Here is a 56,497-nt window from a genome sequence, read left to right as displayed (position 1 = left end):
CGGCCTCACCGCGGCGGGGGCACGCGGGTGAGCGGACTGTTCCCGAGCGGTCACGCGCGCGCGGCGCCGGGGAAACGGCCCGTTCCTAGCGTCGCGCCATGACCTCGACCCCGACCGTCCGCACCACCGGCACCGGACCGGCCCCCGCGGTCGGCACCGCACCTCCCCCGAGCCGGCGACGCGGCTCCCGGTGGATCGACGACTACAACCCCGAGGACCCCGCCTTCTGGGCCTCGCCGCAGGGCCGGCCGGTGGCCCGCCGGAACCTGGCGTGGTCGGTGCTGGCCGAGAACATCGGCTTCAGCGTGTGGCAGATGTTCAGCATCGCCACCGCCGTCCTGGCCTCGATCGGTTACGGCTTCACCAGCGACCAGCTCTTCTGGCTGGTGGCGACCGCGGGGCTCGTCGGCGCGATCATGCGGGTGCCCTACACGTTCATGCCGGCCCTCGTCGGCGGCCGGAACTGGACCGTCGTCAGCGCCGCCCTGCTGCTGGTGCCGGTGACCCTGCTGACCGTGGCGGCGACCACCGGCCGGCCGTACTGGTTCTGGGTGCTGACCGCCGTCGCCTGCGGCTTCGGTGGCGGCAACTTCGCCTCCTCCATGGCGAACATCTCGTTCTTCTACCCGGACAGGGAGAAGGGCTTCGCGCTCGGGCTCAACGCCGCCGGGGGCAACATCGGGGTCGCGATCATCCAGCTGGTCGGGCCGCTCGCGGTCACGGCGGGCGCCCTCGCCGTCGTCGGCGGCGGCACCGGGACGACGGCGGCCGGCGACACCCGCTACGTGCAGAACGTCGCGCTGATCTGGGTCCCGTTCATCGCGCTGGCCGTCCTCGGCGCGTGGTTCGGCATGAACAACCTGTCGGGCGCGAAGGCCAACGTCGCCGCCCAGGCCGCGATCGCCCGGCGGAAGCAGACCTGGGTGATGTCGTTCCTCTACATCGGCGCGTTCGGCTCCTTCATCGGCTTCTCCGGCGCCTTCCCGCTGGTCCTGGCCAACGAGTTCGCCGCCGACACCTACCGCTACGCCTTCCTCGGCCCGCTGGTCGGCTCGCTGTCCCGGCCGTTCGGCGGCTGGCTGGCCGACCGCGTGGGCGGCGCGAGGATCACCGTCGTCACGTTCGTCGGGCAGGCGCTGGCCATCGGTTCGGCGATCGCGTTCCTGCGCGCCGGCAGCTTCGGCGGGTTCCTCGCCAGCTTCCTGGTCCTCTTCGCCGTCGTGGGCATGACCAACGGCTCGACCTACCGGATGATCCCGATCATCTACCGCGCCGAGGCCGCCGCCGACCACCCGGGCGACTCCCCGGCGGCCGTCCTCTACCGGGCCCGGCGGGACACCGCCGCGGCCGTCGGGATCATCTCGGCGGTCGGGGCCCTGGGTGCGGTCTTCATCCCGCGGATCGTCTCGGAGTCCTACGGGGCCACCGGCGGCGTGGAGACGGCGCTGCTGTCCTTCTGCGGTTTCTACATCGCCTGCGTGGCGGTGACCTGGTTCGTGTACCTGCGCCGCGGCACGCTGATGCAGCGGGCAGGCGTCTGACCACCTCCGGCGGGTGAGGCCGCCGCGTCCCCGGGATGCACGCGAGGGGCCGGACCGACGAAGATCACCGCGTGACCGCAGCCGAGCAGACCAGCACCGGGCGCGCCCTCATCGAGGCGGGTCGCCCGGTCGCCGGGTCGATGTGCTCCGCCGCCGCGACGGTGGTGTTCGAGCCGGCGACCGCGCGGGTGCAGGTGCACGACCGGTTCGCCGCCGCCCTGCGCACCGCGGCCGGGGAGGCGTCCGGCATCGCGGTCGAACGGGAGCGGGTGCGGGCGGGTGCGGTGCTGGCCTTCGCCGTCGAGTACGCCGCCACGCTGCACCGCACCGGCCGGCCGGCGCGCACCGACGGCTTCTTCGCCCCCCGACCCGGCAGCCGGCCGGTGGCCGACGAGCTGGCCGAGGCGGTGGTCGACGCCGCCCGCCGGTCCACCGACGAGCGCCGGGTGCGGCACCTGGGCTACCTGCTGGCCGAGGTCAGCGTCTCCCCCGACATCGACGCCGAGCTGGTCGGCCGCGCCCTGCGGCTGGCCGAGGGGCTGCGCTGGCGGCAGTTGGCCCTGCTGGCCGCCGTCGGCCGCCGCGACCGCGTGCCGCTGCCGATGACCCCGCTGGCGGACGAGCCGCGCGGCTGGACGGCCTGGGGCGCCCGCGAGGACGTCGCCGACCTGCAGCGCGCCCGGCTCCTCGACCCGCCGCCGGCCCAGCCGCGCCCGGGCGGCGCGGCGCTCCCCCGGCTGCGGATGGCCGACCTGCGGCTCACCCGCCACGGCGTGCTGGTGCACCGGCTCCTGGTGCTCGAGCTGCTGCGCGACGACGCGGTCGCCGCGGCCCTGGCCGACCTGGACCTGCCCCGCTCCTGAGCGATCCCGCACCGCCGCCCGACCGGAGGACCTCCGGCGAGGTCCGGCTCTGCCCGTTCCACCTGGGCAGAGCCGGAGCGCGCGATCGGACTCTGCCCAGCTGCGGCGGGCAGAGCCGGAGCGGGATCAGTCTCTGCCCAGCTGCTGCGGGCAGAGCCGGAGCGGGATCAGTCTCTGCCCAGCTGCGGCGGGCAGAGACGGAGCGCGCGATCGGACTCTGCCCAGCTGCGGTGGGCAGAGCCGGACGTCCTGCGGAGCAGCGGACCGGCTCCCGGGCTACCGCGCTCCCGGCCTCCGCCGGGCGACCAGGACGGTGTCCGGCACGACGTTGCCCGTCCGCTCGGCAGCTCCCGGATCGCGATCCCGCGTCCTGGTGACGATGTCGGACCACTCCGCGGGGTCGAGCACCGCCGCGACGTCGTCGGCCGTGTAGAGCGCGCCGGCCTCGTGCGCGGAGGCGTGCCCGTGGCCCCACTCCTCGCCGTGCTGGTGACCCACCACGAGCAGCATCCCGCCCGGGGCCACCGCGGCGGCCAGCCGTCGGAACATCCGCGTGCGGTCGGTCCAGGTGGCGTGCAGGTAGTGCGCGGTGACCAGGTCGAAGGAGCGCTCCGGCGGCGTCCAGACGTCGAGGTCCTCGTGCCGCCAGTCGATCCGGTCGGCGAGCCCGAGCTCGGCCGCCTTCGCAGCCCCCCGCTCCAGCGCGACGGGCGAGAAGTCGACCGCGGTGACCCGCCACCCCCGGGACGCCAACCAGAGGGCGTCGCCGCCCTCGCCGGCCCCGGCGTCCAGCGCGGTGCCGGGCGGCAGATCGGTGGCCTCGACGACGAGCTGCCGGTTCGGCCGGCCCGTCCACACCGCCGGGGCGGACCGGTAGAGCTCGTCGTAGCCGTCCCGGGTGATCGCGGGCTCCCGCGCCGGTCCGCTGCCGGGCTCGCTCATGCCGCCACGCTCCGGTGCTCGGCCACCGCGCGCGCGGTGTCCGCCTCGATCAGGTCCGCGTTGATCATCGCGCCGGCCCGGAGCTCCTGGGCGGCGGCGACGATCACCTGAGCGCTGAGGTCACCGGCGTTGCCGGCGACCCAGACGCCGGGGACGTCGGTGCGCCCGGTCTGGTCGGCGGGGAGGTGGGTCCCCATCACGGTGCCGCTCATCTCCAGCGGCACCGGCGTCGCGTCGAGCCCGGCGAGCACGTCGGCGTTCGCGGTGAACACCGGCGCGACCACGACCGCGTCCCGTTCGATCACCTCACCGGAGGCCAGCCGGACGGCTGCGCCGCCTTCGAGCCCCGCCACCTCGCCGCGGACGACGCGGATCCCGCGCGCCGCCAGTTGGTCCAGTTCCTCGTCCGTGGGCTCGTCGGCATCGTGCAGGAAGAGGACGACGTCGTCGGTCCACTGCCGCCACATCAGCGCGCCGTGGATCCCCAGCGTCCCCCGGGCCACGACGCCGATCGCCCGGTCGCGCACCTCCCAGCCGTGGCAGTACGGGCAGTGCAGCACCGCACTCCCCCACCGCTCGGCCACGCCCGGGATCCCCGGCAGCTGGTCGGTCAGGCCGGTGGCCAGCAGCAGCCGGCGCGCCCGCACCGAGGATCCGCCGCCCAGGTCGACACGGAACCCGCCGTCCTCGCGGCGCACGCCGGTGACCCGGCCGGCCACCACGGTGCCGCCGTAGCCCTCGACCTCGCCGCGGCCGATCGCCAGCAGCTCGGCCGGCGGGGTGCCCTCCCGGCCGGGGTAGTTGTGCACGTGCCCGGCCGGTGCGTTGCGGGGCTCCCCCGCGTCCACCACCAGCACGCTGCGCCGGGCGCGGGACAGGGTGAGCGCTCCACTCAGCCCGGCCGCGCCGCCTCCGATGACCACCACGTCGTACTGCTCGTCCATGCCGGAACTGTCTGCCCGGACGCCCTGGCCTGGCAACCGTCGTTGCCAAAATGGCAAACTGGTCCGCATGACCGACGACGACGTCCTGCAGAACGTGGGTCTGCGGCTACGGGCGCTGCGGAGCGAGCGCGGGGCCACGCTCGGCGAGATCGCCGACGCCACGGGCATCTCGGTCAGCACCCTGTCGCGCCTGGAGTCCGGCGGGCGCCGGCCCACCCTGGAGCTGCTGCTGCCGCTGGCGCGCGCGTACGGCGTGGCCCTCGACGAGGTCGTCGACGCCCCGGCACCGGCCGATCCGCGGGTGCACGGCCACCCGATCGAGCGGGACGGGATGACGCTGGTGCCGCTGACCCGGCAGGCCGGGGGGCTGCAGGCCTACAAGCAGCAGCTGCCCCCGCGGTGGCGGGTCGGGAACACCGAGCAGCAGGTGCACAACGGCTTCGAGTGGCTCTACGTGCTGTCCGGGCAGATCCGGCTGCTGCTCGGACCGCGCGACTTCGTCCTCGGCCCCGGCGAGGTGGTCGAGTTCGACACCCGGGTGCCGCACGCCCTCTCGAACCCCTTCCCTGAGCCCGCCGAGGGGTTGATCCTGTTCGGTCCGCAGGGCGAGCGCATGCACGTCCGCGCCCGCCCCGCCTCCCCGGCCGACCGGGCGTAGGCGGCCGGCGTCGTGGCGAGCATCCGGCGGAAGTGCCGGGTCAGGTGCGCCTGGTCGTAGAAGCTCGCCGCCGTCGCCACCCCTGCGGCCGGCAGGCCGTCGAGCAGCAGCCGGCGGGCGAGGTCGATCCACCGGCCGGTCCGGTACCGGTGCGGGGGCAGGCCGTGCGCCGGGTGAAGGCCCGCACCAGGTGCGTCGGGGAGACGCCGAAGCGGGCGGCGGCCCGGGCACCCCTAGCGGCGCCGACCGCCCGGACCGACCGAGCTTTTCCGCGGAAACCCGCCCCTGGGTTTCCGCGGAAAAGCTCGGCTAGAGGTCGACGACGAGGGCGCCGTCCTCCTCGCGGACCGGGTAGACGCGGACCGGGGCGGCGCCCGACGTCGAGGCGCCGTCGGCCCACCGGTAGGCGTACAGGTGCAGCGGGCAGACCAGGACGTCGACGTCGGTCTGCCCGTCGGCGAGCGGTCCCCCGGCGTGCGGGCAGGCCGCCTGCGTCGCGTGCAGCGAGCCGTCGCGCAGCCGGAAAACCGCCACCTGCACCCCGTCCGCGACGAAGGCCCGGCCCTCCCCCGGCGGGACGTCGTCGACCCGGCCGACCACGTGCGGCGTGCCGGTGCCCGGGGCGGCGGTGCCCGGCTGCGTCTCCGTCGCCGGGGTGCCGAGGTCGGTGCCCGGCGTCGTGGGCCGGGCGGCCTCCAGGTGCGGCGCGCTCATCGGACCGGCACCTTCGGCAGCTCGACCAGCGGCAGCGCCGGGCGGAACTGGCCGGGGGTGGCCGGCTCGGCGGCGTCCTGGCCCCACGGATCGGTGTAGGCGTCGATCGAGCGCTGGATCCCGGCGTCGAGGTCGGCGCAGATGCCCTCGCTGTCCTCCAGCAGCACCGCCTTGATCCTCTCCAGCCCGATCCGCGGCACGAAGTCGTAGGTGCGCTCCAGCCAGTTGGCGTTCTCCCGGTAGTACTGCATGAACCGGCCGGCGAGCTCCATCACGGCCGCCGGGGAGTCGACGGTGGCCAGCAGGTCGCCCTTGCGGATCGTGGCCCCCGCGGCGCCGCCGACGTACACCTCCCACTTCCCGTTGCCCACGGCGACGACGCCGACGTCCTTCACGTAGGCCTCGGCGCAGTTGCGCGGGCAGCCGACGACGGCGAGCTTCATCTTCGCCGGGCTCTCGATGCCCTGGAACCGGGTCTCCAGGTCGATGCCCAGCTGGGTGGAGTCGCCCAGGCCGAAGCGGCAGAAGTCGCTCCCGACGCAGGTCTTCACCGTGCGGAAGCTCTTGCCGTAGGCGTACCCCGAGGGCATGCCCAGGTCGGACCACATGGCCGGCAGGTCCTCCTTCCGGACCCCGAGCAGGTCGATCCGCTGGCCGCCGGTCACCTTGACCATCGGCACCTCGTACTTCTCGGCGACGTCGGCGATCTTCCGCAGCTGCGCGGGCGTGGTCACCCCGCCCTTCATCTGCGGGACGACGGAGAAGGTGCCGTCGCGCTGGATGTTGGCGTGCACCCGGTCGTTGATGAACTCGCCGTCCTTCTCCGGGACGAAGTCGTGGCCCCATATCATCTTCAGCAGCGAGGTGAGGCCCATCTTCGACTTCGCGTCGTCCTTGCCGTCGGGCGCGAGGGTCGCGAAGACCGCGGACACGCTGCGCAGGTCGTGCTCGCGGATGGCCCGGATCAGCTCCGGCTTCGGCATCGGGATGCCCGGCACGTACCAGGACGCCGCCGGGTCCTCGGTGAGCTCGCCGTCGGCGGCCCACTCCACGATCTGCTTCACCAGCGACTTGCACGAGCCGCAGCCCTTGCCGGCGCGGGTGCGGTCCATCACCTCGCCGACGTTCGAGCAGCCCCCGGCCACCGCCCCGCAGATGTCGCCCTTGCTCACGCCGTTGCAGTTGCAGACCTGCGAGTCGGCGGGCATCTCGGCTACACCGACCTCCGCCGCGCCGTCGGAGAGGTCGACCAGCAGCCGGATCCGTTCCTCGGGCAGCGGCGCGCCCCGGTCGAAGGCCTGGGTGAGGAAGGCGACCTTGCGGGTGTCGCCGAGCAGGGTGGCGCCGACGAGCCGGTCGTCGCGGATCACCACCGACAAGTGCACCCCGCGCCTGGGCTCGGAGATGACCAGGAACTCGTCGTCGTCCCGTTCCGGCGTGTTCACACCCATCACAGCGACGTCGACGCCGGCAACCTTGAGCTTCGTCGCCGTCCGGCTGCCGTGGTACTCCGCGTCGGGGTCGGTGCCGGTGAGGACGTCGGCGAGCACCTTGGCGTGCTCCCACGCCGGGGCGACCAGGCCGTAGACCTGGTCGCGGTGCTGGGCGCACTCGCCGATGGCGTAGACGTCGGGGTCGTCGGTGCGCAGCTGGTCGTCGACGACGACCGCCCGCTGCACCTCCAGCCCGGACCGGACGGCGAGGTCGGTGTGCGGCCGCACGCCGGCGGCGACGACGAGCAGGTCGCAGTCCAGCCGGCGGCCGTCCTTGAGCAGCACCCCCTCGACGGAGTCGGTGCCCAGCACCTCGGTGGCCAGGACGTCGAGGTGCACGCCGATGCCGAGGGACTCGACGCTCTTCTTGAGGATCGCCCCGGCCTCGGCGTCGAGCTGGGCGTTCATCAGCCACGGCATCGCGTGCACGAGCTCCACCTGCAGGCCGTGGCCCTGCAGCGCCCGGGCCGCCTCCAGCCCGAGCAGCCCCCCGCCCATGACGACGGCGCGCCGGCAGCGGCCGGTCGCCGCCAGCAGGGCCCGGGTCTCGTCGATGGTGCGGAAGCCGTACACGCCGGGCAGCAGCTCGCCGTCGGGGGTGCGGACGCCGGTCATCGGCGGGATGAACGAGTAGCTGCCGGTGGCCAGGACCAGGTGGTCGTAGCCGGTGACGCTGCCGTCGGCGGCGTGCACCTGCTTGGCCGCGGTGTCGATCCGGTCGACCCGCACCCCGGCGCGCAGCTCGACGCCGTTGTCGGCGTACCACTCGTGGGAGTTGAGCACGATCTCGTCCTCGTGCGACTCCCCGGCCAGCACCGGCGAGAGCATGATCCGGTTGTAGTTGCCGTGCGGCTCGTCGCCGAAGACGGTGATCCGGAACTGCTCCCCGCCGCCGCGCTCGAGCACCTCCTCCACCAACCGCGCGCCGGCCATGCCGTTGCCCACCACGACCAGGCGGCCGCGGGGATCCAGGTCGTCGTCGAGGTGCAGCGTCGTCGCGCCGGTCGGCCGGCCGCCCAGGATCGCCGTCATCAGACCTCCACCAGCCCCAGGTCGACGACGACCTCGCCGGTGACGCCCTCGGGTGCCGCCGCGTGCAGCTCCACGACGGAGCCGCCCACCAGGTCCTCGACCACCCGCAGCGGCACGTGGGTGTCGGCCTTGGCGCCGATCGGGAACCACCGCATCGGCTCGCCGTCGCGCACCAGCAGCACGTACACCAGCTCGGCGGTCGAGTTCCCGCCACGGAAGTACAGCGCCTGCGCCGTCCGCCCGGTGGGCACGGTGTAGGTCAGCGCCGGGTCGACCGGGCCGGGCTTGGCCAGCCCCTCCCCGGTGATCGGGAAGACGCCCTGCAGGAAGCGGGGTGTGCTCTTCACGGATGTTCTCCTCGGGGTCGTCGTCGTGCGGGACGGCGGGTGCGGAACGGGGGCCGCGGGCGGGCGGTGACCGGTCGGGCGGGGCTGGGTGGCGGGGGCCGGGGGCTGGATGCGTTCCTCGGGCCCGTCGACCCGGGTGATGGCGACGGCGCAGACCTTGAAGGCCGGCATCCGGCTGGTCGGGTCGAGCGCGTCGGCGTCGGTGAGCGCGTTGGCGCTGGCCCCGCCGCCCCAGTGGAACGGCACGAAGACGACGTCGGGGCGGATCGTGTCGGTGACCGAGGCGTGGAAGCGGGCCCGCCCGCGACGGGTGGCGAGCTCGACGACGTCGTCGTTCTCGACGCCCAGCGCCCGCGCGAGGTCCGGGTGCAGCTCCGCGCGGGGCGTCGGCGCCATCATCTGCAGGCTGCGCGTCCGGCGGGTCTGGGTGCCCGACTGGTACTGGGCCAGCACCCGGCCGGTGGTGAGCACGTAGGGGTACTCGGCGTCGGGGCGCTCGTGCGCGTCGACGTGCTCCACCCGGACGAAGCGCGCCCGCCCGTCCGGGGTCGCGAAGCGGTCGAGGAACAGCCGCGGCGTCCCGGGGTGGGCGTCGGCGGGGCAGGGCCAGAAGACGCCCTGCTCCTCGTCGATGCGGCGGTAGCTGATGCCCGCGTAGTCGGCCGTCCCGCCGGCGCTGGCCCGGCGGAGCTCCTCGAAGACCGTCTCCGGGTCCCCGCTGAACCGCTCCCCGACGCCCAGCCGGGCGGCGAGCTCGGCGAGCAGCTGCAGGTCGTCCCGCACCCCGGCCGGCGGATCGAGGGCCCGGCGGCGGCGGAGCACGCGGCCCTCGAGGTTGGTCATGGTGCCGGCCTCCTCCGCCCACATGGCGCTGGGCAGCACGACGTCGGCGAGCTCGGCGGTCTCGGAGAGGAAGAAGTCGCTGACGGCCAGGAAGTCCAGGTCGCCCAGCCGGCTGATCACCCGGCGCGCGTCGGGGGCGGAGACGGCGACGTTGGAGGCCAGCACCAGCAGCGCCCGGACCCCGCCGTCGGTGCCGAGGGCGTCGAGCAGCTCGAAGGCGCTCTTCCCCGGCTGCGGCAGTTCGTCGGGGTCGACGTCCCAGACGGCGGCGACGTGCGCCCGGGCGGCGGGGTCGGCCAGCGACCGGTAACCGGGGAGCTGGTCGGCCTTCTGCCCGTGCTCCCGGCCGCCCTGGCCGTTGCCCTGGCCGGTGACGGTGCCCCAGCCGCTGCCCCGCCGCCCGGGCAGGCCGAGGGCGAGCGCGAGGTTGAGCCACGCCTGGGCGGTGTCGGTGCCGCTGCGGTGCTGCTCGGCACCGCGGGCGGTGAGGATCATCGCCTTCTCCGCGCGGGCGAGAGCGAAGACGGTGCGCCGCTGGTCGGGCACCGGCACCCCGGTGAGCCGCTCGACACGGTCGGGCCAGTAGGCGGCGACGCTCTCGCGCACCGCGTCGAACCCGGTGGTGCGCGCGGCCACGTACTCCTCGTCGACCAGCCCCTCGGCCAGCGCGATGTGCAGCAGCCCGTTGGCCAGCGCCAGGTCGGTGCCCGGCAGCGGCTGCAGGTGCAGCGCGGCGTTGCGGGCGGTGGCGGTGCGGCGGGGGTCGACGACGACGTGCTGCGCGCCGCGCTCGCGCCCGGCGTCGAACCACTGCATGGCCGGGGGCATGGTGTCGGCCGGGTTGCTGCCCACCAGGACGACGACGTCGGCGTCGGCGATGTCGCTGAGCGGGAACGGCAGCCCGCGGTCCAGGCCGAAGGCGCGGTTGGCCGCCCCGGCCGCCGAGGACATGCAGAACCGGCCGTTGTAGTCGATGGCGCTGGTGCGCAGCGCCACCCGGGCGAACTTGCCGAACTGGTAGGCCTGCTCGTTGGTGAGCGATCCGCCGCCGAAGCAGCCGACGGCGTCCCGGCCGTGCGTGCGCTGGGTCGCCTCGATCGCGGCGACCACCCGGTCCAGCGCCTCGTCCCAGGTGCTCTCGACCAGCGGGCTGGTGCGGTCGCCGGGGACCGCGCGCACCAGCGGCCGCAGCAGCCGCTCCGGGTGGTCGAGCAGCTCGGCCGACGACCAGCCCTTGGAGCACAGCCCGCCGCGGTTGGTCGGGAAGTCCAGCGGCACCAGGGTGGCCGGGCGGGCGCCGGCGGTGACGGCCATGCCGCACTGCAGCGAGCAGTACGGGCAGTGCGTGTTCGTCGTCCGGGAGGCGCGCACGCCGGCGGCGGTGGACGCGGGCGACACGGTGGCGGACACGGCAGCCAGCGTCGGGGGCCGGCGTTTCCCTTCGTGGACCTCGGCGTCAACGCTGGGTTCCGTCGGCCTCACACGAGGGTGCCGGTCCCTGTGCGGTGGCCACCGAGCATGATCCCCGGCAGATCGCGCCGACCGAGGGAGAGCACGATGACCGAGCCCGACCCGACCGCCGACCCCGACAGCCCGGAGGGCCGCGGCGGCGCGGCCGCGGTGGTGCCGGCCTCCCCGCCCGGTGCCGGGCGGTCGGGGCTCGACCGGCGCCGGATCCTCGGTGCGGCCATCGAGTTCATCGACGACAACGGGTTGACCGCGCTGACCATGCGCCGGCTCGGCGCCCACCTCGGCGTGGAGGCCATGGCGCTGTACCGCTACGTTCCCGGCCGCGAGCAGTTGCTCGACGGCGTCGTGGAGTCGGTCATCGACGAGCTCTACGGCGATCCCGACGTCCACCTGAGCGCGTCGCACGGCTGGCAGGACTACCTGCAGCGGCTGGCGCACGGGGTCCGCCGCATCGCCCTCGCCCATCCGGAGGTGTTCCCGCTGGTCGCCACCCGGCCGCCCGCGGCCCCGTGGGTCCGCCCGCCGCTGCGCAGCCTCCGCTGGGTCGAGTCCTTCCTGGACGCGCTGATCGACAGCGGCTTCACCGAGGAGGCCGCGGTCGCCGCGTACCGGGCGTACTCCAGCTTCCTGCTCGGCCACCTGCTGCTCGAGGTGTCGCAGAAGGGCGTGAAGATCAGCCCGGAGGACCAGCCCGAGGGCGTGCCGGACGCGGCGGGAAGTACCGACCTCAGCCAGTACCCCACCGTCGTCCGGCTGGAGTCGCTGCTCTCGCTCGACGAGTCGGCGGCGGAGTTCGAGGAGGCGCTGGAGAACCTGCTCGGCCGGCTGGAGGTCGTGCTGACCGAGTCGCGCACCCCGCGCCGCGGGGATCCGCGCAGCTGATCCGGGGCCGCGGGGAGATCCGCCCACGGCGATTGTTTACGCCGTAAATGCGCGGGCACCGACGGTGGTGTCCCGCTGGCGCGACACCGCGCCGGGACGAGACGGACCTCCCTGTTCCCCCTGTCCCCAGGAGCCATGCGCATGATCACCGAGCACCAGCTGAGCGACGTCATCGGCAGCACCGCCGTCGGCCCCGACGGCAAGCTGGGCACCGTCGGCGAGGTCTACCTCGACGACGAGACCGGCCGCCCGGAGTGGGCCACCGTCCGCACCGGGATGTTCGGCACCAAGGAGACCTTCGTGCCGCTGGCCGACGCCGACATCTCCGGCGAGGAGCTGCGCGTCCCCTACGCCAAGGACAAGGTCAAGAACGCCCCGCACGTCGACGCCGAGGGCCACCTGTCGCCCGAGGAGGAGACCGAGCTCTACCGCTACTACGGCGTCGGCGGCACCGGCACCGGCACCGACGTCACCGGCGGGGTCACCGACACGACCCGCACCACCACGACCGGCGACACGACCCGCGGCGCCGTGGGCCACGACACCTCCGGCCCCACCACCGACGACGCGATGACCCGGTCGGAGGAGCAGCTGCACGTCGGCACCCAGCGGGTGGAGACCGGCCGCGCCCGGCTGCGCAAGTACGTCGTCACCGAGAACGTGTCGCAGACCGTGCCTGTGTCGCACGAGGAGATCCGCATCGAGCGCGAGCCGATCACCGACGCCAACGTCGGCAACGCCCTCGACGGCCCGGCCATCTCCGAGGAGGAGCACGAGGTCGTGCTCCACGGCGAGCGCCCGGTCGTGGAGAAGGAGGCCGTGCCGGTCGAGCGCGTCCGCCTGGACACCCAGTCCGTCACCGAGCAGGAGACGGTCACCGAGCAGGTCCGCAAGGAGCAGGTGGAGCTGGACACCGACGGAACGGACGGCACCGGCACCCGCCGCTGAGCCCGGCCCCAGCAGTCGGGCGGCGTCGGCGCGGCTCCGGGCCCGCCGACGCCGCCTGCGCCCGATCTCCCGGCCGGCACGTCCCGCCCGCCGTCCCCCTCCCGAGGAGCACTCGCCATGTCCACACCCGCTTCCGCACCCGGCGACGACGCCGGCATCCACCCGGACGGAGCGCACTCCACCCGCGGTGCCGGCCGGGACGCCGTCGACGCGCAGCACTCCCGCTACGGCGGCATCAAGTGGGGCGCGGCGTTCTTCGGCTGGCTCTCCGCCAACGGGCTGGCCGTGCTGCTGATCGCGCTGATCAGCGCGGCCGGCGTCGCCGTCGGCCTCACGGAGGGCGTCCCGACGGTCGACGAGGCCGCCGAGCAGGCGTCCACCATCGGCATCGTCGGCGGCATCGTCCTGCTGGTCGTCCTGTTCCTCGCATACCTGGCCGGGGGCTACGTCGCCGGCCGGATGGCGCGCTTCGACGGGGTCCGCCAGGGCATCGCAGTGTGGGTCATCGGCCTGCTCGTCGTCCTGGCGCTCGCCGTCGCCGGCCTGCTCTTCGGCTCGGAGTACAACGTGCTCCAGCAGCTGAACCTGCCGCGCATCCCGATCGACGAGGGCACCGCCACGACCGGCGGCATCATCGCCCTGGTCGCGGTCCTGGTGCTGACGCTGGTCGGCGCGATCCTCGGCGGCAAGCTGGGCGAGCGCTACCACCGCAAGGTGGACCGCGCCGGCTTCGACGCCGTCTGAGCACCGGTCCCCTGCCGCGGCGCAGGGGGCGATGAGCCCACGACGACGGGGGCCGTCCCACCCGGGGTGGCCCCCGTCGTCGTCGGGCGTGGTCGAATTCGGGGGTGACTCCTCCCGGCCCGACCGTCCGGCGGATCGACGACCCCGACGAGCCCGGCCCCGACGTCCGCGTCGCCGAGCAGCGGGACGTCCCCGCGATCGCCGCCACGCTGACCGTCGCGCTGGCCGACTCCCGCTGGACCCGCTGGGCGCTGCCCGACGACGGCCGGATGCAGCGGCTGACCCGGCTGCACGAGCTGGACGCCGCCCACCGCGGGGTCTCCACCGGCACGGCCTGGGTGACCGAGGACCTCGACGCCGTCGCCGTCTGGGAGCCACCGGCCGGTGCACCCGGCACCCGCCCGCTGCCCGACGACGTGCGCGCCGCGCTCGCCCGGGAGCTGCCGTACCTGCGGGGGCCGCGGGCCCGCGCGGTCGCCGAGACCGAGGCGTTCCTCACCGCGACCCGGCCCGACCGGCCGCACTGGTGGCTGCGCCACCTCGGGGTGCGCCCGTCGGCCCGCCGCAGGGGGCTGGCCGCCGCCGTCCTCGCCCCCGTGCTGGTGCGCTGCGACGCGGAGAAAACCCCCGCCGCCGCCGCCGTCTTCGGCTGGGCGAACGTGCGGTTCCTCCGCGGTTTCGGCTTCCAGGTGGCCGAGACGACCCGCACCACCGACGACGAGCTGCCCCTCTGGGTGCTGGTGCGCGAGCCGCTCTCGCTGAGCTGATCCCCGGCCGGGGAGCCGCGCGGCCCCCCGCGCGGAGAACTGCCGCGCGCGGTGTCGATCCGGGCAGCATCGGTTCGTACAGAGGGTGAGCCGCCGGAGGGACCGCGGCGCCCGAGGAGGATCCGATGCCGCGCTACCTGTTGACCGTCGTCGAGCCGGCCCCCCCGGCCTGGAGCCGGGGCAGGCCGTCGTCTACCTGGTCTTCTCGGAGGGCTACGCCGCCTCGTCGGGGACGCACCTGGTGCGGGAGGACCTCTGCGCCGAGGCCATCCGGCTGGGCCGGCTGCTCGCCGAGCTGATGCCCGACGAGCCGGAGGTCCTCGGGCTGCTGGCGCTCCTGCTGCTCCCCGAGGCCCGCCGCCCGGCACGGACGTCCGCCGACGGCGATCTCGTGCTGCTCGCCGACCAGGACCGGTCGCGCTGGGACGGGCGGCTGGTCGCGGAGGGCCACGCCCTGGTGCGCGGGTGCCTGCGGCGCAACCGACCCGGCCCCTACCAGGTGCAGGCGGCGATCGCGGCGGTGCACGGCGACGCCGCCGCGGCCGCCGACACCGACTGGGCACAGGTGGTGGCGCTCTACGACCAGCTGATGGCCCTGGCGCCGAGCCCGGTCGTCGCCCTGCACCGCGCCGTCGCCGTGGCCGAGGTGGCCGGACCGGCAGCCGGCCTCGCGCTCGTCGAGGAGCTGGAGCTGCCGCGCCACCACCTGCTGCCGGCCGTGCGCGCCGACCTGCTGCGCCGGTCCGGCGGCCCGGCCGAGGCGCTCCGGGCCTACGACGAGGCCCTCCCGCAGGTCTCGAACCAGCGGGAACGGGCGTTCCTCCAGCGGCGCCGCGATGAGTTGTCGGCGTCGCGGCAGTCGGTACAGACATGAGCACCCCTGCAGCCCTCGACGTCACCTTCACCGCACCCATCGAGAAGGACGGCGCCTTCCCCACCTACCTGGTCGTGCCGGACTCCGCCGAGCTGCTGGGCACTCGCCGGGCGGTGAAGGTGACCGGCACCGCCGACGGGCACGCCTTCGCCGCCACCCTCATGCCGTCGGGCGCCGGCCCGCACTGGCTGCCGCTGCGCGCGGCGATCTGCTCGGCCATCGGCAAGAGCCGCGCGGGCGAGGAGGTCACCGTGCACCTGCAGCAGCGGCTGAGCTGACCGGTGCGGTCGGCGGGACGCTCCCGCGGGGCGTCCCGCCGTCAGTCCCAGTTGCGGCGCTGCTTCTTCAGCTGGCCGCGCTGCTTCTTCGCCTCGATCCGGCGCTCCTTGGAGCCCCGGGTCGGCTTGGTGCGTCGGCGGGCCGGCGCCGGCGGGGCGAGCGCGGCGCGGAGGACGGCCGCCAGCCGCTCGCGCGCCGCCTGCCGGTTGCGCAGCTGCTGCCGGTGCTCGCTCGCGACGACGGTCAGCACGCCGTCGACCAGCCGGGTTCCGAGCTGCGCCGCGAGCCGGGCGCGCTGCGACTCGCCGAGGCCCGGGAGCTCCAGCGGCGACACCGACAGCTCCACCCGCGAGTCGGCGGTGTTCACGCCCTGCCCGCCGGGGCCCGACGACCGGGAGAACCGCCACGACAGCGCGGCCGCGGGCACGACGAGGGATCCGGTGACGGGGAGGTCACCGGAGGCGTCGTCGGTCGCGGGCACCGGGACAGTCTCGCCGATGCGGTCAGCCGCCGGGCGGCAGCGGGCCCGGCGCCAGGTGCTCGGCGGTCCAGCCGGGCACCTGCGCGGCCCACCCGGCGCGCTCGTCGGCGGGGATCCCGCGCAGGATCCGCCGCCAGGTGAGCGCGCGCTGCAGCGGGCCGACCCGGAGGGCGACGTCGCGCAGCTCCCGGAGCTCCGCGGCCGTGCCCAGCTCCCGCCACTCGTCGAGGTAGGCGTCGCGCAGGCGGATCAGCCCCTGGTCGCCGGCGGGCAGGCCGAGCACGCGCGCGGCGAACCGCAGCGTGACCACGAGGGTGAGGAAGGGGTGCGACACCGAGGAGTCGCCCCAGTCGAAGAACCGGTGCTGGCCGTCGCTGACGAACAGGTTGGCGTCGTGCAGGTCGTCGTGCTGCAGCGTCGGGGGAACCGGGCCGGCCGCCAGCGCGCGGCATGCTGCCGCGTACCCGGGCAGACCGGCCAGGACCCGGTTGCGGTCCCCGGGAGGCAGCCCGCCGGGGCGCCCCGGCTGCTGCGCCTCGTCGTCGCCGAGGAGGTCGGTGACCAGCGCCGGCAGCCGCTCCGGGCGGTGGTCGGGCACGCCGAGCTCCAGCAGCGCGCCGGCGTGCGGCACCAGCGCGAGCTGCAGCCGCGCGTGGCAGCGGAGCATCGCCTCCCAGGCGGCGGGGTCCGCCGCTCCGGCGGCGCGCAGCGTGCGGCCGCCGTCGGGCAGCAGCAGCAACCGCCGCTGCCGGTGCACCGCCAGCGGCACGAGGACGTGCCCGGGCACCCAGCGCCCGAGCGCCTCCGCCAGCGGCGGCTCGTGCGCTGACCCGGGGCCGACCGCCTTGAGGCAGACGGCTCCCCCACCCCGCAGCGGCAGCCGGAACGCCGTCGACCAGGCCTGCACGTGCGGCTGCTCCGGCGCGCCGCCGAGCTGCCGCCCGGAGCGCGCCACCTGCTCGACCGCCCAGCCCACGGCGGCGTCGCGCCAGCCGGCGTCCTGCCAGGTGGCGACGCCGGTCGTCGCGTCGGGCCCCGGGATCACCGCCGCACCGTAGGCGCCCCGCCCTCCGCCGCCCAGCCGGTTTCCCGGCGGTGGATCAGGCGGGCACCGGGTCGGCTCCGCCGGCCGCGCCCGGGCGGCAGCGGACCAGCCGGCGCACGGTGAGCCAGGAGCCCCGCAGCGCGCCGTGGGTCTCCAGCGCCTCGATCGCGTAGGCCGAGCAGGTCGGGGTGAAGTGGCAGCAGGGGCGGCGCTTCGGGCTGATCTCGCGCTGGTAGAAGCGGACGGCGGCGACGAGGCGGGCCGCCGCGCCGGTGCCCTGCTGCCCGGCCCGGATGGCGGGCACCGAGCGGGGGGCGACGAGCATGAGCTCCAGACCGCAGCCGACCGCGTTGGCCAGGCAGCAGCCGGTGTTCAGGAACAGCAGGTCGCGCAGGCAGGAGTCGTTGCGGCGCCCGTAGCCGCGCGGCGGGCCGTAGCCGGGGCCGTAACCGCCGTACCCGCGCCCGTAGCCCGGCCCGTATCCGGGCCCCAGGCCGCCGTACCCCCGACGGGGACGACGCCGACGCGGACCCCAACCACTGCTCCAGATGAACACCACGGCAGGGAGGTACCGCAGGAGGACGCCGGCCATGCCTGATCTCGCCGCCGCCTCGATCGTGCTCGACGGCCCCCCGGCGCGCTGGCCCCCTCGCCGCCACGATCAGCTGACCTGACATCACGCGTCCTCCCTCACCGTCTGCGGTGCGGGAGGAGGCCCGACGATCAGGTCAGCTGATCATCGCCCGGGTCAGAGGATCGGCTTGCCGCGGTCAGAGGATCGGCTTGCCGCCAGTGACGGCGATGCGGGCGCCGGAGACGTAGGACGACTCGTCGCTGGCCAGCATCACGTAGACCGGCGCGAGCTCGGCCGGCTGCGCGGGCCGGCCGAGGGGCACCTGCTGGCCGAAGCTCTCCACCTTCTCCTCGGGCATGGTCGCCGGGATCAGCGGCGTCCACACCGGTCCGGGGGCGACGCTGTTGGCCCGGATGCCCTTCTCGGCCAGCATCTGGGCCAGCGAGGCGGTGAAGTTGGCGATGCCGGCCTTGGTCATCGCGTAGGCGATCAGGTTCGGGCTCGGGTTGTCGGAGTTCACCGACGACGAGTTGATGATCGAGGCGCCCGACCCCATGTGCGCGAGCGCGTCCTTGGTCAGGGTGAACATCGCGGAGAGGTTCGTGGCGAGGGTGTGGTCCCACTCCTCGTCGGAGACCTCGTCGAGGGAGTCGTGGCTCATCTGGAACGCGGCGTTGTTCACGAGGACGTCGATCCGGCCGAACTCCTCCACCGCCTTCGGGATGACCGTCTTGGCGTGCGCGCGGTCGGCGAGGTCCCCCGGGACCAGGACGCACCTGCGGCCGGCGTCCTCGACGTACTTCGCGGTGTCCTGGGCGTCCTCGTGCTCGTTCAGGTACGAGATGAGGACGTCGGCGCCCTCCCGGGCGAAGGCGATCGCGACAGCGCGGCCGATGCCGCTGTCGCCGCCGGTGATGACCGCGACCTTCCCGGTGAGCCGACCGGAGCCGGAGTAGCTCTCCTCACCGTGGTCGGGCTTGGGGTCCATCTCCCCCAGCGTGCCGGGCGGGGTCTGCTGTTGGGCGGGCTGGGACTCGGGGCGGGGCTCGGACACGGGGGTGCACCTCTCTGGTCGCGACAGGGCAGCACCGAGGGCGCTCGTCTTACGCCCGCGCACGGTGGCGGGTGCTGCGTCGGGCAGCGCCTACCCCGGCGCTCGGCTCACGGAACGCCCTGCGGGCACGTCGCACCGAGCGGGTCCGGACAGCACACGACCCGGGCGGTGGGAGAGGCGCACATCGGTGCGCGCCTCCCCTACCGCCCGGGTCGGGGTCTGATCGGCCATGTCCCCCGGGGGGATGCGGTCGGTTCTCAGGCGGCGCGTGCGGCCGGCGCCTGGGGCGTCGCGGCGCTCAACGGCACCCAACGCATCTCGAGCCGACGCCGGCCCGCTGTATCGGTCACGACGGTCCACCGGCACTCCGGGCAGAAACGCTCTCGCATGTTACAGCCACCTTTCGTTCACCTGCTGTTCACCTTCCTCTCCGACTACGGCATACGTCACACCCCGCAGCACACCTCGTTACCGGATCGTTATCAGACCCTGGGGCGGCGCGTCCGCGGGCCTCGGTCGACGGGACCCGGCCGGCATCGGGCACGCTGGTGGCCCTGATGACCACGACCGCCGCGCCGCCGCTGATCGACGACCCCACCGACCTCACCGCGCTCCGCGCCCGGGGCGGCGATCCCGACGAGCTGTTCGCCTCCTTCGCCGCCTGGGCCGAGGCAGGCGGCACGACGCTGTACCCGGCGCAGGAGGAGGCGCTGATCGAGCTGGTCAGCGGCGCGAACGTCGTCCTGGCCACGCCCACCGGCTCGGGCAAGTCGCTGGTGGCCACCGGGGCGCAGTACGCGGCCCTGGCCGCCGGCCGGCGCAGCTACTACACCGCGCCGATCAAGGCGCTGGTCAGCGAGAAGTTCTTCGCGCTCTGCGGCGTCTTCGGCGCGGCCAACGTCGGCATGCTGACCGGCGACGCGAGCGTCAACGCCGGGGCCCCGATCATCGCCTGCACCGCCGAGGTGCTGGCGAACATCGCGCTGCGCGAGGGCGCGGACGCCGACATCGGGCTCGTGGTCATGGACGAGTTCCACTTCTACGGCGACCCCGACCGCGGCTGGGCCTGGCAGGTGCCGCTGCTGGAGCTGCCGAAGGCGCAGTTCCTGCTGATGAGCGCCACCCTCGGGGACGTCACGTCCCTGCGCGAGGACCTCACCCGCCGCACCGGCCGCCCGACGGCGCTGGTCGCCAACGCAGTCCGCCCGGTGCCGCTGCACCACTACTACGCCACGACGCCGATGCACGAGACGATCCAGGAGCTGCTGGACACCCAGCAGGCGCCGGTCTACGTCGTCCACTTCACCCAGGCGTCGGCGCTGGAGCGCGCCCAGGCCCTGATGAGCGTCAACGTGTGCAGCAAGCAGGAGAAGGCCGCGATCGCCGACCTGATCGGCGGCTTCCGGTTCTCCTCCGCCTTCGGGACGACGCTGTCGCGGCTGGTCCGCCACGGCATCGGGGTCCACCACGCCGGGATGCTGCCGAAGTACCGGCGGCTGGTGGAGCAGCTCGCGCAGGCCGGGCTGCTCAAGGTCATCTGCGGCACCGACACCCTCGGCGTCGGCATCAACGTGCCGATCCGCACCGTCGTCTTCTCCGCGCTGAGCAAGTACGACGGCACCCGCACCCGGCTGCTCCAGGTCCGCGAGTTCCACCAGATCGCCGGGCGGGCCGGCCGCGCCGGCTACGACACGGCGGGCACCGTCGTCGTGCAGGCGCCGGAGCACGAGGTGGAGAACCTCAAGCAGTTCGCCAAGGTCGCCGACGACCCGAAGAAGCGCCGCAAGCTGGTGCGCAAGAAGGTGCCCGACGGCATGGTGCCGTGGAGCGAGTCGACGATGAACCGGCTGGTCGAGGGGGAACCCGAGAAGCTGACCAGCCACATGCGGGTGACGACGGCGATGGTCCTCGACGTCGTCGACCGGCCGGGCGACCCGTTCGCGGCGATGCGCCGGCTGCTGACGGAGAACCACGAGCCGCGCCCCAAGCAGCTGAAGCTGATCCGCGACGCCATCGGCATCGCGCGGTCGCTGCTGCAGGCCGGCGTCCTGGAGCGGCTCCCAGAGCCGGAGCCCGACGGCCGCCGCTACGACCTGACGCTGGACCTGCCGCCGGACTTCGCGCTCAACCAGCCGCTGTCGACGTTCGCGCTGGCCGCCATCGACCTGCTCGACCCGGAGTCCGACACGTACGCCCTCGACGTCGTCAGCGTCATCGAGGCGACCCTCGACGACCCACGCCAGATCCTCGCCGCCCAGCTGAACAAGGCCAAGGGCGAGGCCGTCGCGCAGATGAAGGCCGAGGGCATCGAGTACGACGAGCGGATCGAGCTGCTCGAGGAGGTCAGCTACCCCAAGCCGCTGGAGGAGCTGCTCGGGCACGCCTTCGACGTCTACCGGCAGAGCAACCCGTGGGCGGCCGACGGGCAGCTGTCGCCGAAGTCCGTCGTCCGGGAGATGTGGGAGCGGGCGTTCACCTTCCGGGAGTTCGTGAACACCTACGGGCTGACCCGCGCCGAGGGCGCCGTGCTGCGCTACCTCTCCGACGCGTTCAAGGCGCTGCGCTCCGGTGTGCCCGCCGCGGCGCGCACCGAGGAGGTGACCGACCTCGTCGAGTGGCTCGGCGAGCTGGTGCGCCAGGTCGACAGCTCGCTGCTGGACGAGTGGGAGCAGCTCACCTCACCGGACCAGCCGCTGGACGTGCCGGTCGCCGTCCCCGCCCGCCCGCGGCCGCTGACCGGCAACGAGCGCGCCTTCACCGCGATGGTCCGGAACGCGCTGTTCCGCCGGGTGGAGCTGTGGGCCCGCCGCCGCTGGTACGACCTCGGCGAGCTGGACGCCGGCGCCGGCTGGGACGCCGAGCGCTGGGGCGAGGTCGTGCAGGCCTACTTCGCCGAGCACCCCGAGGTGAACACCGGCGGCGACGCCCGCGGGCCGGCGCTCCTCATCTGGGACAAGGCCGAGCCCGGCATCTGGCGGGTGCGGCAGATCGTCGACGACCCCGAGGGCCACCACGACTGGGGCTTCGACGTCGAGGTGGACCTGGCGGCCTCCGACGAGGAGGGCGCCGCGGTCATCCGGCTCGTGGACGCCGGCCGCAGGGACTGAGGTGGCCATGCCTGCCGACCGGCCGCCGGGGGGCCGGCCCTGACCGGCCGCTCGAGCACGTCCGGGGCGGCCCCGGCGGTTGCCGCCGGGACGACCATCGCCGTCCGGGGGGCCGGTGACGACGGGGGCCGGTGCGTCGCCGGGGCGGTCCGGCGGGGCCGGACTCGGCGTCAGGGCGGGTGCACGCACGGCATCGGCCGGCGCCGTGCCAGGCTCCTCGCGATGGGCGCATGACGGGGTGGGAGATGGTCGCGGTGGCGGCCGCCGGGTTCGCCGCCGGCGGGATCAACGCCGTCGTCGGTTCGGGGACGCTGGTGAGCTTCCCGGTGCTGCTCGCCGTCGGCCTGCCGCCCGTGCCCGCCACGATCAGCAACTCCCTCGGGCTGGTCGCGGGCAACCTGAGCGGGGCGATCGGCTACCGGCGCGAGCTGCGCGGGCAGCGGCGCCTGCTCCTGCGGCTCATGCCCGCCTCGGTCCTCGGCGCGCTCACCGGCGCCTTCCTGCTGCTGCACCTGCCCGCCGCCACCTTCGAGGCGGTCGTGCCGGTGCTCATCGGCATCGCCGTCCTGCTCGTCGTCCTCCAGCCGGCGGTCGCGCGCCGGCTGCCGGCCGGGGAGCGCGAGGGCGGATCGCCGCTCACGAGGGGGCGGCTCGCCGCCCTCGTCGCCGGCGCGTACGTCACCGGCACCTACGGCGGCTACTTCGCCGCCAGCCAGGGGGTGCTGCAGATCGGCATCTTCGGCCTGCTGCTGCGCGAGTCGCTGCAGCGGCTGAACGCGCTCAAGAACGTGCTGACCCTCACCGTCAACGGGGTGGCCGCCGGCGCGTACGTCGTCGTGGCCACCGACCGCATCGACTGGGCGGCCGCCGGGCTGCTGGCCGCCGGCTCGCTGGTGGGCGGCGCGGTCAGCTCCCGGTACGGCCGCCGCCTGCCCGCGGTGGTCCTGCGGACGGCCATCGTCGTCCTCGGGGTCGTCGCCATCGTGGTGCTGGTGACCGGATGAGCGGCTGGGAGTTCGCCTTCCTGGTGGTCGCCGGCGTCGGCGCGGGGCTGTCCGGCAGCATCGCCGGGCTCGCCTCCCTGGTGAGCTACCCCGCGCTGCTGGCCACCGGGCTGCCACCGGTCACCGCGAACGTCACCAACACCGTCGCGCTGGTCCTCAACGCGGTGGGCTCGGTGAGCGCCTCCCGCCCGGAGCTGCGCGGGCAGACCCGGCGGCTGCGGCCGCTGCTGCTCGCCGCCGTGCTCGGCGGCGCCACCGGGGCGGGGCTGCTGCTGCTCACGCCCTCGGACGCCTTCGAGCGGATCGTGCCGTGGCTGATCGGCGGGGCCTCGCTGGCCATCCTCGTGCAACGCCCGCCGCGCGAGCTGGCCGCCGAGGGGGCGCAGCACGCCGCCGCGCCAGATCCGCGCTGGCTGCCGCTGGGCACCTTCGCGGTGACCATCTACGGCGGCTACTTCGGCGCCGCCGCGGGCGTGCTGCTGCTGGCGATGTACCTGCTCTCCACCGGCGAGGGGCTGCCCCGCGGCAACGCGATGAAGAACGTCGTGCTCGGCGTGGCCAACGGCATCGCGGCCGTCGGGTTCGTCCTCCTCGCCGACGTCGCCTGGTCGGCGGCGCTGCCGCTGGCGCTGGGCTTCTTCCTCGGCGGCCGGCTCGGGCCACGGGTGGTGCGCCGGGCGCCGCAGGGCGCGCTGCGCACGGTCATCGCCGTCGCCGGGCTCGGCCTCGCCGTGCACCTCGGCCTCCAGGCCTACACCTGACGGCCGCGCGGTCCGCCCCCACCGCGCGCGGAACGTCGGCGGGGGCGCGACCGCGCCGGTCAGCCGCGCGAGACGTAGGCCGACAGGAAGAGCACGAAGGCGCTCACCAGCAGCAGCAGCCGGGCCGGCGTCAGACCGTTGACCAGCGTCGCGGTCGACTCCACCCACTGCGGCCGGACCCCGGCCTCCCGGGCGCGCTGCCGCACGATGCGCACCTCGTCGGCCAGCAGGACGCCGGAGGCGCCGAGCAGGCTCAGCCCGACGACGGCGAAGGTCAGCGCCAGCCGGTCGTCGAAGACGTCGGCCGAACCGCCGAGCACCAGGACGACGACCAGCCCGAGCAGCAGGCCCAGCAGCCCGCCGGCGACCGGGGCCCACGGCCCCATCACCGTCAGCGGTCCGCGACGCGGCATGCGCGGCCGGGGCCGCACGTTCACCGGTGCCGTCGCGTGCATGCCGGGGACGACGTCGCCGTCGGCCCCCGGCGCCTCCGCGCCCTCCGGCGCGGCAGCCGGCTCGGACACCGCGGGCGCCGTGACCGTCGGCGGCGCCTCGGGGCCGGCGGGCCGCACGACCGGGATCTCCGCCGTCCCCGGGCCGGCGGCCGTACTTCCGTTGCGTTCACTCATGGATCAATCACCTCGTGCGCCACGCTAGGCGCACCGCCCCCGGGAGCGGGGGACGCCGCCCCGGCGGACCCCTCACGCACCGTGATGCCGCGCCGCGCCTCCCCGCGCGGGTGGCTAGGCTGCGCCCGGTGAACGCGGCTGCGCTGGTCCTGCCGGAGTTCGCCCTCCTCCTCATCGGCCTGCTGCTGCGCCGCTTCGCCTGGCGGTCGCCGGGTTTCTGGGTCGACCTGGAGCGGCTGGTCTACTTCGTGCTCTTCCCGGCGCTGCTCTTCCGCACCACGCTGTCGGCGGACCTGGCCGCGGCCGGTTCGGGCGGGGCCGTGCTGGCCGCGCTGGGGGCCCTGAGCGCCGGGGCCCTGCTGGGCGCGGTGGTCCGGTGGCTGCCCGGCGTCGACCGGATGACCGCGGCCTCGGGATGGCAGACGGCGTTCCGGTTCAACACCTTCATCGCCCTGGCGCTGGTCGACGACCTCGGGGTCCCCGCCCTCGCGCTCATGGGCGTGCTGCTCGGGGTGACGGTCCCGCTGGTCAACGTCCTGGCGGTCACGGCGCTGGCCCGCAGCGCCCCCGGCGGGGCGGCCGGCCGACGCGGCCTCGGAGTGCTGGCCGCCGTGGCCCGCAACCCGCTGATCCTCGCCACGGTCGCGGGCCTGGGCGGCAACCTGCTCGGGCTGACGCTGCCGTCACCGGTCGACGCGACCCTCTCCCGGCTGGCCGCCGCGGCGGTGCCGCTGGGCCTGCTCGCGGTCGGCGCGGCCCTGCGCCTGGCCGGCCTGCCGCGCGGGCAGCGCCTCATGGCCGCCTACCTCGGCGCCGTCAAGCTGCTGGCCGTGCCGGCGGTGGCCCTCGGCCTCGCGGCGCTGCTCGGCGTGGAGGGCGACCAGCGGTTCGTCGTCCTCGCGCTCGCCGCCGTGCCCCCGGCCACCGCGTCCTACGTCCTCGCCGCCCGGATGCAGGGCAACGGCACGTTCGTGGCCGCCCAGGTCTCCGCGACGACGACGGCCGCGCTGCTCACGCTGCCGCTGTGGCTGGCGCTGACCGGCTGAGCGCCCGCAACCGGCCGCCGCCCGCGCGGGTCACAGCAGCCGGCGGCTGTCCTCGCCCACCACCCGCAGCCAGCGGTAGCCGTAGGCCTCCAGCGCCAGTTCCGCGGCGCCGTCGTCCCCCAGCTCGGTGCTGCCGGCCGTCAGCAGGTCCTCGAGGCGGTGCCTGCTGTCGCAGCCGGGCACGGTCAACGGCACCGTCCGCGGCTCCGGCCCCAGGTTGTGCAGGGTGACCAGCGCCGCGTCGTCCCAGCTGCAGAGCAGGGCCAGCACCGAGGCGTGCGGCTGGTCGAGGACGGCGAAGTCGCCCCAGCCCAGCTCCGGGGACTCCCGGTAGCGGCGGATGAGCAGCTTCATGAACGACAGGAGCGAATCCGGATCGCGGCGCTGGTCGGCGACGTTGACGAACTCGGGGCCGAACCCGCCGTCGACGACCGGCCGGGTCAGCTCCTCGGCCGGTCCGCGGGAGAACCCGCCGTTGACCCCGCTGGTCCACTGCATCGGCGTGCGCACCGAGAGCCGGCTGCCGGCGGAGAGGTCCTCCCCCATGCCGATCTCCTCGCCGTAGAAGAGCACCGGCGTGCCCGGCAGCGCGAACAGCAGGCTGTAGACCATCCGCACCCGGCGCGGATCACCGGACATCATCGGGGGCAGCCGCCGGATCAGGCCCCGGTCGTAGACCTGCATCCGCCGCTCGGGACCGAAGGCGGCGAAGACCTCGGCGCGCTCGTCGTCGCTCAGCTTGTCCAGCGTCAGCTCGTCGTGGTTGCGCACGAACGTCCCCCACTGGCTGTCCGGGGAGATCTCCGGCCGGGCCGCGAGCGCGGCGGCGAGCGGCCCGGCGTCGCCGCGGGCCAGGGACAGGTAGGTCTGCTGCATGGTGACGAAGTCGAACTGCATGGTCAGCTCGTCGCCGTCCTGGCCGCCGAAGAAGGGCACCTGCTCCTCGAAGGGCAGGTTCACCTCGCCGAGCAGCACGCCCGATCCGGTCCGCCGGCCGAGGAAGGAGCGCAGGGCGCGGAGGTAGGCGTGCGGGTCGGGGAACCGCGACGCGGTCTCCTCGTCCAGCCCGGCGGTCTCCAGCAGGAACGGCACGGCGTCGACGCGGAACCCGGACAACCCGAGCTGGAGCCAGAAGCCCATGATCTTGGCGATCTCGTCGCGGACCTTCGGGTTGGCGACGTTGAGGTCGGGCTGCTCGGAGTAGAAGCGGTGCATGTACCACTCGCCGGTCTCCGGGCTGTGCGTCCAGACGCCGCCCTCGGCGTCGGGGAAGACCACCTTGTCGCTGGTGTCCGGCGGCTCGTCGTCCCGCCACACGTAGAAGTCGCGGTACGGGGAGTCCTTGCTCTCCTTCGCCGACCGGAACCACGGGTGCTGGTCGGAGGTGTGGTTGACCACCAGGTCGGCGATCACCCGCATCCCCCGGTCGTTCGCCGTCCGGATCATCTCGACCAGGTCGCCGTGGTCGCCCAGCCGGGGATCGACCCCGTAGTAGTCGGTGATGTCGTAGCCGTCGTCCCGGCCGGCGGTCGGGTAGAAGGGCATCAGCCACAGGCAGGTGACGCCGAGGTCGGCGAGGTGGTCCAGCCGCTGCGCCAGCCCCTGGAGGTCACCGACGCCGTCGCCGTTCCAGTCCATGAACGTCTCGACGTCCAGGCAGTAGACGACGGCGTTCTTCCACCACAGGTCGGACGTGTCGGTGATCCGCACGGGTCACCCCCTCAGTCCAGGACGGCGGGCTCGGGCGCCTGCGCCGGACGGCGTGGCTCGACCGGGCCGGGCGGGTCGATGGCCACCGCCGGCGCCGGTGCGGTGACGTCCAGCTGGGGCAGCACGTGCTCGCCGAAGGCGTCGAGGAACGCCCGCTGCTCCTTGGGCACGTGGTGGACGTACACCTGGTCGAAGCCGAGGTCGACGTACTCCTGGATCCAGGCGGCGTGCCGGCCCAGATCGCTGGAGATGCGCACCACCTCGCCGACGGCCTCCGGGGTGACGTGCGCACTGGCCTGGTCGAAGGCGAGCGTGGTGTCCAGGTCCCAGCACAGCGGCGGCGGGAACACGTTGCTGCGCCACTGGTCGTGGGCCAGGGCCGCGGCCCGGTCGGGGTCGGGGTCCCAGGAGACGTGCACCTGGATGGCCAGCGTGCCCTGCCCGCCGGCGTCCCGGTAGGAGGCGACGACCTCGCGCAGGGTCTCGTGCGGCTGGTTGATCGTCACCAGGCCGTCGGCCCACTCGGCGTGCCGGGCGGCGGTCCGCGCCGTGACCGCGGGGGCGATGAGCGCCGGCTGCTGCTCGGGCAGGGTCCAGATCCGCGCCCGGTCGACGGTGACCAGCCCGTCGTGGCTGACCTCCTCGCCGGCCAGCAGCGCCCGGATGATGTCGATGCACTCGCGCAGCCGGGCGTCGCGCAACTCCTTGCGCGGCCAGACGTGCCCGGTGACGTGCTCGTTCATCGCCTCGCCGGAACCGAGGGCCGCCCAGAACCGGCCGGGGAACATCGCCCCCAGGGTGGCGATCGCCTGGGCCACGATCACCGGGTGGTAGCGCTGGCCGGGGGCGTTCACCGCGCCGAACGGCAGCGACGTCGTCGCCATCGCCGCACCCAGCCACGACCAGGCGAACCCCGACTCCCCCTGCCGCGGGTTCCAGGGGGTGAGGTGGTCCGAGCACATCGCGGCGGTGAAGCCCACCTCCTCGGCGTGCCGGACGGCGTCCAGCAGCGCCGTGGGATGGACCTGCTCGTGCGAGTTGTGGAATCCGATCACCGGCATGGCCGATGCCTACCGGAGCGCAGGCGCCCCGGCCAGCGGGAACGAACCCGGCCCGGCCGCGCGGGAGACTGGGCGCGTGCTGCCACCGCCGGGAACGCCGCAGACCGATCTGCCGGTGCGCGCCGCGCTCCCCGCGCTGTCGGACGCCCTCGCCACGGCCGGCGCCGCCGTGCTCGTCTCGCCACCGGGGACCGGGAAGACCACGCTCGTGCCGCTCGCCGTGGCCGGCGCGGTGCCCGGGCGCGTCCTGGTCGCCGAGCCGCGCCGCGTCGCCGCCCGCGCGGCGGCACGCCGGATGGCGGCGCTGCTGGGCGAGCCGGTCGGCGGCCGGATCGGGTACAGCGTCCGCGGCGAGAGCCGGCGCGGCGCCGCCACCCGCGTCGAAGTGGTCACCACCGGCCTGCTGGTCCGCCGCCTGCAGGCCGATCCGGAGCTGCGCGGGGTGGACGCCGTGCTGCTGGACGAGTGCCACGAACGGCACCTGGACACCGATCTCGCGCTCGCCTTCTGCCTGGACGTCCGCGCCGCGCTGCGCCCGGAGCTCCGGCTGCTGGCCATGTCGGCGACGGCCCGGGCGGAGCGGCTGGCCGTCCTGCTCGGCGGCGACGGGGCGCCGGCCCCCGTCGTCGAGGCCCCCGGCGCCCTGCACGACGTCGACGTCGTCTGGTCCCCGCCGGCCGGCCCGGTCGATCCACCGCACGGCCTGCGGGTCGACCCGCGCCTGCTCGGCCACGTCGCCGCAACCGTCCGCCGCGCGCTGACCGAGCGGGCCGGTGACCTGCTCGTCTTCCTGCCCGGCGTCGGCGAGATCGGCACGGTGACCGGGCAGCTCGGCGGGATCGACGCCGACGTGCTGCCGCTGCACGGCCGGCTGCCGGCCGCGGCGCAGGACGCCGCGCTGCGGCCGGGGCCCCGCCGGCGGGTCGTCCTGGCCACCGCGCTGGCGGAGAGCAGCCTGACCGTGCCGGGCGTCCGCGTCGTCGTCGACGCCGGGCTCGCCCGGGTGCCGCGGGCCGACCTGTCCCGCGGCCTCGGCTCGCTGGTCACCGTGCGCGCCTCGCGGGCGTCGGTCACCCAGCGCGCCGGGCGGGCCGGCCGGGAGGGGCCCGGTGCGGTCTACCGCTGCTGGACCGCCGCCCAGCACGACCGGCTCCCCGCGCACGACGAACCGGAGGTCGCCACCGCCGACCTCACCGCCTTCGTCCTGGAGCTGGCCTGCTGGGGCGCGCCGGACGGGTCCGGACTGGGCCTCCTGGACGCTCCCCCGGCCGCCGCCCTGCTCGTCGCCGGGCAGACGCTGCGGGCCCTCGGCGCGGTGGACGGGGACGGCCGGGCGACCGCCCGGGGGCGCGCGCTGACCGCGGTCGGGGTGCACCCGCGGCTGGCCCGCGCGCTGCTCGACGGCGCCCCGCTGGTCGGCCGTCGCCGGGCCGCCGAGGTGGTCGCCCTGCTCTCCGCGGACGTCGCCGTCCGCGGGGACGACCTGACCGCGTCCTGGCGGGCGCTGCGCTCGGGTGCCGACCGGGGTGCCACGTCCCGGTGGCGGGACGAGGTCAGCCGCCTCGAGCGGGCCGCCGGGGACGTCGCCCCGCCCCGCCTGCCCGACGACACCGCGGCCGGGCTGGTGGTCGGCCTGGCCCATCCCGAGCGGATCGCCCGGCGCCGGCCGGGGACCACCGGCACGTACCTCATGGCCGCCGGCACCGGTGCCGAGCTGGCCCCCGGAACGGCCCTGACCGGCGCGCCCTGGCTGGCCGTCGCGGTCGCCGACCGGGCCCCCGGCCGGCGGGACGCCCGGGTGCGGTCGGCCGTCGCGATCGACGAGGCGACCGCCCTCGAGGCCGCCGGCGCGCTGCACGGGGACCGGGACGAGGTGTCCTGGCGCGACGGCGACGTCCGCAGCGCCCGCGTGGAGCGACTGGGCGCGATCGTCCTGGCCGAGCGCCCGGCGGGCGCGCCGGACCCGGCTGCCGTGGCGGCGGCGGTCGCCGAGGGGCTGCGGCTGGAGGGCCTCGGGGTGCTCCGCTGGACTCCTGCCGCCCGACGGCTGCGCGAGCGCCTGGCGGCGGCGCACGCCGGGCTCGGGGACCCGTGGCCCGCCGTCGACGACGCGGCCCTGCTCGCCGGCATCGACGTCTCCGGTGCCCGCAGCCGCGCCGACCTGGCGCGGCTGGACGTCGCCGCGGCGCTCCGCGCGCTGGTCCCCTGGCAGGCGGCCGGCGAGCTGGACGCCGTCGTGCCCGACTCCGTGACGGTGCCCACCGGGTCCCGGATCCGGATCGACTACACCGATCCGGAGGTGCCGACCCTCTCGGTGCGGGTGCAGGAGGTGTTCGGCTGGGCGGCGGCACCGCGGGTCGCCGGCCGGCCGCTGCGGCTGCAGCTGCTCTCCCCCGCGCAGCGGCCGGTGGCCACCACCGCGGATCTCGCCGGTTTCTGGGTCACCGGGTACCCCGCCGTCCGCAGCGAGCTCCGGGGCCGCTATCCCCGGCACCCCTGGCCGGAGGACCCGGCGGCCGCTCCGGCCACGAAGCGGGCAACGTCACGCCCCCGACCGCGCGGCTGAGGCTGCGGCCTGCCCCGGCCCCGGAGAGGATCGACCGGTGACGACGCCGACGACCGACGACCGGGGTATCGATGCGAGCTGGCTCGACGCGCTCGACCAGGAGCACCAGGTGGCGCAGGAGACCATCGACCAGCTGCGGGGGATCATCGGTGAACCGCCGGCCGACCTCGAGGACCGGGCGCCCATCGTCGCCCGCCCCGGCGACGTGCTGGAGATCGACGAGGCCGACGTCGTCTGCGAGGACGGCGAGGTCCGGCACATCGACGGCGAGCTGCCGGAGGACTTCCCGCTGGGCTACCACTGGCTGCAGTCCCCGGAGGGACGCCGCCGCCGGCTGATCGTGTCGCCGGGCCGCTGCTGGCTGCCCGAGGACCGCGCCTGGGGCTGGGCGGTGCAGCTGTACGCCGCCCGCGGCCGCGCCAGCTGGGGCATCGGTGACCTGGGCGACCTGCGCAGCATCCGGCGGATGGCCGCCGAGCAGGGCGCGGGCTTCCTGCTGATCAACCCGCTGCACGCGGTGGCCCCGATCGCCCAGCAGGAGGCCAGCCCCTACCTGCCGGCCACCCGCCGGTTCCGCAACCCGATCTACCTGCGGGTGGACGAGGTGCCCGGTGCCGAGGGCGTCGACCTGGAGAGCGACGCCGGCCGCGCCCTCTCGGAGGGCGCGCTGATCGACCGCGACGCCATCTGGGCGCGCAAGCGCGAGGTCCTCATGCGGATCTTCTTCGCGCACGGCGGCGGGGAGGCCTTCGGCCGCTGGCGGCAGGAGCAGGGGCAGACGCTGCAGGACTGGGCCACCTGGGCGGCGATCACCGAGGAGCACGGCGCCGACTGGCACACCTGGCCCGACGAGCTGCGCCGCCCCGACGGCCCCGGCGTCGCCGGCTACGCCGAGCAGCACGGCGCGGTCGTCGCGTTCCACGCCTGGCTGCAGTGGGCGCTGGACCTGCAGTTCACCGCGGCCACCGGGGACATGACCGTCATCCAGGACCTGCCGATCGGCTTCGCCGGCGGCGGCGCCGACGCCTGGGCGTGGCAGGAGGTGCTCGCCGACGGCGTCAGCGTCGGCGCCCCGCCGGACGCGTTCAACTCCGCCGGGCAGGACTGGGGCTCCCCGCCGCTGATCCCCTGGCGGCTGCGCAACGCCGACTACGAGCCGTTCATCCAGTCCATCCGGGCCACGATGGCCGGGGCGGGTGGCCTGCGGATCGACCACGTCATGGGCCTGTTCCGGCTGTGGTGGGTGCCGAGGGACGGCAGCGCCGCCGACGGCGCCTACGTCCGCTATCCCGCCGAGGACCTGCTGAACATCGTCGCGCTGGAGAGCCACCGCGCGCAGGCGCTCGTCGTGGGCGAGGACCTCGGCACCGTCGAGGACGGCGTCCGGGAGGCCATGGCGGAGCACGGGGTGCTCTCGTACCGGCTGCTGTGGTTCGAGGACGACGCCCCGGCGGAGTGGCCGGCCGAGGCCATGGCGGCGATCACCACGCACGACCTGCCGACCGTCGCGGGGCTGTGGACCGAGGCCGACGTCGACGAGCAGCGGGAGCACGGGACCGGCACCGACGAGGAGCTCGAGCGCGGGCGGAGCTCCCTGCTGGCGCACCTGCCGGGCCTCTCCGACGACGCCACCGTCGAGCAGGCGGTGGAGCAGGCGCACGCCCTGCTGGCGACGGCGCCGTCGCTGCTGCTGTCGGCGACGCTGGACGACGCCCTGGGCGAGCAGCGCCGGCCGAACATGCCCGGCGCTGATGACCGGCCCAACTGGTCGCTGCCCCTGCCGGTGCCCGTGGAGGACCTGCCGGAGCACCCCCTGCTGCAGACGGTCGCCCGCACCCTCGCCGAGGGCCTCGACAGCGACTGACGCCCGAACGCATCCGGCGCGGCACCCCGGTCGGGGTGCCGCGCCGGTGCGCGTCCGCGGCGCCGGTCAGGTCAGGACTCGGCGCCGTCCTGGTCCTCGCGGCCCTTGCCCTTGCCCTGGTCGAGGACGTCGGTGCCGGGGCCGCCGATCAGCGTGTCGCTGCCGTTGTCCCCGTGCAGCCGGTCATCGCCGGGGCCGCCCAGCAGGACGTCGTCCCCGTTGTCGCCGTTGATGACGTCGTTCCCGTCGCCGCCGCAGATCACGTCCGCGCCGTTGCCACCGGTGATGACGTCGTCGCCGCCCGACCCCATGATCACGTCGACGCCGTTGCCGCCGTGGAGCACGTCGTCGCCCTCGGTGCCGACCGACGTGGGCTCGAGGCCCTGGCAGAGCAGCGGCTCCGGCTCGACGACGGCCTCCTGCAGGTCGATGCCGAGCAGCAGCGGGTCGTGGTCGCTGGAACGGTAGGGGTTCGTCGCGTACAGCGCGGGGTCGCCGGAGTACTGGTAGGCAAAGGACTCCACCGAGTTGATGTTCCAGTGCACCACGTCGGTCACCTTGGCGGTGAGCTCCGTCGTGGCCAGCGCGTGGTCCAGCGAGCCGGACAGCGCGTCGAACACGTAGCTGTAGCGGCCCGGGTCGAACTGCTTACCGAGGTCGACGAAGCCCTCCTCGCGGAGGACCTCGATCGGGTCCTCCTGGGTGTAGGCGTTGAAGTCGCCCATCAGCAGGACGTCCGGGTCGCCGGTCTGCGCCTCCAGCTGCTCGGCGAAGGCCCCCAGCGACGCCGCCTGCCGCACCCGGTCACCGTTGAAGGAGCCTTGGCCGGTGTCGAGGTTGTCACCGGTGCCGGTGCCACCCTTGGACTTGAAGTGGTTGGCCACCACGGTGAAGGCGTCGCCGTCCGCGGTGAACGTCTGGGCGATCGGCTCCCGGGCGTTGGACCAGACCGACTCGTCGACCAACCCGACCGAGTCCCCGACCGGCGTGACGACGGCGGGCCGGTAGATGATCGCGTTCCGGATCACGTCCCGGTCGACCGCGTACAGCTCCTCGGGGAACGGCACGTAGGCCCACGTGCCGGCGCCGGCGTCGGCGTTCAGCCGGGCCACCAGGTCGGCCAGCGCGGTGTCGGCGTCGCCCGGGGTCAGCCCGGTGGAGTCGGTGTCCTCGATCTCCATCAGGGTCACCACGTCGGCGCCCAGCGCGTTGATCGCCGGCACGATCTTGCCGGCCTGCTCCTCGAACTCCGCGTCGCTGGTGGCACCGCGCCCCACACCGCCCTGGGTGAGGAAGTAGTTGAGCACGTTGAACGCGCCCACCTGGACGTCACCGCCCACCTCGCCCGGCGCGGCCGGACGGGTGTTCTGCAGGGCGAAGACGCCGTCCGCGGTGCCGTCGGCCGGCTGCAGCCGCCAGGCGTCGAACCCGTAGCCGAGCACGAGCGGCTCGGTGAAGGTCAGCTGGTCACCGACCCGGACCGGGGTCTCCGGGGACAGGTAGGGGGCCGTGGTCACGCCGATCCGGCTGCTGGACGCGTCGTCCAGGGTGATGCTGCGCAGCGCGTTGTCCGCCGCGATCGCCTCCGCCTCGGCACCAGGGCGGGCCAGCTCGGTGGGCTGGACCAGCCGGCCCCCCTCGGACAGGGTCAGCTCGCCGTAGCTGGTCAGGTCGTAGACCTCGCTGACGGTCAGCGTGTCGACGGGGGCGACCAGCATGGCCTCGAGCCGCTCGCGGTCGGCGTCACCGGCGGGCAGGTCCAGCGGCGCCGGCTCCGGCAGGTCGGCGACGGTGCCGTCGGCGCAGACGCCCACGTTCGCCTCGCCGCGGATCTGGGTCTGGTCGAAGTACTCCTGGGCCGGGCCGGTCACCGCCACCGTGTCGCCCAGGTCCACCGCGACGGAGCTGAAGACGAAGATGCCGTCCGAGGTCGCCGGGTCGCCGTCGCCGTCGGCGTCCTGCAGGTAGAAGCCGGACAGGCCGGGGACGTCGCCGACGACGACGCCGCGCACGGTGACCGTGGCGCCGGCCAGCGGGGTGGTCGCGCCGGTGCCCTGCACCTCGCCGATCTCGTGGGTCACCGGGGTGTCGCAGACCTCGCCGGCGGCCGGCGGCGGCTCGACCGGGGTCGGTGCGGCGTTCACCGCACCCGGGGTGGCCGCGGCCGGACCGGACCACACGAGCGCATCGGTGGCAGCGTCGTAGCTGCGGGACAGCGACTGCCCGATCGGTGTGCTGCTGCTCTCGGTGACGCCGATGTCGGTGCTCGTCGTGCGGTCGGCCGGGCCGCCGACGGCGGTCATCGTCCCCTCGTAGGAGAGGAACTCGAGCACCTCGCCGTCCGCCTCGACCAGGGCGATCCCGTCCGGCGACCCGTTCTGGATGCCGTCGGCCGGGTACTCGACGACCGCGACGGCCGGGGCGTCCGCGGGCGCGGTCACCGCGGGGAGCGCGTCGGTGTCGTAGGTCGCGCCGTTGCCGCCGTTGTAGAGGACCACGGACAACCCGGCCGAGCTGGTGCCGGCGGGCAGCTGCACCTCGACGAACTCGCCGGCGTCGGTGCCGGCGTTGTCGTAGTGGAGCTCGGAGATGAACGGGGTGGTCGGCGGCGCCGCCTGCGCGAAGGCGGGCAGACCCACCACGGCCATGGAGGCGGCGAGGGTGCCGAGAGCAGTGCGGCGCGCGAGGACGCGCGGACTGCCGATGCGTACGAGCACGGAGAAGTCCTTCCGGACGATCGTTGAGGTGCGAGGACGTTAAGCCGATCGAGTGACGAGCCGCATCACGGAAGGTGACGTCTACGTGACGGAACGGTCCTGCTGTTCGATGCGTCACAGGCGGTCGTCCGGTCATGCGCCGTTCACCTCCCGGTGTGACGCTCGCCCGGCCAGTCCCACCGACCTCGGAGCGTCATGTCCCTGACCCACCTGCGCCGCGGCACCGTCGTGGCGACCGTCGCGGCCTCCCTCGTCGGCGGCAGCCTCGCCGGCACCGCCGCGGCCGCGGATCCCGCGACCACCACCCCCGACTTCACCCTCACCCTGCTGCACGCCAACGACCTCGAGTCCGCGCTGCTGCCGGTCACCACCGAGGACGGCGACACCTACGGCGGCGCCGACCGCTTCGTCGAGCTGATCCGCCAGCAGCAGATCGCGGCCCTGACCGGCCGGCCGGTCGAGGGCCAGGCCAAGAAGCGCGGCGTCGTCACCATCTCGGCCGGCGACAACTTCCTCCCCGGCCCGCAGCTGGCCGCCAGCGAGGACTCGCGGCGGCCCATCTACGACGCCACCGCGTTCAACGCCGCGCGCTTCGACGTGTCGATCCCCGGCAACCACGACTTCGACCTCGGCCCGGACTTCTTCGCCGAGTGGATCGGCGACCTGCGCCCGCAGACGACGATCGTCTCCAGCAACCTCGGCTTCGCGGACGAGCCGGCCCTCCTGGCCCGGGTCGCGGACGGCACCATCGTCACCTCGCACGTCGTCCGGGAGCGCGGGGAGCGGATCGGCTTCATCGGGCTCACCACGCCGGACCTGCCCCGGCTCACCAGCTCGCGCGGCGTGACGGTGGACCCCGACCTGGCCGGGATCGCCAACGCCCAGGCCGCCGCCTACGAGGCCGCCGGCGTCGACAAGGTCGTGCTCGTCTCGCACCTGCAGGACATCGACAACGAGGTCGCGCTCGCCGCCCAGCTCAGCGGTGTCGACGTCATCGTCGGCGGCGGTGGGCACGAGCTGCTCGCCGACGAGGGCGACCCGCTGGTGCCCAACGGCACCGAGGTCCACGGCTCCTACCCGCTGACCCCGACCGACGCCGACGGCGAGGTCGTCCCCGTCGTCACGACGGCCGCGCTCTACTCCTACGTCGGCCGCCTGGTCGTCACGTTCGACGCGGCCGGCGAGCTGCTGACGGTGCACGACGAGCTGTCGCGCCCCATCCCGGTCGCCGCTCAGGGCCCGGACGCCGTCGCGCCCAACTACGCGGTCGACCGGCAGGTCGTCCGGCCGGTGGAGCAGTACGTCGCGGACCTGGCCGAGCAGGTGGTGGCCACGTCGGAGGTCGAGCTCAACGGCCTCCGCGACGACGTCCGGAGCCGGGAGACCAACCTCGGCAACCTCACCACGGACGCCCTGCTCGCCGCCGGCCGGCGCGAGGCCGACGCCCTCGGCCTGACGGCGCCGGTCGTGGCGCTGCAGAACGGCGGCGGCATCCGCAACGCCTCGGTGCTCCCGGCCGGCGAGATCACCGCGCTGGACACCTACACGGTGCTGCCGTTCTCGAACTTCGTCGGCGTCGCGCCGGCCATGCCGGTGGAGACCTTCGTCGCCGGGGTCGAGCGCGGCCTGTCGGGTCTGCCGGGGTCGGCGGGCCAGTTCGCCCAGGCCGCCGGCTACCGGGTCACCTACGACGTGTCCCAGCCGGTCGGGTCCCGGGTCGTCGACCTGGTCCTGGACGACGGGACCGTCCTCGTCGAGGACGGCGTGCGGACCAGTGCGCTGGAGACCATCTCCGTCGCGACGATCGACTTCCTGCTCCGCGGCGGTGACGGCTACCCCTTCGACGGCGTCGCGTTCACCGTCCTGCCGGTGACCTACCAGGAGGCCCTCGAGACCTACCTGGTCGAGGACCTCGGTGGCGTCGTGTCCGCGGCCGACTACCCCGTCGGTGGCGAGGGTCGGATCACCTCCGTTCCCTGATCCGGTGACCCCACGGCGGGCGCCCTCCGCGAGTGCAGGGGGCGCCCGCTGTCGTTCGTCGGCGCCACGGGGCGTCGTCGAACGCATGTTCGACCGGCGTGCGAGACTCCCCTGCATGGCAGGCGGGATGCACCGGGGGCGCGGCGGCCGGTCGCTCGGCGAGCGGGCGGCGGAATCGGGAGTCGGTGCACAGCTCCCCCGCCCGCCGCTGCAGGAGCCGCCGCCCTCGCCCGCCGGGACCAGCCGCCCGGTGGGCGGGAGCAGCGGCGAGGGCCGGCACTGCTGGGTGCACGACCCGCCGGAGGCGCCGGGCACCTGGCCCGGTCTGCTCGTGGAGTGGCAGCAGCGGGACGGCGGCTGGCAGGGCCGCGTCACCTACGCGCTGACCGGCCCGCACGGACCGGCGCTGGTCGAGGCCTGGCTGCCGGCGTCCCGGCTGGAGCCGAGGTGATCGTCGTCCCGGTTAGCCCGGGCGGGTCGCGGCTATGCCCCCTCCCGACCGCATCCCCACCGAGCCGGAGGACACCCCGATGAGCGAGCCCGACCGCCCCACCCTCGACGACGTCATGCAGCCCCAGGAGTCGGCGCCCCGCGACCGCCAGGAGCACGCCAAGGACCCGCACCTGAGCGACGAGGCGCTCGAGCACCGCACCGAGCAGGAGCGCCAGGCGGTCGGGTCCGACGACGCCGACCCGGCCGGCGCCGACGTGCACTCGGCCACCGACTGACCCTGCTCCGTCCGGGCGGCGCACCCGCCGGACCGGGTGCGCCGCCGGGCAGACCGGCAGGAGGAGCCGAGCGGTGCCGCTGCTGACCGCGGGCGACGTCGCCTGCTGGCTGCTCAAGACCTCCGCCCCGCCGGAGCAGCTGTCCCCCGGCTGGCGCGCCGGGGAGGAGCGGGTGCTCACCCGGTGCCTCCGCCCGTCCTACCGGGTCGGCCTGCTGGCCCCCGGGCAGCCGTGCCTGCTCTGGCTGAGCGGCCGCCACCACCCCGGCGTGCACGCCGTGGGCGCCGTGGCCGGCCCGGTCGACGACGGTCCCGGCGGCCCCTCCGTGCCCGTCCGGCTGGCGCTGCTCGACCAGCCCCTCCCCCGCGCGGAGCTGCTCGCCGACCCGGCGTTCGCCGGGGCCGAGGTCGTCCGGATGGCCGCCGGCAGCAATCCCTCCTGGCTGTCTGCGGGCCAGTTCGCCGCGGTCCGCGCCCGGCTGGACCGGACCGGCCTGGGACCATGGCGGACGTGACCCCGAACCGCCTGCGCTGGGGCGCCCTCACCTGGGTGCTGACCCTCCAGTTCTTCGTCGTGGAGGCCCTCGCCCAGGTCCGCTACGCCGGCCCCTACTCCCGCGTCGACGACGTGATCAGCGCGCTGGGCGCGAGCGACTCCGCCGCCCGGCAGCTGATGAACGCCTCCTTCGTCGTGCAGGCGGCGCTCATCCTCGGCGGCGCCCTGCTGCTGCGGCCGGCGCTGCGCGGAGGGAGCGCGGGCCCGGCGGTGCCGCTGCTCCTGGGCGTGACCGCGCTGGGCGTGCTGCTCGTCGGGGTCTTCCCGGCCGACGGCAGCAGCACGATGCACACCATCGGAGCGGTGCTGTACCTGGTGGGCGGCGGGCTGGGTCTGGTCACGCTCGCCTACGCCGTCCGCCCCCGGTCCGAGGCGCTGGGCACGACCGTGGTCCTCCTCGGCATGGTGGCGATCGCGGCGACCATCTTCTTCCTGACCGGCGTCACCGGGTTCCTCGGCGAGGGCGGCACGGAGCGCGCCGCGGCCTATCCGCTGCCGATCGCGCTGGCCCTGACCGGGGGCGGGCTGTGGTGGGTGGTCCGGCCGGGCGACGCGGCGCCCGAGGAGTCCTCGCTGCGCGCCGAGCGCGCGCGCGAGCAGGCCCGCCGGACCGAGCAGGCCCGTGCGCGCGACGCCGCCCTGGAGTCCGCCACCCGACCGGGGGCGACGGCGCCCCCCGCCGGGCCCACCGGGACCGAGCCGGGCGACGTCGACCCCGAGGACCCGTGGGCGCCCGCTCCCCGGCAGCGCTGACCGGCGCTGCGGATCGGGCCGGGGATCAGCCGGCCGGCTCGATGCGCAGCACCTCCCGTACGGGTCGCCGGCCGCTGACCGCGGGGGGCGGCGCGTCCGGGCCCTGCCGCGGATAGCCCATGCGCAGCAGCATCTGCGGGTGCCCGACCAGCGACAGCCGGGACTGCATGCGGGTGCGGGTGGCCGGCCAGTCGAGCGCCTGGGTGAGCGGCGAGGCGACCAGGCCGGCGGCTGTCGCGTGCAGCAGCACGCGCCCCAGCGCCCGCCCCGACCGGACCCAGGCGGCGCGGTCGTCCCCGTCGGTGCCCATCAGCACGACGGCCGGCCGCTCCACCTCCGGCGGCGGCGCCGCGGGGTCACCGGCGGCCCGGAAGGCGTGCGGCTCGCGGTGCCCGGCGACGAAGTCCCGGATCAGCCAGTTGGAGGCCCGCTCGTGCGGGTCCTCGCTCGGCACGGCACCGAGCGGGACGCCGTCCACGGCGGCGGGGTCGGTGCGCAGCCAGCTCTCCAGCTCGGCGAGGTAGGCCGGATCCCCCTGCTCCATCTCCTCGGCCCGGGAGATGAGGAAGACGGTGGCCACCTCCTCCTCCGAGCGGGTGATCGGTTTGAGCCACGTCCCGAAGACCTCCGCCTCGGCCTGCAGCCGCGCCAGGAGGTCGTCGGGCACGGCGCGCGCCTCGAACGGCGCGCGCACGGTGTGCCGGCGGTCGATCGCGTCGGCCAGCGCCCGGGCGTCGGAGGACGCCTTCCCCGCCGGCGCGATCCGGACGCTCGCGAGGTGGGTGGGGTCGGCGGCGTCGGGCAGCTCGTCGACGTCGGCGCCCTCCCCCCGGGCGGCGAGCGCCACCACCGCGAACTCCAGCGCGATGCCGCAGCTGATCACCTGCTGCCGGCCGCTCGGGTCCAGCACCGGCAGCGCGCGGCCCGGATCGAGGAACAGCTCCAACCGGTCGGGCCGGGCCACGAACCGCCACGGCTGCGTGTTGTGGATCGACGGCGCCCGCGTGGCCGCGGCCACCACCTGCGCCCAGTCCTGCTCCTCCACCACGAACCTCCCGGCCGGTCGCCTCCGACGGCCATCGGCGATGGCCCCGTGCCGTGCCTACCCCATCGCCGCGGCGTCCTGCACACCCGGCCGTCGATCCGCGCGCCTACCCCTGATCCGCGACGCCGGCCCGTGCCGCCGGGAACCCGGCCGCCGGCACCAGCGGGCGGGGCCGGCGGCGGGACACCGCCACCCCGGCCAGGCACACCGCGCCCCCGGCCAGCGCCAGCAGCGGCGGCGTCTCCTCCAGCAGCAGCCAGCCGAGCAGGATGACCAGCGGCGGCACCAGGTAGGTGGTGACGCCGAGCCGGCCGGCGTCCATCCGGGACAGCGCGTAGGCCCAGGTGCTGAAGGCCAGCGCCGTGGGCACCACGCCCAGGTAGACCATGCCGGCGACCGAGGCCGCCGGTGCGCGGCCCAGGTCGGCGACCAGCGCGCCGGCCCACGGCAGGCAGCACAGCGCCCCGATCGCGCAGGCGGTGAAGGTGACCTGCAGCCCCGGCAGCCGGCGCAGCAGCGGCTTCTGCGCGACCACGCCGACCGCGTAGGTGACCGCGGCGACCACGCACAGCACGACGCCGGCCAGGTCCGCCTCGGCGCCCCGCGTCGCGACGCCGATCAGCAGCACGCCACCGAACGCGACGGTGATGCCGACGACCAGCCAGCGCGGGAAGCCCTCGCCCAGCCACAGCCCGGCGAGGACGGCGATGAGGATGGGGCCGATGTTCACCAGCATCGCCGTCGTCCCTGCGTCGAGGTGCTGCTCGGCGGCGTTGAGCGCCACGTTGTAGACGGCGAACCAGCCGATGCCGCAGACCGCCAGCAGCCGCCAGTCCCGCGCCGCGGGCCGCACCCAGCCCCGCCGGGCGACCAGCAGGCCCAGCACGAGCGTGCCGACGAGCAGCCGCCCCAGCGCCAGGGCGCCCGGCGAGAGGTCGTCGCCGACGGCGCGGATGCCGACGAAGGCCGACGCCCAGGCGAGCACGGTGACGACGACGGCGAGCAGCGTGCGGCCGTCGGGTACGGCGGCGGCGGTGGTCACGACCGGACCCTAGGTCGGTGGACCGACCGGATCCCGGCGGTTCCCGGACCCGGCGCTCGCGGTCCGGGAACTGGCAGGAACGCTGCGGTCCCGCCTGCCGAGGTGCTCAGCCGCGGAGGTGCTCAGCCGCGGAGGTGCTCGGCCCAGGTCCGCCGGCCGCGCGCGCCCCGCACGGGGAGCGCCCCGCCGTCGCGCAGCGCCGCACCGAGCCGGCCCGGCACCGGGGTGGCCACCACCCGCGCGTTGGGCGCCCGCACCCGCGCCCACGCACGGGCGAGGTCGGCGACGGTGTGCTCCTCGGGGCCGGCGAACTCGACCACGCCACCCGACGGCGCCGCCGTGGCCAGCCCGGTCAGGTGCGCGGCGGCCTCGGCGACGTCCACCGGGGACACCCGCCACCCCATCGGGACCGGCAGCAGCCGGCCGCGGCGCGCCGTGCTCAGCAGCTCGTCGACGAACCCGTGGAACTGGGTGATCCGCACCAGGGTGACCGGCATCCCCGAGGCCAGCAGCACCTGCTCGGTGGCGTACTTCGCCCGGTAGTAGCCGAGCGGCACCCGGTCCACGCCGACGATCGAGACGTACAGGAGGTGGCGCAGCCGGGACCGGTCGACGGCCTCGACCAGGCGCCGGGTGCCGGCGACGTCGACCTCCCAGGGGTTGCCCCGGGGGTCGCTGGCCGCGTGCACGACCACCTCCGCGCCGGCGAGCGCCGGTCTCAGGTCCCGTCCGGTCGCGAGGTCACCCCGGACCCCGCCCGGGCCGGTGCCCCGGCGCGACATCTGCCGCACCTCGTGCCCGGCGTCCCGCAGCTGTGGCACGAGATGCCGCCCGAGGCGGCCCGTGCCGCCGGTGACCAGTACGTCCACGCGGTGCAGTCTGCCGTGGGGAGGTCCACCGGTTCACCGCCCAGCGCGCCGCGCGACGTCCCGGGGCCATCTCGGATGGGAGATAGCGTGAGCCGGTGGACCCTCTCGACTCCTCGTCCGACGGCGGCATGCGGCGCATCGGGGCCCTGGTCCGCGACGCCCGCCGGCACCGGGGCCTCACGCAGCAGCAGCTCGCCGACCGGCTGGACACCAGCCAGAGCGCCGTCGCCCGGATCGAGCAGGGCAGCCAGGACCTCACCCTCGACTTCCTCGGCCGGCTCTCCGCCGCGCTGGACAGCGAGCTGATCAGCCTCGGCCCGGCCGGCCCCGCCCACCTCCGGGTGACCGGCGGGCACCCCCTGCGGGGCCGGGTCGCGGTGAAGTCCTCGAAGAACGCGGCCGTCGCCCTGCTCTGCGCGGCCCTGCTCAACCGCGGCCGCACGACCCTGCGCAACGTCTCCCGGATCGTGGAGGTCGAGCGGATCCTCGACGTGCTGCGCTCCATCGGCGTGGTCGCCACCTGGGACGAGGAGGGGCACGACCTCACCCTCGTCGTGCCCGACGAGCTCGACCTGGACGGCATCGACGCCGACGCGGCCCGGCGGACCCGCAGCATCATCATGTTCCTGGGCCCGCTGCTGCACCGGGCGGCCACGTTCCGGCTGCCCTACGCCGGCGGCTGCGACCTCGGCACCCGCACCGTGCAGCCGCACATGATCGCGCTGCGTCCGTTCGGGCTGGAGATCGAGGCGCACGCCGGCGAGTACCAGGTGACCGTCGACGGCCCGGGGGCCGCCGACCGCACGATCGTCCTCACCGAGCGCGGGGACACCGTCACCGAGAACGCGCTGCTCGCCGCGGCCCGTGCGGAGGGCACGACGACCATCCGCAACGCCAGCTCCAACTACATGGTCCAGGACCTCTGCCTGTACCTGCAGCTGCTCGGCGTCGGGGTCGAGGGGCTGGGCTCCACCACCCTGGTCGTGCACGGCCGCCCCGTGCTGGACGCCGACGTCGACTACACGATCAGCGAGGACCCGGTGGAGGCGATGAGCCTGCTCACCGCCGGCATCGTGACCGGGTCGGAGCTGACGGTGGCGCGGGCGCCGGTGGAGTTCCTCGAGGTCGAGCTCGCCGTGCTGGCCGAGATGGGCCTGCGCTACGACCTGTCCCCGGAGTACCGGGCCGACAACGGGCACACCCGGCTGGCCGACATCACCATCCACCCGTCGGAGCTGAAAGCGCCCATCGACAAGGTGCACCCGATGCCGTTCCCGGGCCTGAACATCGACAACCTGCCGTTCTTCGCCGTGATCGCCGCGCAGGCGCAGGGCTCGACGCTCATCCACGACTGGGTCTACGACAACCGGGCGATCCACCTCTCCGACCTCACCCGGCTGGGCGCCGACGTCCGGCTGCTCGATCCGCACCGGGTGCTGGTCACCGGCCCCACCCGCTGGTCGAGCGCCGAGGTGGTCTGTCCACCGGCGCTGCGACCGGCCGTGTGCATCCTGCTGGCGATGCTGGCGGCGAAGGGCACCTCGGTGCTCCGCAACGTCGACATCATCGCCCGCGGCTACGAGCAGCTCTACGAGCGGCTGGTCGAGATGGGCGCCGACATCGACGTCTTCCGCGACTGATCCCCGCATGCCGGGGGGCGCCGGGACGAGGGGGTCAGCGCTCCTGGTCGGTGGGGCGCACGAGCACCTCGTTGACCGCCACGTGCGGCGGCTGGGTGACGACGTAGAGGACGGCGCGGGCGATGTCCTCGGCGTGCAGGGCGCGCATGCCCGCGTGCATCTTCTCCGAGGCGGCCTTCGCGGCGGGCTGGGTGATGTGCGAGTTCAGCTCGGTGGTGACCGCACCGGGCTCCACCAGCCCGATCCGCACGCCGCGGCCGGTGACCTCCTGCCGCAGCGACTCGCTGAAGGCGTTCACCGCCCACTTGCTGGCGTTGTAGACGCCGGCGCCCTTGCGGGCCTGCCGGCCGGCCACGCTCGACACGTTCACGATGTCGCCGGAGCCCTGCGCGACCATCCCGTCGAGCGCCGCATGGGTCATGTAGAGGACGCCCATGACGTTGGTCTGGATCATCCGGCGCCAGTCCTCGGTGTCCGCGCCGGCGATGGTGCCCAGCAGCATCACGCCCGCGTTGTTCACCAGGACGTCGAGGCCGCCGAGCTCCGCGCGGGTGCGCGCGACGGCGTCGGCGCAGGCCCGCTCGTCGGTCACGTCGAGCGCCAGTTGCAGCACCGACGCACCGCCGTCCCGGAGCCGGGCGGCGAGGGCGTCCAGCCGGTCGGTACGGCGGGCTCCGATGGCGACGGCGGCACCGGCGGCGGCCAGGGCGACCGCGGTCGCCTCACCGATCCCCGACGACGCCCCGGTCACCAGGGCCACCTTGCCGGCGAGCGGACGTTCGGCCTCGGTCATGCGGATCTCCTCCCGCGCCGCCCCCTGCGGCGCCCGGCACCACCCTGCCCGGCCCCGGGCCGGCCCGCTCCCCGGAGCGGGACCGCGTTGCGCGCCGGGCTCAGAGCAGCGCCTCGAACCCGTCGTCGGGCAGCGCCATCCCGCCGTCCAGCGGCGGGCGGGCCGGCTGGTCCAGCCCGCGCATGCGGGCCGCGTGCAGCGCCAGCAGCAGGTTCAGCCGCAGGTTCGGATCGGTGGTGAACGGTCCGAGCATCCGCTCGAGCTTGCCGATCCGGTAACGCATGGTGTTGTAGTGGAAGTGCAGCCGCCGGGCGGACTCCGCGACGTTGAGGTTGGTCTCCAGCAGCACCAGCAGCGTCTCGCGCAGGTCGGCGGAGTCCGCGTCGGCGGCGTCGGCCAGGGGGCCGAGCACCTCGTCGACGTAGGAGCGCAGCTCGGTGCTGTCGGGGATCAGCGACAGCAGCCGGAAGACCCCGAGCTGGTCGAAGTGCGTGACCGCCGACCCGCCGTGGATCTCCTGGCCGACGCCGAGGGCGCGCTGCGCCTGCCGGTGGGCCTCGGCCAGCTCAGCCAGCGACCCGGCGGGCCGGCCGATGCCCGTGCCCAGCAGCCGGCCGACCCGGCGCAGCCGCCCGTTGACCCGGGAGGTCACCGCGGACACCAGGGCGGACAGCTCCTCGGGCGTGCGACCGTCCAGCGGGAGCAGCGTCACGATCTCGGTGGCCAGCCCGGCGACGGCGGCTCCGGCCACCTCCGACTCCAGCGCGGCCCGCCAGCCGTCGGCCAGCCGGTCGAGCACGTCCAGGGCGCGGGTCGGGTCGGCGGTGGCGTCCGCGACGGTCTCGGTCGCGGTGACGAGGACGGCCACCGGGCCGTCCAGGCGCCAGCCGAAGGACCGGGTGTAGGCGAGGGTGCGCTCGGTGTGGCCGACGGAGCCGCCGACCAGCCGGCGGACCAGGTCTCCCTGGAAGCGCAGCTCGACCGAGTGCACCGCCTGCAGCCGGATGACCGACAGCGCGGCGATGACGGCGGCCCGCTCCAGCACGCCGCCGGCGCCGAGCATCATCGCGCCGGTCCGGTGGACCGCGACGAGCCAGCCGTGCCGCTGGTCCCCGGCCATGATCGGTGCGACCGCGTACTCCCCCACCCCACCGGGCAGCTGGTGGTGGCCGGGCACGAGCAGGATGCCGTCGGCCGGCGACAGGTCGGCGTCGGCCAGCACGTCGGCCGGGGTGACCACGGTCTGGTCGGCACGGACGCCGGAGAGCCGGCGGGACGGGGTCAGCTCGGCGAGCGCGTCGTCGGCGGCGGCGTCCAGCAGCCACAGCCAGTCGCTGATCTCGGCAACGTCGTCCCGGGGCCCCGCGCTGGTGACCACCTCGCGGTCGGGGCCCAGCCCGAGCACCGCCGCACCGTCGAGCATCACGGCCAGCCGCAGGGTCACCTCGGCCAGCCCGCCGCCGGTGAGGGCCACCTCCATGAACTGGTCGTCGATGCGGGAGGAGAGCGCGAGCGCCTGCCCCTGCTTGGCCACGACCGTGCCCAGGACCGCGGAGACGATCTCGTCCAGCCGCGCGCTCGCGGGCAGGGCCAGCACGGGCAGCCCGCGGCGGTCGGCCTCCGCGAGCACCTCGGCGGGCAGCGGCGGGGGGCCGTCCGTGCGCCGGTAGGCCAGCGCCGCGGTGCCCGCGACGTCGAGGCGCTCGACGAGGGCCCGGCAGCTCGCCGGGTCGGCGGGGGGAAGGCGGGCACCCAGCACGACGAGGACGTCGGGGCCGGCGGCGGCCAGCGGCTCGGCCGGGTCGTCGACCACCATGTGCCGGATGGCCCGGCTCAGCCCGGCCGCGCCGGCGATCACGGTGGCGCCCTCGAGGACCGGGAGACCGAGCGCCTCCTCGACGGTCAGCCCCATGCGCTGCTGCCAGCTCGCGCGGTCGTCCGGCGGCTCGATCCGGGGCGATTCGTCGACCGCCCAGTTACGACGGAACGGGGCGGTTCCATTACCCTGAGTTGACGTTCCGTCCGACACATCACTCTGGGTCATGAGGCATCCCCTTTCAGTCGTCAGCCAGGGTGCCACACTGCAGGATCCTGTCAGGTGTCCCCGGACGCCGGAGCCCATTCTTGGCGACATCCGCCATAAGAGGGCGTGCGACGCGCCGCTTAGGTTCGACCTCGATCCACCCGCTCGCTGGATGGTAAGCGCTCCGTGAGGGAGCGTGCGCACCGTCCCAGCGGGGGTGTGGACAGAGGGGCGGAGCGCCGATCCAGGAGCCTCCGTCGTCCCGTCGGGTGGAGGGCGACCCATGCGCGCGATCGACGACACCGAAGTCCGTACCGACCCCAGTGCAGGTGACGCACTCCGCGGCCGCGCGGCACGCGCCGGGCTGCCGACGATCCCGCTGCCCCGCGAGTCGGCCCGCGCCGCCGCGCGCACCGCGTCGGCCGCGAGGGTTCCGACCGCGGTCCCGGCGGCGGCGAGCACCGGGGTGGCGGAGCTGCTGCGCGGCCCCGTCCGCCCCGCGCGGGTGCTGCTCAGCGTGCCGGCCGCCGTCTACGTGCAGGTCGTGGGCGAGCGGGGCGGCGGTGACGTGGTCGGCGTCCTCACCAGCGACGCCGCACGTCTCCCCCTGGGCTGCGTCCTCTTCCGGCCGAACAACGGCCGGCCGCTGGTCGCCCTGCCCACCGGCGCGCCCGCCGAGGTGGGGGGCGGCCGGATCGTCGTCGGCGACCTGGCGGTCAGCGCGGCCGCCTGGTGGGACCCCCGTCCGCGGCTGCCCGGTGGGCGCCCGGCGCTCCTGCCCGAGGGCGTCCGGCAGCTGCGGACCACGCTGTACGGCGAGGGCGTGCCGCACAGCTCCTTCACGCTGCCCGGCCTCCCCACCGGCCCGGGTGGCCCGCTGGCCGCCCTGCGCGGCGCCGTCCGCCGGGCCGACCTGGAGGCGGCGCTGCGCACGGCGACCCGGCTCATCGGCCTGGGGCCGGGGCTCACGCCCGCCGGCGACGACGTCATGGCCGGCACCATCGCCGGGCTCGTGCTCCTCGGGCACCCGGCCGCCGAGCGGTTCGCCGCCGGCGTCTGCTCGCTGGCCGCCGGGCGCACCACGGAGCTGTCCCGGGCCCTGCTGCGGCACGCGGCCGCCGGCCAGGTGAGCGGCGAGTACGCCGCGGTCCTGCGCGGGCTGGTCGGCGAGCGCCCGCTGGCACCCGCGATCGAGCGGCTCCTGGCCACCGGCGCCACGAGCGGGCGGGCGATGGCCCTGGGCCTCTGCACGGCGATCGACCTCGTGGACCGCACCACGCGCCGCTGACCCCTCGGCCGCTGCCCCTCGCACGCTGTGAGGGCAGCGGCTCGCTGCTCAGCCCAGCGGCTCGACGCCCACCGGCACGGGCAGCACCGGGCCGAGGGAGTCCCACTGGGCGATCCGGCAGCCGTCGACCCGGGACAGCTCCAGGTCCACGGGCTCCCCGCGCCACTGGCCGGTGATCCGCGCGGTCTGCGCCCCGCCGTACTGCTCGGTGCAGACGGCGTCGGCCGGCACGGGGGCGAACGGATCCTCCATGCCCTCGAGGTGTGCGCAGGCCGCCTCGGCCTCCGGATGGCTGCCCTCGGCGAAGCCGGCGCAGGTGAGCGTCCAGGTCTCGGGCGGCGACCCGTTGCCCCGGCTCACCTCGATCCGCAGGTCGTTGTCGGCCTGCCGGATCCCGTCGGCGCCGCCGCTCTCGCTCGCGGTGTCCCCGCCGGCCCCCGCACCGTCGGTGCCCGGTGCGTCGCCGCCGTCCCCGGACCCGCAGGCGCCCAGCAGGACCACCGCGGTCAGCAGGGCGAGAAGCAGGAGGCGTCGCATGATCGTCACGACGAACCACCCTGGCGCATGGTTCCGCCCCGATCCGCTCGACGTGCCGGACCGGCTCCCGCGGTCAGATGCGCGAGGCGTGGATGCTGGTGACCAGGATGGCCCGGGCGCCGAGCTCCCAGAGCTCGTCCATCACCCGGTTGGTCTCGGTGCGGGCGATCATCGCGCGCACCGCCGACCAGCCCGGCGTCTGCAGCGGGCTCACCGTCGGGCCCTCGATCCCCGGGGTGACGGCGGTGGCCTTCTCGAGCAGCTCGTTCGGGCAGTCGTAGTCGAGCATCACGTACTGCCGCGCCACCAGCACACCGCGCAGCCGGCGGCGCAGCTGCGCGACGGCGGGGATCTCCTCGGCGCCCTCCCGCCGGACCAGCACGGCCTCGCTGGTGAGCACCGGGTCACCGATGATGTGCAGCCCCGCGGCCCGCAGGGTGGTGCCGGTCTCCACCACGTCGCAGACCGCCTCGGCCACGCCGAGACGGCAGGCGGTCTCGACCGCGCCGTCGAGCTTGACCACGCCCGCGGAGATGCCGGCGTCGTCGAGGAAGCGCTGCAGCAGCACCGGGTAGGCGGTGGCGATGCGCTTGCCGGCCAGCTGCTCCACCCGCTCGATGCCCGACTCCACCGGGCTGGCGAAGCGGAACGACGAGTGGCCGAAGCCCAACGGCATGACCTCCACCGCGGCCGCGCCCTCGCCGTCGGCCGGTGCGGTCTCCAGCAGCATGTCCCGGCCGGTGATGCCGACGTCCAGCGTGCCGGCGGCCACGTACACCGCGATGTCACGCGGCCGCAGGTAGAAGAACTCGGTGTCGTTGTCCGGGTCGAAGACCGCGAGGTCCTTGGTGCTGCGGCGCTGGCGGTAGCCGCTCTCGGCGAGCATCTCGGCCGCCGGCTCGCTCAGGACGCCCTTGTTGGGCACGGCGATGCGCAGCACTGGAGGAACTCCTAGGTGACGTGATGGAACGGCCCTCGAGCAGGGGCCCGCGGCGCGCGGAGCGTGTCGTGGGGGCCTCGAGGGTCCTCTTTCAGAGGTGAGCGTAGACGTCGTCCAGGGTCAGGCCCCGGGCCAGCATGAGCACCTGCACCCGGTAGAGGAGCTGGCTGATCTCCTCGGCGGTGCGGTCGGCGCCCTCGTGCTCGGCCGCCATCCACGACTCGGCGGCCTCCTCCACGACCTTCTTGCCGGCGGCGTGCACGCCGTCACGCACGGCGGTGACGGTGCCCGACGCCGGGTCACCGGCCGCGACCTTGCCGGCCAGCTCGGCGAACAGGGTGTCGAAGGTCTTCACGAGCGGGCCTCCTGGCCGGCGGGGGTCACGGAGAAGCCGGTCTGCCGCTGCGGACCGCGCAGCTCGCGGAGGGTGAGGGCGGTGGCCAGGGCGGCGATCGCCGCTTCCCAGCCCTTGTCCTCGGCCGAGCCGGGCAGGCCGGCCCGGTCGCGGGCCTGCTCCTCGGTGTCGCAGGTGAGCACGCCGTTGCCGACGGGCTTCCCGGCGTCCAGCGCCACCCGGGTGAGCCCGGCCGTCACGGCGTCGCAGACGTACTCGAAGTGCGGGGTGCCGCCGCGCACGACGACGCCGAGCGCGACCACGGCGTCGTGCCGCTCGGCCAGGGCCTGGGCCACCACCGGCAGCTCGACCGCACCCGGCGCCCGGACGACCGTGGGCGCGGGGATGCCGCTGGCCCTCGCCGCCTCGACCGCGCGGGCCAGGAGCGTGTCGGTGAGCTCCGCGTGCCAGGTGGTCACGACGATGCCGAGGGTCAGTCCGGCCGCGTCGACGGCACCGACCTGCGGCGCGCCGGCGCCGCTCACTGCGGCTGCTCGTTCCGGCCGAGCGGGACGTCCGTCCCGGGCACCGTCGTCGTCCCCGGGGCGTCGGCCGGGCCGGGCGCCGTCGTCGTCCCCGGGACGTCCGCCGGACCGGACTCGGTCTCCGGCTCGATGATGTCGAGCAGGTGGCCCATCCGGTCCCGCTTGGTGCGCAGGTAGCCGAGGTTCTCCGCGGTGACGTGGCTGGGCAGCGGCACCCGGCCGAGCACGCGCAGCCCGTAGCCCTCCAGCCCGGCGCGCTTGGCCGGGTTGTTGGTCAGCAGCCGCATGGTGTGCACGCCGAGGTCCACCAGGATCTGCGCGCCCGTGCCGTAGTCCCGCGCATCGGCCGGCAGGCCGAGGTCGAGGTTGGCGTCGACGGTGTCGGCGCCCATGTCCTGCAACTGGTAGGCCTGCAGCTTGTGCAGCAGGCCGATCCCCCGGCCCTCGTGCCCGCGGATGTAGAGCACGATCCCGCGGCCCTCCTGCGCGACCGCGGCCAGCGCGGCCTGCAGCTGGGGACCGCAGTCGCAGCGCAGCGAGCCGAACACGTCGCCGGTCAGGCACTCGGAGTGCACGCGCACCAGCACGTCCTCGCCGTCGGCGATGTCGCCGTAGACGAAGGCCACGTGCTCGCGCTCGTCGTAGGAGCTGCGGTAACCCACCGCGGTGAAGGTCCCCGGCACGAGGGGGACGATCGCCTCGGCCACCCGCTCCACCAGCTTGTCGAACCGCTTGCGGTAGGCGATGAGGTCGGCGATGGAGATCAGGCAGAGGTCGTGCTCGTCGGCGAAGACGCGCAGCTCGTCGCTGCGGGCCATGCCGATCGGGTCCTTCTCGCTGACGACCTCGCAGAGCACCCCGGACGGGCGCAGCCCGGCGAGGACGGCGAGGTCGACGGCGGCCTCGGTGTGGCCGGGCCGGCGCAGCACACCGCCGTCGCGGGCCCGCAGCGGCACGACGTGGCCCGGCCGGGCGAGGTCGGCCGACGTGGTGTCCGCCGCGGCGAGGGTGCGGATGGTGTGCGCCCGGTCGGCCGCGGAGATGCCGGTGGTGACGCCCTCGCGGGCGTCCACGGTGACCGTGTAGGCGGTGCCGAGGCGATCCTGGTTCACCCGGTGCATGGGCGGCAGGTCGAGCCGGTCGGCGTCGGCCTCGGTGACGGCCACGCAGACGTAGCCGGAGGTGTACCGGACCATGAACGCGACCAGCTCGGGGGTGGCGAGCTCGGCGGCGAAGATCAGGTCGCCCTCGTTCTCGCGGTCCTCGTCGTCGACGACGACGACGGGCTTGCCGCTCTTGATCGCGGCGAGGGCGGCCTCGATGGAGTCCAGCCGGGTGCGGGGCGCGCTCATCGACGGGCTCCCAGCAGGCGTTCCACGTACTTGGCGATCACGTCGACCTCCAGGTTGACGGGCTCCCCCGTGGCGCGCGCGCCGAGCGTGGTCTCGCGGAGGGTGGTGGGGATGAGGCTGACCTCGAGCCAGGGCTCGGGGTCGTCCACGGCGCTGACCGCACTCACGGTCAGCGAGACGCCGTCGACGGCGATGGAGCCCTTCTCGACGACGTAGCGGCCGAGCTCGGCCGGGAGGCCGATGCGGACGACCTCCCAGTGCTCGGCGGGGGTGCGGGACACGATCCGGCCGACGCCGTCGACGTGGCCCTGCATCAGGTGGCCACCGAGCCGGGTGTGCGGGCTGACGGCGCGCTCGAGATTGACCGGCGCGCCGTCGGTGACCGAGCCGAGGCTGCTGCGGCGCAGCGTCTCGGCCATGACGTCGGTGGTCCAGATCCCGGCGCCGTCGGCGTCGGGCTGGACGCCGGTCACGGTGAGGCAGACGCCGTTGACCGCGATGGAGTCGCCCAGCGACACGTCCTGCAGGACGGTACGGGCGCGGATCCGGAGGACGGCGGAGTCGCCCTGGTCCTCGCGCCCGGCCAGGGTGCCCACCTCTTCGACGATGCCGGTGAACACCTCAGCTCCCTCCGTCCGTGCCGTCCCCGCCGGTGCGGGGCACCCCACCAGTGTGCCGGGTGGGGTGCAGCCGGATCTGCACGTCCCCGCCCAGGGGGGTGAGATCGCTGACCCACAAGGACAGCGCCGAGCCGATCCCGCTGATTCCCAGGTCGCCGACGAGCGACCGGCCGGCCCCCAGCAGCTTCGGTGCGAGGTGGACGACGGCCTCGTCGACCAGCCCGGCCCGCAGGAAGGCCGCGGCCAGCGTCGGCCCGCCCTCGAGCAGCACCCGGCGGACGTCGCGGGCGAACAGCTCGGCCAGCAGCGCGGACGGCTCCGCGGCCCGGCTCACGTGCGTCGGGGCGGCGTCGTCCAGGACCCGGGCGCCGGCCGGCAGCCGGTCCCGGCGGTCGACGACCACCCGCAGCGGCTGGCGGGCGGCGTCCCGGCCGTCGGCATCCCGGACGGTGAGCTGCGGATCGTCGGTCAGCGCCGTGCCCGAGCCGACGACGACGGCGTCGCAGCCGGCCCGCAGCCGGTGCACCTCGGCGCGCGCCTCCGGGCCGGTGATCCAGCGGCTGCTCCCGTCGGCGGCGGCCACGCGCCCGTCGAGGGTCGCGGCCACCTTCCAGATCACGTACGGGCGCTGCTCGCGGACCCCGGTCAGCCAGCCGGCGAGCGCCCCGCGCTCGGCGGCCTCCCGCTCGACCCCCACGACGACGTCGACCCCGGCGGCGCGCAGCCGTGCGGCGCCCCCGCCGGCCAGTTCGGTCGGCTCGGGCACGGCGACCACGACCCGGGCGATCCCGGCGGCCAGCAGCGCGTCGGCGCACGGTCCGGTGCGACCGGTGTGCGCGCAGGGCTCCAGGGTGACGACGGCGGTGCCGCCGCGGGCCCGCTCGCCCGCCTGCGCCAGCGCGGCGACCTCGGCGTGCGGACCGCCCGGCGGAGCCGTCGCCCCCTCCCCCGCGACGCCGCCGTCGGCGGCCAGGACCACGGCGCCCACCGCCGGGTTGGGGCTGGTCGTCCCCAGCGCCGCCGCGCCCAGCTCCCGGGCACGCGCCATGGCACGCAGTTCGAGCGCGGTGACGCTCATCCGGACATGGCCGCGGCGGCCTGCGCGCGCAGTGCCGCGATGGCCTTGGCGGGGTCCTCGGCCCCGTAGACCGCGGATCCGGCGACGAACATGTCGACGCCGGCCTCGGCCGCCTGCTCGATGGTGTCGGCGTTGATGCCGCCGTCGATCTCGACGAGCAGGGTGAGCTCGCCGGCGTCGACGAGCTCGCGGGCGCGCCGCACCTTGGGCAGGACGTCGGCGATGAAGGACTGTCCGCCGAAGCCGGGCTCGACGCTCATCACCAGCAGCGTGTCGAACTCCGTCAGCACGTCCAGGTGGTCCTCGAGCGGCGTTCCCGGCTTGATCGCCAGGCCGGCCAGCGCCCCGGCCGCCCGCAGGTCCCGGGCCACGGCCCGGGGATCGGTGCAGGCCTCGGCGTGCACGGTCACGTTGCGCGCGCCGGCCTCGGCGTAGCCGGGCGCCCAGCGCTCCGGGTCCTCGATCATGAGGTGGCAGTCCAGGGGCACCGGGCTGACCTGCTGGATCGCCTGGACGACGGGCAGGCCGAGGGTGAGGTTCGGGACGAAGTGCGCGTCCATCACGTCGACGTGCAGCCAGTCGGCGTCGGCCACGCGCGCCACCTCGTCGGCGATGCGGGCGAAGTCCGCGGACAGCAGGCTGGGCGCGATCAACGGTTGCCGGGACACGTCCGCCGAGTCTAGGTGCGCCGGACCGCGGAACCTGACCCGACCGTCGGGCGTCAGTCCTGCAGGGGCCGGAACCGTCGCTGCCCCGCCGTCGAACGGGAGCCGCCATGCCGACGTCCGCCGTCATCGCCCTGATCCTCGTCCTCTGGGTGGCGATCGGCTGCAGCGCCGCCCTGTTCCTCGGCCGCCGGGGGTACCGCGATCCGCAGTGGTACTTCCTGGGCGCCGTCCTCGGGCCGCTGTTCGTGCCGATGGCGCTGGAACGCGGCCGGCGCGAGCACCGGGTGGTCGAGCGCACGCCCCGCGCCGACGGGGGCCCGCCGCCGGCCGCCGGCGCGATGACGGTCGTGGTGGGCGTCGACGGGTCCGCGGAGTCCGACCGGGCGCTGCGGGACGCGGCGGGGCTGCTGCCCGGCGAGGGCGCCCGGGTGGTGCTGGTGATGGCCGTCGACCCCGACGTCGTGGAGTTCGCCGACGACAGCGAGCAGGCCCGGTGCCGGGCGCTGCTGGCCGACCGGGCCGACTGGTTCCCCGAGGCGTCGCCGGTCGTCGAGCTGGTCAGCGGGCAGCCGGGCACCGCGCTGCTCGACGTCGCGCGGCAGGAGGGCGCCGACGTCGTCGTCGTGGGCCGGCGGGGCCGGGGCCTGTCGCGCCGGATGCTCGGCAGCGTCGCTGAGCACGTCACCCACCACTCCCCCGTCCCCGTCCTGCTCGCCGGTCCCGCGCCCCGCTGACGCCGGCTGACCACTACGGCCGGGGCCGCCTCGTGACCCGGCGGCTTCGCCCGGCGTGTCCGTCGCGCACGACCGGGTAGGGCCCGATGCATGGCTTCCGACTCCACGGTCCCCGCCCGCTACGACGGCTTCGACCGCATGCCGATCGCCGGCTCCTGGCGCGCCGGCAACGCGGGGAAGACCGCCACCGACACCGATCCCTACACCGGCGAGACGCTGACCGAGATCCCGCTGGCGAACGCCGAGGACCTCGACGAGGCCTACGCGACCGCCAAGGAGGCGCAGCGCGAGTGGGCCGCCCGGCTGCCCAGCGACCGCGCCGACGTGATGCGCCGCGCCGCCCGGATCATGGAGGCGCGCAAGGACGAGATCGTCGAGTGGCACATCCGCGAGAGCGGCGCCGCCGCCCCCGCCGCCGAGTTCGAGTACGCGATCACCCTCCGCGACTTCCACGAGGCGTCGTCCTACCCGTACCGGATGGAGGGCCGGATCCTGCCGGCCGACATCGAGGGCAAGGAGAGCCGCGTCTACCGCCGTCCGGTGGGCGTCGTGGCCGTCATCAGCCCGTGGAACGTGCCGATGCACCTGTCCAACCGCTCGGTCGCGCCCGCCCTGGCCCTCGGCAACGCCGTCGTCCTGAAGCCGGCCGGCGACACCCCGGTGACCGGTGGGCTCCTCCTGGCCAAGCTCTACGAGGAGGCCGGCCTGCCGCCGGGCCTGCTCTCGGTGGTCATCGGCGCCGGCCGGGACATCGGCGACTCGATCGTCAGCCACCCCACGCCCCGGGTCGTCTCCTTCACCGGGTCCACCCCGGTCGGCAAGGGCATCGCCGAGAAGGCCGGGCTGAAGAAGCTCTCCCTCGAACTGGGCGGCAACGGCCCGCTGGTGGTGCTGGACGACGCCGACCTGGAGTACGCGGTGGACGCCGCGGTGTTCGGCAAGTTCTTCCACCAGGGCCAGGTCTGCATGATCACCAACCGGATCGTGGTGGACGCCGGCGTGCACGACGAGTTCGTCGACCGCTACGTGGAGCGGGTGCGGGGGCTGAAGGCCGGCGACCCGACCGAAGCCGACACCGTGATCGGCCCGATCATCAACGCCAAGCAGCTCGAGGGCATCCAGGAGAAGGTCGCCCAGTCGATCGCCGACGGCGCCGACCAGCTGCTCGGCGGCGACCCCACCGGCCCGATCGGCTCGGTGCTGCCGCCGCACGTGCTGCTGGGCACCAACGACGTCGCCACCGCCCGGCAGGAGGTGTTCGGCCCGGTCGCGACGATCATCCGTGCCCGCGACGAGGCCGAGGCGCTGAGCATCGCCAACGACACCGAGTACGGGCTCTCCAGCGCCGTCTTCACCCGGGACACCCTGCGCGGGGTGAACTTCGCCCTGCAGGTGGAGGCGGGCATGACGCACGTCAACGACTCGCCGCTGAACGACGAGAACAACACCGCGTTCGGCGGGGAGAAGGACTCCGGGCTCGGCCGGTTCGGCGGCGAGTGGGCGATCGAGGAGTTCACCACCGACCACTGGATCAGCGTCCAGCACACGCGGCGGCAGTTCCCCTTCTGAGCCGCCGAGGCGGCGTGCCGGGGCCGGCCTTCACCGCGGGCCGGTCCCAGCGGACGTCCGTGCGACGGCGTTCCCGACCGGCCACCAGGACCCCGTGCCCCTCGCCCTCGCCCGAGGAACCGTGCACGCGCCGCCCGAGACACCTCCGGTACTCGCGGCCTGGGCGTCCGTGGCCTGACCTCGGGAAACTGTCGGACCGCGCCGGTAGGTTCGCTCATGTGTTCGAAGGTGGTGGGTTAGGGGTCGGCTTGACGGTCGATGTCCTGGACGTGCCGCCGTGGCCGGCCGAGCTGACCCCGCCGGGGGTCTCGGTGCGCCCGACCCGGCTGGGTGAGGCGATGCCGGTCGCGGCCCGCACCGATGCCGAGATCGCGCTGGAGCTGCGGCGGATCCAGCAGGCGGAGTCGGCGCTGGCCGCCTACCGGGCCGAGCTGATCTGCGAGC

The 56,497-nt window shown here is 75.1% G+C and carries 51 protein-coding genes and 1 pseudogene; 25 read left to right on the top strand and 27 right to left on the bottom strand.

The features are described 5' to 3' along the window. Positions 1 to 98: 98 nt before the first annotated feature. Both ACI790_RS18455 and ACI790_RS18450 read left to right on the top strand, forming a co-directional pair. On the top strand, positions 99 to 1,541 hold the full coding sequence (locus ACI790_RS18455; RefSeq protein WP_456571242.1) for an MFS transporter: 1,443 nt from the start codon (positions 99 to 101) through the stop codon (positions 1,539 to 1,541). Positions 1,542 to 1,612: 71 nt separating this feature from the next. Next, the gene (locus ACI790_RS18450; protein ID WP_456571241.1) at positions 1,613 to 2,404 is read left to right on the top strand and encodes a hypothetical protein; all 792 of its coding nucleotides are present in this window, start codon (positions 1,613 to 1,615) and stop codon (positions 2,402 to 2,404) included. A 276-nt stretch (positions 2,405 to 2,680) separates the two neighbouring features. Here ACI790_RS18450 and ACI790_RS18445 read toward each other — a convergent pair whose 3' ends face one another. Continuing rightward, entirely contained in the window at positions 2,681 to 3,346 is a 666-nt protein-coding gene (locus ACI790_RS18445) for a class I SAM-dependent methyltransferase (RefSeq protein WP_456571240.1), read from the bottom strand. Continuing rightward, positions 3,343 to 4,290: an NAD(P)/FAD-dependent oxidoreductase gene (locus ACI790_RS18440; protein WP_456571239.1), complete on the bottom strand. Its 948-nt coding sequence runs from the start codon at positions 4,288 to 4,290 to the stop codon at positions 3,343 to 3,345. Before ACI790_RS18440 ends, ACI790_RS18445 begins: the two co-directional genes overlap by 4 nt. 67 nt (positions 4,291 to 4,357) lie before the next feature. On the opposite strand from ACI790_RS18440, the gene ACI790_RS18435 reads away from it, so the two are divergent. After that, entirely contained in the window at positions 4,358 to 4,948 is a 591-nt protein-coding gene (locus ACI790_RS18435; RefSeq protein WP_456571238.1) for a helix-turn-helix domain-containing protein, read from the top strand. 50 nt (positions 4,949 to 4,998) lie between these two features. Here ACI790_RS18435 and ACI790_RS18430 read toward each other — a convergent pair. The 4 genes and pseudogenes from ACI790_RS18430 to ACI790_RS18415 all read right to left on the bottom strand — a co-directional run. Beyond that, positions 4,999 to 5,058: pseudogene (locus tag ACI790_RS18430) on the bottom strand (hypothetical protein); the annotation flags it as partial. A gap of 199 nt (positions 5,059 to 5,257) precedes the next feature. After that, the gene (locus ACI790_RS18425) at positions 5,258 to 5,662 is read right to left on the bottom strand and encodes a Rieske (2Fe-2S) protein (RefSeq protein ID WP_456571237.1); all 405 of its coding nucleotides are present in this window, start codon (positions 5,660 to 5,662) and stop codon (positions 5,258 to 5,260) included. Continuing rightward, entirely contained in the window at positions 5,659 to 8,187 is a 2,529-nt protein-coding gene (gene nirB, locus ACI790_RS18420) for a nitrite reductase large subunit NirB (RefSeq protein ID WP_456571236.1), read from the bottom strand. Before nirB ends, ACI790_RS18425 begins: the two co-directional genes overlap by 4 nt. After that, entirely contained in the window at positions 8,187 to 10,787 is a 2,601-nt protein-coding gene (locus ACI790_RS18415; protein WP_456571235.1) for a molybdopterin oxidoreductase family protein, read from the bottom strand. Before ACI790_RS18415 ends, nirB begins: the two co-directional genes overlap by 1 nt. A 147-nt stretch (positions 10,788 to 10,934) precedes the next feature. On the opposite strand from ACI790_RS18415, the gene ACI790_RS18410 reads away from it, so the two are divergent. The 6 genes from ACI790_RS18410 (at position 10,935) to ACI790_RS18385 (ending at position 15,340) form a co-directional block, all read left to right on the top strand. Beyond that, complete coding sequence (locus tag ACI790_RS18410; protein WP_456571234.1) at positions 10,935 to 11,729, top strand: TetR/AcrR family transcriptional regulator C-terminal domain-containing protein; 795 nt, start codon at positions 10,935 to 10,937, stop codon at positions 11,727 to 11,729. A 141-nt stretch (positions 11,730 to 11,870) separates the two neighbouring features. Beyond that, a complete protein-coding gene (locus tag ACI790_RS18405; RefSeq protein ID WP_456571233.1) occupies positions 11,871 to 12,677 on the top strand; it encodes a DUF2382 domain-containing protein in 807 nt (268 codons plus the stop codon). A gap of 117 nt (positions 12,678 to 12,794) precedes the next feature. Then, positions 12,795 to 13,421 carry a hypothetical protein gene (locus ACI790_RS18400; protein WP_456571232.1) on the top strand — a complete coding sequence of 209 codons (627 nt, stop codon included), beginning with the start codon at positions 12,795 to 12,797 and terminating at the stop codon, positions 13,419 to 13,421. 104 nt (positions 13,422 to 13,525) lie between these two features. Further along, a complete protein-coding gene (locus tag ACI790_RS18395) occupies positions 13,526 to 14,188 on the top strand; it encodes an N-acetyltransferase (RefSeq protein ID WP_456571231.1) in 663 nt (220 codons plus the stop codon). An 85-nt stretch (positions 14,189 to 14,273) separates the two neighbouring features. Next, entirely contained in the window at positions 14,274 to 15,062 is a 789-nt protein-coding gene (locus ACI790_RS18390) for an RNA polymerase sigma factor (RefSeq protein ID WP_456571230.1), read from the top strand. Beyond that, positions 15,059 to 15,340 (top strand): DUF1905 domain-containing protein, encoded by a 282-nt coding sequence (locus ACI790_RS18385; protein WP_456571229.1) that lies wholly within the window; start codon positions 15,059 to 15,061, stop codon positions 15,338 to 15,340. Before ACI790_RS18390 ends, ACI790_RS18385 begins: the two co-directional genes overlap by 4 nt. Positions 15,341 to 15,381: 41 nt before the next feature. Here ACI790_RS18385 and arfB read toward each other — a convergent pair whose 3' ends face one another. From arfB to ACI790_RS18365, 4 genes are all read right to left on the bottom strand, one after another. Next, a complete protein-coding gene (gene arfB / locus ACI790_RS18380) occupies positions 15,382 to 15,822 on the bottom strand; it encodes an alternative ribosome rescue aminoacyl-tRNA hydrolase ArfB (RefSeq protein ID WP_456571228.1) in 441 nt (146 codons plus the stop codon). A 22-nt stretch (positions 15,823 to 15,844) separates the two neighbouring features. Then, positions 15,845 to 16,867, bottom strand: coding sequence for a phosphotransferase (locus ACI790_RS18375; RefSeq protein WP_456571227.1), 1,023 nt, complete (start codon positions 16,865 to 16,867; stop codon positions 15,845 to 15,847). 55 nt (positions 16,868 to 16,922) lie between these two features. Further along, positions 16,923 to 17,459, bottom strand: coding sequence for a membrane protein insertion efficiency factor YidD (gene yidD / locus ACI790_RS18370; RefSeq protein ID WP_456571226.1), 537 nt, complete (start codon positions 17,457 to 17,459; stop codon positions 16,923 to 16,925). Between the two features lie 178 nt (positions 17,460 to 17,637). Then, complete coding sequence (locus tag ACI790_RS18365; RefSeq protein ID WP_456571225.1) at positions 17,638 to 18,495, bottom strand: SDR family oxidoreductase; 858 nt, start codon at positions 18,493 to 18,495, stop codon at positions 17,638 to 17,640. 557 nt (positions 18,496 to 19,052) lie between these two features. Between ACI790_RS18365 and ACI790_RS18360 the strand changes: the two genes are divergently transcribed. The 3 genes from ACI790_RS18360 (at position 19,053) to ACI790_RS18350 (ending at position 23,367) form a co-directional block, all read left to right on the top strand. Next, complete coding sequence (locus ACI790_RS18360) at positions 19,053 to 21,602, top strand: DEAD/DEAH box helicase (RefSeq protein WP_456571224.1); 2,550 nt, start codon at positions 19,053 to 19,055, stop codon at positions 21,600 to 21,602. A gap of 230 nt (positions 21,603 to 21,832) precedes the next feature. Beyond that, on the top strand, positions 21,833 to 22,606 hold the full coding sequence (locus tag ACI790_RS18355) for a sulfite exporter TauE/SafE family protein (protein ID WP_456571223.1): 774 nt from the start codon (positions 21,833 to 21,835) through the stop codon (positions 22,604 to 22,606). Continuing rightward, complete coding sequence (locus ACI790_RS18350) at positions 22,603 to 23,367, top strand: sulfite exporter TauE/SafE family protein (protein WP_456571222.1); 765 nt, start codon at positions 22,603 to 22,605, stop codon at positions 23,365 to 23,367. The genes ACI790_RS18355 and ACI790_RS18350 overlap by 4 nt, the downstream gene beginning before the upstream one ends. A gap of 59 nt (positions 23,368 to 23,426) precedes the next feature. On the opposite strand, the gene ACI790_RS18345 is transcribed toward ACI790_RS18350, so the two are convergent. Continuing rightward, a complete protein-coding gene (locus tag ACI790_RS18345) occupies positions 23,427 to 23,996 on the bottom strand; it encodes a hypothetical protein (RefSeq protein ID WP_456571221.1) in 570 nt (189 codons plus the stop codon). Positions 23,997 to 24,124: 128 nt separating this feature from the next. Between ACI790_RS18345 and ACI790_RS18340 the strand changes: the two genes are divergently transcribed. Next, complete coding sequence (locus ACI790_RS18340; RefSeq protein WP_456571220.1) at positions 24,125 to 25,042, top strand: AEC family transporter; 918 nt, start codon at positions 24,125 to 24,127, stop codon at positions 25,040 to 25,042. 30 nt (positions 25,043 to 25,072) lie between these two features. Here ACI790_RS18340 and ACI790_RS18335 read toward each other — a convergent pair whose 3' ends face one another. Then, positions 25,073 to 26,752, bottom strand: a complete 1,680-nt coding sequence (locus tag ACI790_RS18335) for an alpha-amylase family protein (protein WP_456571219.1) — start codon at positions 26,750 to 26,752, stop codon at positions 25,073 to 25,075. A gap of 11 nt (positions 26,753 to 26,763) precedes the next feature. Next, positions 26,764 to 27,813 (bottom strand): TIGR03885 family FMN-dependent LLM class oxidoreductase, encoded by a 1,050-nt coding sequence (locus ACI790_RS18330; protein WP_456571218.1) that lies wholly within the window; start codon positions 27,811 to 27,813, stop codon positions 26,764 to 26,766. Positions 27,814 to 27,889: 76 nt separating this feature from the next. Here ACI790_RS18330 and hrpB point away from each other — a divergent pair, with 76 nt between their 5' ends. Beyond that, positions 27,890 to 30,379: an ATP-dependent helicase HrpB gene (gene hrpB / locus ACI790_RS18325; RefSeq protein ID WP_456571217.1), complete on the top strand. Its 2,490-nt coding sequence runs from the start codon at positions 27,890 to 27,892 to the stop codon at positions 30,377 to 30,379. 37 nt (positions 30,380 to 30,416) lie between these two features. Further along, entirely contained in the window at positions 30,417 to 32,243 is a 1,827-nt protein-coding gene (gene malQ, locus ACI790_RS18320) for a 4-alpha-glucanotransferase (RefSeq protein WP_456571216.1), read from the top strand. A 71-nt stretch (positions 32,244 to 32,314) separates the two neighbouring features. Here malQ and ACI790_RS18315 read toward each other — a convergent pair whose 3' ends face one another. Then, positions 32,315 to 34,960 carry an ExeM/NucH family extracellular endonuclease gene (locus tag ACI790_RS18315; RefSeq protein ID WP_456571215.1) on the bottom strand — a complete coding sequence of 882 codons (2,646 nt, stop codon included), beginning with the start codon at positions 34,958 to 34,960 and terminating at the stop codon, positions 32,315 to 32,317. A gap of 195 nt (positions 34,961 to 35,155) precedes the next feature. On the opposite strand from ACI790_RS18315, the gene ACI790_RS18310 reads away from it, so the two are divergent. The 5 genes from ACI790_RS18310 to ACI790_RS18290 all read left to right on the top strand — a co-directional run bounded on the left by ACI790_RS18310 (position 35,156) and on the right by ACI790_RS18290 (position 38,976). Further along, positions 35,156 to 36,940 (top strand): bifunctional metallophosphatase/5'-nucleotidase, encoded by a 1,785-nt coding sequence (locus tag ACI790_RS18310; protein WP_456571214.1) that lies wholly within the window; start codon positions 35,156 to 35,158, stop codon positions 36,938 to 36,940. A 115-nt stretch (positions 36,941 to 37,055) separates the two neighbouring features. After that, entirely contained in the window at positions 37,056 to 37,391 is a 336-nt protein-coding gene (locus ACI790_RS18305; RefSeq protein WP_456571213.1) for a hypothetical protein, read from the top strand. A gap of 79 nt (positions 37,392 to 37,470) precedes the next feature. Continuing rightward, complete coding sequence (locus ACI790_RS18300; protein WP_456571212.1) at positions 37,471 to 37,668, top strand: hypothetical protein; 198 nt, start codon at positions 37,471 to 37,473, stop codon at positions 37,666 to 37,668. 73 nt (positions 37,669 to 37,741) lie between these two features. Continuing rightward, positions 37,742 to 38,182: a hypothetical protein gene (locus tag ACI790_RS18295; protein ID WP_456571211.1), complete on the top strand. Its 441-nt coding sequence runs from the start codon at positions 37,742 to 37,744 to the stop codon at positions 38,180 to 38,182. Next, positions 38,170 to 38,976, top strand: coding sequence for a DUF998 domain-containing protein (locus ACI790_RS18290; protein ID WP_456571210.1), 807 nt, complete (start codon positions 38,170 to 38,172; stop codon positions 38,974 to 38,976). Before ACI790_RS18295 ends, ACI790_RS18290 begins: the two co-directional genes overlap by 13 nt. Before the next feature lie 25 nt (positions 38,977 to 39,001). Here ACI790_RS18290 and ACI790_RS18285 read toward each other — a convergent pair whose 3' ends face one another. The 3 genes from ACI790_RS18285 to ACI790_RS18275 form a co-directional block, all read right to left on the bottom strand. Next, on the bottom strand, positions 39,002 to 40,021 hold the full coding sequence (locus tag ACI790_RS18285; protein ID WP_456571209.1) for an Acg family FMN-binding oxidoreductase: 1,020 nt from the start codon (positions 40,019 to 40,021) through the stop codon (positions 39,002 to 39,004). 106 nt (positions 40,022 to 40,127) lie between these two features. Next, on the bottom strand, positions 40,128 to 41,063 hold the full coding sequence (locus ACI790_RS18280) for a DMT family transporter (protein ID WP_456571208.1): 936 nt from the start codon (positions 41,061 to 41,063) through the stop codon (positions 40,128 to 40,130). A 122-nt stretch (positions 41,064 to 41,185) separates the two neighbouring features. Continuing rightward, a complete protein-coding gene (locus ACI790_RS18275; protein ID WP_456571207.1) occupies positions 41,186 to 41,932 on the bottom strand; it encodes an SDR family oxidoreductase in 747 nt (248 codons plus the stop codon). A 95-nt stretch (positions 41,933 to 42,027) separates the two neighbouring features. Here ACI790_RS18275 and ACI790_RS18270 point away from each other — a divergent pair, with 95 nt between their 5' ends. Then, positions 42,028 to 43,572 carry a helix-turn-helix domain-containing protein gene (locus ACI790_RS18270; protein ID WP_456571206.1) on the top strand — a complete coding sequence of 515 codons (1,545 nt, stop codon included), beginning with the start codon at positions 42,028 to 42,030 and terminating at the stop codon, positions 43,570 to 43,572. A gap of 34 nt (positions 43,573 to 43,606) precedes the next feature. Here ACI790_RS18270 and ACI790_RS18265 read toward each other — a convergent pair whose 3' ends face one another. Together ACI790_RS18265 and ACI790_RS18260 are read right to left on the bottom strand one after the other, a co-directional pair. Further along, a complete protein-coding gene (locus tag ACI790_RS18265) occupies positions 43,607 to 44,365 on the bottom strand; it encodes an SDR family NAD(P)-dependent oxidoreductase (RefSeq protein ID WP_456571205.1) in 759 nt (252 codons plus the stop codon). Between the two features lie 100 nt (positions 44,366 to 44,465). Beyond that, a complete protein-coding gene (locus ACI790_RS18260) occupies positions 44,466 to 46,409 on the bottom strand; it encodes a PucR family transcriptional regulator (RefSeq protein WP_456571204.1) in 1,944 nt (647 codons plus the stop codon). 262 nt (positions 46,410 to 46,671) lie between these two features. Between ACI790_RS18260 and ACI790_RS18255 the strand changes: the two genes are divergently transcribed. Further along, entirely contained in the window at positions 46,672 to 47,676 is a 1,005-nt protein-coding gene (locus ACI790_RS18255; RefSeq protein WP_456571203.1) for a DUF2877 domain-containing protein, read from the top strand. A gap of 48 nt (positions 47,677 to 47,724) precedes the next feature. Here ACI790_RS18255 and ACI790_RS18250 read toward each other — a convergent pair whose 3' ends face one another. The 8 genes from ACI790_RS18250 to rpe form a co-directional block, all read right to left on the bottom strand. Then, positions 47,725 to 48,213, bottom strand: coding sequence for an SSI family serine proteinase inhibitor (locus tag ACI790_RS18250; RefSeq protein WP_456571244.1), 489 nt, complete (start codon positions 48,211 to 48,213; stop codon positions 47,725 to 47,727). A gap of 73 nt (positions 48,214 to 48,286) precedes the next feature. Further along, the gene (hisG, locus tag ACI790_RS18245; RefSeq protein WP_456571202.1) at positions 48,287 to 49,153 is read right to left on the bottom strand and encodes an ATP phosphoribosyltransferase; all 867 of its coding nucleotides are present in this window, start codon (positions 49,151 to 49,153) and stop codon (positions 48,287 to 48,289) included. A 91-nt stretch (positions 49,154 to 49,244) separates the two neighbouring features. Continuing rightward, a complete protein-coding gene (locus ACI790_RS18240) occupies positions 49,245 to 49,508 on the bottom strand; it encodes a phosphoribosyl-ATP diphosphatase (RefSeq protein WP_456571201.1) in 264 nt (87 codons plus the stop codon). Then, entirely contained in the window at positions 49,505 to 50,032 is a 528-nt protein-coding gene (gene ribH / locus ACI790_RS18235; RefSeq protein WP_456571200.1) for a 6,7-dimethyl-8-ribityllumazine synthase, read from the bottom strand. Before ribH ends, ACI790_RS18240 begins: the two co-directional genes overlap by 4 nt. Then, positions 50,029 to 51,384, bottom strand: coding sequence for a bifunctional 3,4-dihydroxy-2-butanone-4-phosphate synthase/GTP cyclohydrolase II (locus tag ACI790_RS18230; protein WP_456571199.1), 1,356 nt, complete (start codon positions 51,382 to 51,384; stop codon positions 50,029 to 50,031). The genes ribH and ACI790_RS18230 overlap by 4 nt, the downstream gene beginning before the upstream one ends. Continuing rightward, the gene (locus ACI790_RS18225; RefSeq protein WP_456571198.1) at positions 51,381 to 52,004 is read right to left on the bottom strand and encodes a riboflavin synthase; all 624 of its coding nucleotides are present in this window, start codon (positions 52,002 to 52,004) and stop codon (positions 51,381 to 51,383) included. Before ACI790_RS18225 ends, ACI790_RS18230 begins: the two co-directional genes overlap by 4 nt. A gap of 1 nt (position 52,005) precedes the next feature. After that, positions 52,006 to 53,082 carry a bifunctional diaminohydroxyphosphoribosylaminopyrimidine deaminase/5-amino-6-(5-phosphoribosylamino)uracil reductase RibD gene (gene ribD / locus ACI790_RS18220; protein ID WP_456571197.1) on the bottom strand — a complete coding sequence of 359 codons (1,077 nt, stop codon included), beginning with the start codon at positions 53,080 to 53,082 and terminating at the stop codon, positions 52,006 to 52,008. Next, complete coding sequence (rpe, locus tag ACI790_RS18215; protein ID WP_456571196.1) at positions 53,079 to 53,750, bottom strand: ribulose-phosphate 3-epimerase; 672 nt, start codon at positions 53,748 to 53,750, stop codon at positions 53,079 to 53,081. The genes ribD and rpe overlap by 4 nt, the downstream gene beginning before the upstream one ends. Before the next feature lie 107 nt (positions 53,751 to 53,857). Here rpe and ACI790_RS18210 point away from each other — a divergent pair, with 107 nt between their 5' ends. The 3 genes from ACI790_RS18210 to ACI790_RS18200 form a co-directional block, all read left to right on the top strand. Further along, entirely contained in the window at positions 53,858 to 54,484 is a 627-nt protein-coding gene (locus ACI790_RS18210) for a universal stress protein (protein WP_456571195.1), read from the top strand. Positions 54,485 to 54,574: 90 nt separating this feature from the next. Continuing rightward, positions 54,575 to 56,053, top strand: a complete 1,479-nt coding sequence (locus ACI790_RS18205; protein WP_456571194.1) for an aldehyde dehydrogenase family protein — start codon at positions 54,575 to 54,577, stop codon at positions 56,051 to 56,053. 248 nt (positions 56,054 to 56,301) lie between these two features. Then, positions 56,302 to 56,497 (top strand): hypothetical protein (locus tag ACI790_RS18200; RefSeq protein ID WP_456568920.1); only part of this gene is annotated, 196 nt, incomplete at its 3' end.

Source organism: Blastococcus sp. SYSU DS0539, from assembly GCF_054050855.1.
Note: the sequence above shows the minus strand (reverse complement) of the source record. Positions and strands in the feature narration are given on the sequence as shown.

What these genes read in the sequence shown, in the direction of transcription:
- ACI790_RS18345 (WP_456571221.1), bottom strand. Translation starts at nt 23,996, where the DNA reads ATGAGTGAACGCAACGGAAGTACGGCCGCCGGCCCGGGGACGGCGGAG.
- ACI790_RS18405 (WP_456571233.1), top strand. Translation starts at nt 11,871, where the DNA reads ATGATCACCGAGCACCAGCTGAGCGACGTCATCGGCAGCACCGCCGTC.
- ACI790_RS18230 (WP_456571199.1), bottom strand. Translation starts at nt 51,384, where the DNA reads ATGAGCGCGCCCCGCACCCGGCTGGACTCCATCGAGGCCGCCCTCGCC.
- ACI790_RS18210 (WP_456571195.1), top strand. Translation starts at nt 53,858, where the DNA reads ATGCCGACGTCCGCCGTCATCGCCCTGATCCTCGTCCTCTGGGTGGCG.
- ACI790_RS18300 (WP_456571212.1), top strand. Translation starts at nt 37,471, where the DNA reads ATGAGCGAGCCCGACCGCCCCACCCTCGACGACGTCATGCAGCCCCAG.
- ACI790_RS18205 (WP_456571194.1), top strand. Translation starts at nt 54,575, where the DNA reads ATGGCTTCCGACTCCACGGTCCCCGCCCGCTACGACGGCTTCGACCGC.
- ribD (WP_456571197.1), bottom strand. Translation starts at nt 53,082, where the DNA reads ATGAGCGTCACCGCGCTCGAACTGCGTGCCATGGCGCGTGCCCGGGAG.
- ACI790_RS18425 (WP_456571237.1), bottom strand. Translation starts at nt 5,662, where the DNA reads ATGAGCGCGCCGCACCTGGAGGCCGCCCGGCCCACGACGCCGGGCACC.
- ACI790_RS18400 (WP_456571232.1), top strand. Translation starts at nt 12,795, where the DNA reads ATGTCCACACCCGCTTCCGCACCCGGCGACGACGCCGGCATCCACCCG.
- ACI790_RS18440 (WP_456571239.1), bottom strand. Translation starts at nt 4,290, where the DNA reads ATGGACGAGCAGTACGACGTGGTGGTCATCGGAGGCGGCGCGGCCGGG.
- ACI790_RS18260 (WP_456571204.1), bottom strand. Translation starts at nt 46,409, where the DNA reads ATGACCCAGAGTGATGTGTCGGACGGAACGTCAACTCAGGGTAATGGA.
- ACI790_RS18250 (WP_456571244.1), bottom strand. Translation starts at nt 48,213, where the DNA reads ATGCGACGCCTCCTGCTTCTCGCCCTGCTGACCGCGGTGGTCCTGCTG.
- ACI790_RS18310 (WP_456571214.1), top strand. Translation starts at nt 35,156, where the DNA reads ATGTCCCTGACCCACCTGCGCCGCGGCACCGTCGTGGCGACCGTCGCG.
- ACI790_RS18435 (WP_456571238.1), top strand. Translation starts at nt 4,358, where the DNA reads ATGACCGACGACGACGTCCTGCAGAACGTGGGTCTGCGGCTACGGGCG.
- ACI790_RS18305 (WP_456571213.1), top strand. Translation starts at nt 37,056, where the DNA reads ATGGCAGGCGGGATGCACCGGGGGCGCGGCGGCCGGTCGCTCGGCGAG.
- ACI790_RS18410 (WP_456571234.1), top strand. Translation starts at nt 10,935, where the DNA reads ATGACCGAGCCCGACCCGACCGCCGACCCCGACAGCCCGGAGGGCCGC.
- yidD (WP_456571226.1), bottom strand. Translation starts at nt 17,459, where the DNA reads ATGGCCGGCGTCCTCCTGCGGTACCTCCCTGCCGTGGTGTTCATCTGG.
- ACI790_RS18385 (WP_456571229.1), top strand. Translation starts at nt 15,059, where the DNA reads ATGAGCACCCCTGCAGCCCTCGACGTCACCTTCACCGCACCCATCGAG.
- ACI790_RS18355 (WP_456571223.1), top strand. Translation starts at nt 21,833, where the DNA reads ATGACGGGGTGGGAGATGGTCGCGGTGGCGGCCGCCGGGTTCGCCGCC.
- nirB (WP_456571236.1), bottom strand. Translation starts at nt 8,187, where the DNA reads ATGACGGCGATCCTGGGCGGCCGGCCGACCGGCGCGACGACGCTGCAC.
- ACI790_RS18265 (WP_456571205.1), bottom strand. Translation starts at nt 44,365, where the DNA reads ATGACCGAGGCCGAACGTCCGCTCGCCGGCAAGGTGGCCCTGGTGACC.
- ACI790_RS18290 (WP_456571210.1), top strand. Translation starts at nt 38,170, where the DNA reads ATGGCGGACGTGACCCCGAACCGCCTGCGCTGGGGCGCCCTCACCTGG.
- ACI790_RS18350 (WP_456571222.1), top strand. Translation starts at nt 22,603, where the DNA reads ATGAGCGGCTGGGAGTTCGCCTTCCTGGTGGTCGCCGGCGTCGGCGCG.
- ACI790_RS18455 (WP_456571242.1), top strand. Translation starts at nt 99, where the DNA reads ATGACCTCGACCCCGACCGTCCGCACCACCGGCACCGGACCGGCCCCC.
- ACI790_RS18255 (WP_456571203.1), top strand. Translation starts at nt 46,672, where the DNA reads ATGCGCGCGATCGACGACACCGAAGTCCGTACCGACCCCAGTGCAGGT.
- ACI790_RS18360 (WP_456571224.1), top strand. Translation starts at nt 19,053, where the DNA reads ATGACCACGACCGCCGCGCCGCCGCTGATCGACGACCCCACCGACCTC.
- ACI790_RS18330 (WP_456571218.1), bottom strand. Translation starts at nt 27,813, where the DNA reads ATGCCGGTGATCGGATTCCACAACTCGCACGAGCAGGTCCATCCCACG.
- ACI790_RS18445 (WP_456571240.1), bottom strand. Translation starts at nt 3,346, where the DNA reads ATGAGCGAGCCCGGCAGCGGACCGGCGCGGGAGCCCGCGATCACCCGG.